This window comes from Rhizobium sp. RU36D, assembly GCF_900176345.1.
Lineage (GTDB): Bacteria > Pseudomonadota > Alphaproteobacteria > Rhizobiales > Rhizobiaceae > Allorhizobium.
In genome coordinates, this window is the sequence record NZ_FWXU01000019.1 from 55,603 (window position 1) to 110,121 (window position 54,519).

Annotated in this window: 61 protein-coding genes and 1 pseudogene (2 of these 62 cut by a window edge); 42 read left to right on the forward strand and 20 right to left on the reverse strand. The window is 62.0% G+C overall.

Features of this window, described 5'->3' with window-relative positions; genetic code table 11:
• Together B9A97_RS20405 and B9A97_RS20410 are read right to left on the reverse strand one after the other, a co-directional pair.
• Positions 1-195: the 5' portion of an AzlC family ABC transporter permease gene (locus tag B9A97_RS20405; protein ID WP_084367661.1), read on the reverse strand. The gene continues 507 nt to the left of window position 1, outside the view; 195 of the gene's 702 nt are visible here — the first part of the coding sequence; the start codon lies at positions 193-195; its stop codon lies beyond the left edge, outside the window.
• A 64-nt stretch (positions 196-259) separates the two neighbouring features.
• Positions 260-1,123: an AraC family transcriptional regulator gene (locus B9A97_RS20410; RefSeq protein WP_084367662.1), complete on the reverse strand. Its 864-nt coding sequence runs from the start codon at positions 1,121-1,123 to the stop codon at positions 260-262.
• A gap of 87 nt (positions 1,124-1,210) precedes the next feature.
• Here B9A97_RS20410 and alr point away from each other — a divergent pair, with 87 nt between their 5' ends.
• From alr to cimA, 18 genes and pseudogenes are all read left to right on the forward strand, one after another.
• Complete coding sequence (gene alr, locus B9A97_RS20415; RefSeq protein ID WP_084367663.1) at positions 1,211-2,377, forward strand: alanine racemase; 1,167 nt, start codon at positions 1,211-1,213, stop codon at positions 2,375-2,377.
• 66 nt (positions 2,378-2,443) lie between these two features.
• Entirely contained in the window at positions 2,444-2,755 is a 312-nt protein-coding gene (locus B9A97_RS20420) for a type II toxin-antitoxin system ParD family antitoxin (RefSeq protein WP_084367664.1), read from the forward strand.
• Entirely contained in the window at positions 2,694-3,002 is a 309-nt protein-coding gene (locus tag B9A97_RS20425; protein ID WP_244564297.1) for a type II toxin-antitoxin system RelE/ParE family toxin, read from the forward strand. The genes B9A97_RS20420 and B9A97_RS20425 overlap by 62 nt, the downstream gene beginning before the upstream one ends.
• Positions 3,003-4,403 carry a DNA repair protein RadA gene (radA, locus tag B9A97_RS20430; RefSeq protein ID WP_084367665.1) on the forward strand — a complete coding sequence of 467 codons (1,401 nt, stop codon included), beginning with the start codon at positions 3,003-3,005 and terminating at the stop codon, positions 4,401-4,403.
• A 96-nt stretch (positions 4,404-4,499) separates the two neighbouring features.
• Positions 4,500-5,087 carry a CvpA family protein gene (locus B9A97_RS20435; protein ID WP_084367666.1) on the forward strand — a complete coding sequence of 196 codons (588 nt, stop codon included), beginning with the start codon at positions 4,500-4,502 and terminating at the stop codon, positions 5,085-5,087.
• A gap of 127 nt (positions 5,088-5,214) precedes the next feature.
• Positions 5,215-6,705: an amidophosphoribosyltransferase gene (gene purF, locus B9A97_RS20440; RefSeq protein ID WP_084367667.1), complete on the forward strand. Its 1,491-nt coding sequence runs from the start codon at positions 5,215-5,217 to the stop codon at positions 6,703-6,705.
• A 27-nt stretch (positions 6,706-6,732) separates the two neighbouring features.
• Positions 6,733-7,389 (forward strand): DsbA family protein, encoded by a 657-nt coding sequence (locus tag B9A97_RS20445; protein ID WP_084367668.1) that lies wholly within the window; start codon positions 6,733-6,735, stop codon positions 7,387-7,389.
• 18 nt (positions 7,390-7,407) lie between these two features.
• Positions 7,408-8,160 (forward strand): SDR family NAD(P)-dependent oxidoreductase, encoded by a 753-nt coding sequence (locus B9A97_RS20450; protein ID WP_084367669.1) that lies wholly within the window; start codon positions 7,408-7,410, stop codon positions 8,158-8,160.
• A 41-nt stretch (positions 8,161-8,201) separates the two neighbouring features.
• A complete protein-coding gene (locus B9A97_RS20455; RefSeq protein ID WP_084367670.1) occupies positions 8,202-8,411 on the forward strand; it encodes a hypothetical protein in 210 nt (69 codons plus the stop codon).
• A gap of 62 nt (positions 8,412-8,473) precedes the next feature.
• Positions 8,474-9,358: a DMT family transporter gene (locus tag B9A97_RS20460; RefSeq protein ID WP_084367671.1), complete on the forward strand. Its 885-nt coding sequence runs from the start codon at positions 8,474-8,476 to the stop codon at positions 9,356-9,358.
• 192 nt (positions 9,359-9,550) lie between these two features.
• Complete coding sequence (gene cysS, locus B9A97_RS20465) at positions 9,551-11,218, forward strand: cysteine--tRNA ligase (RefSeq protein WP_084367672.1); 1,668 nt, start codon at positions 9,551-9,553, stop codon at positions 11,216-11,218.
• Between the two features lie 14 nt (positions 11,219-11,232).
• A pseudogene (locus tag B9A97_RS20470) lies at positions 11,233-11,400 on the forward strand (cysteine--tRNA ligase); the annotation flags it as partial.
• Positions 11,382-11,570 carry a hypothetical protein gene (locus tag B9A97_RS20475; RefSeq protein ID WP_084367674.1) on the forward strand — a complete coding sequence of 63 codons (189 nt, stop codon included), beginning with the start codon at positions 11,382-11,384 and terminating at the stop codon, positions 11,568-11,570. The pseudogene B9A97_RS20470 and the gene B9A97_RS20475, both read left to right, overlap by 19 nt.
• On the forward strand, positions 11,563-12,042 hold the full coding sequence (locus tag B9A97_RS20480; RefSeq protein WP_084367675.1) for a GFA family protein: 480 nt from the start codon (positions 11,563-11,565) through the stop codon (positions 12,040-12,042). Before B9A97_RS20475 ends, B9A97_RS20480 begins: the two co-directional genes overlap by 8 nt.
• Positions 12,043-12,167: 125 nt before the next feature.
• Positions 12,168-12,626 carry a GFA family protein gene (locus tag B9A97_RS20485; RefSeq protein WP_084367676.1) on the forward strand — a complete coding sequence of 153 codons (459 nt, stop codon included), beginning with the start codon at positions 12,168-12,170 and terminating at the stop codon, positions 12,624-12,626.
• The gene (locus tag B9A97_RS20490; protein WP_084367677.1) at positions 12,623-13,117 is read left to right on the forward strand and encodes a GFA family protein; all 495 of its coding nucleotides are present in this window, start codon (positions 12,623-12,625) and stop codon (positions 13,115-13,117) included. Before B9A97_RS20485 ends, B9A97_RS20490 begins: the two co-directional genes overlap by 4 nt.
• Positions 13,114-14,073 carry a prolyl aminopeptidase gene (gene pip, locus B9A97_RS20495; RefSeq protein WP_084367678.1) on the forward strand — a complete coding sequence of 320 codons (960 nt, stop codon included), beginning with the start codon at positions 13,114-13,116 and terminating at the stop codon, positions 14,071-14,073. Before B9A97_RS20490 ends, pip begins: the two co-directional genes overlap by 4 nt.
• 229 nt (positions 14,074-14,302) lie before the next feature.
• A complete protein-coding gene (gene cimA, locus B9A97_RS20505) occupies positions 14,303-15,919 on the forward strand; it encodes a citramalate synthase (RefSeq protein ID WP_084367680.1) in 1,617 nt (538 codons plus the stop codon).
• A gap of 109 nt (positions 15,920-16,028) precedes the next feature.
• On the opposite strand, the gene B9A97_RS20510 is transcribed toward cimA, so the two are convergent.
• A complete protein-coding gene (locus B9A97_RS20510) occupies positions 16,029-16,370 on the reverse strand; it encodes a hypothetical protein (RefSeq protein WP_084367681.1) in 342 nt (113 codons plus the stop codon).
• Positions 16,371-16,420: 50 nt separating this feature from the next.
• Positions 16,421-16,753: an NHLP leader peptide family RiPP precursor gene (locus B9A97_RS29835; RefSeq protein ID WP_179145350.1), complete on the reverse strand. Its 333-nt coding sequence runs from the start codon at positions 16,751-16,753 to the stop codon at positions 16,421-16,423.
• A 411-nt stretch (positions 16,754-17,164) separates the two neighbouring features.
• Here B9A97_RS29835 and rarD point away from each other — a divergent pair, with 411 nt between their 5' ends.
• Together rarD and B9A97_RS20525 are read left to right on the forward strand one after the other, a co-directional pair.
• Positions 17,165-18,085 carry an EamA family transporter RarD gene (gene rarD / locus B9A97_RS20520; RefSeq protein ID WP_084367683.1) on the forward strand — a complete coding sequence of 307 codons (921 nt, stop codon included), beginning with the start codon at positions 17,165-17,167 and terminating at the stop codon, positions 18,083-18,085.
• Positions 18,082-18,411 carry a DHCW motif cupin fold protein gene (locus B9A97_RS20525; RefSeq protein WP_084367684.1) on the forward strand — a complete coding sequence of 110 codons (330 nt, stop codon included), beginning with the start codon at positions 18,082-18,084 and terminating at the stop codon, positions 18,409-18,411. The genes rarD and B9A97_RS20525 overlap by 4 nt, the downstream gene beginning before the upstream one ends.
• Before the next feature lie 9 nt (positions 18,412-18,420).
• Here B9A97_RS20525 and B9A97_RS20530 read toward each other — a convergent pair whose 3' ends face one another.
• Positions 18,421-19,041: an LOG family protein gene (locus tag B9A97_RS20530; protein WP_084367685.1), complete on the reverse strand. Its 621-nt coding sequence runs from the start codon at positions 19,039-19,041 to the stop codon at positions 18,421-18,423.
• 152 nt (positions 19,042-19,193) lie between these two features.
• Here B9A97_RS20530 and B9A97_RS20535 point away from each other — a divergent pair, with 152 nt between their 5' ends.
• Together B9A97_RS20535 and B9A97_RS20540 are read left to right on the forward strand one after the other, a co-directional pair.
• On the forward strand, positions 19,194-21,365 hold the full coding sequence (locus B9A97_RS20535) for an Ig-like domain-containing protein (RefSeq protein WP_348532413.1): 2,172 nt from the start codon (positions 19,194-19,196) through the stop codon (positions 21,363-21,365).
• A 179-nt stretch (positions 21,366-21,544) separates the two neighbouring features.
• A complete protein-coding gene (locus tag B9A97_RS20540) occupies positions 21,545-23,431 on the forward strand; it encodes an ABCB family ABC transporter ATP-binding protein/permease (RefSeq protein WP_084367727.1) in 1,887 nt (628 codons plus the stop codon).
• 24 nt (positions 23,432-23,455) lie between these two features.
• Here the strand turns inward: B9A97_RS20540 and B9A97_RS20545 are convergent, their stop codons facing one another.
• Positions 23,456-24,742, reverse strand: coding sequence for a sensor domain-containing diguanylate cyclase (locus B9A97_RS20545; RefSeq protein ID WP_143530613.1), 1,287 nt, complete (start codon positions 24,740-24,742; stop codon positions 23,456-23,458).
• A gap of 219 nt (positions 24,743-24,961) precedes the next feature.
• Here B9A97_RS20545 and B9A97_RS20550 point away from each other — a divergent pair, with 219 nt between their 5' ends.
• The 3 genes from B9A97_RS20550 (at position 24,962) to B9A97_RS29840 (ending at position 26,865) form a co-directional block, all read left to right on the forward strand.
• Complete coding sequence (locus B9A97_RS20550; RefSeq protein WP_084367688.1) at positions 24,962-25,660, forward strand: phosphatidylserine decarboxylase; 699 nt, start codon at positions 24,962-24,964, stop codon at positions 25,658-25,660.
• 29 nt (positions 25,661-25,689) lie between these two features.
• Positions 25,690-26,547, forward strand: a complete 858-nt coding sequence (locus B9A97_RS20555; RefSeq protein WP_084367689.1) for a CDP-alcohol phosphatidyltransferase family protein — start codon at positions 25,690-25,692, stop codon at positions 26,545-26,547.
• Positions 26,548-26,715: 168 nt separating this feature from the next.
• On the forward strand, positions 26,716-26,865 hold the full coding sequence (locus B9A97_RS29840; RefSeq protein ID WP_179145351.1) for a hypothetical protein: 150 nt from the start codon (positions 26,716-26,718) through the stop codon (positions 26,863-26,865).
• A 7-nt stretch (positions 26,866-26,872) separates the two neighbouring features.
• Here B9A97_RS29840 and B9A97_RS20560 read toward each other — a convergent pair whose 3' ends face one another.
• Positions 26,873-27,637: an SOS response-associated peptidase gene (locus B9A97_RS20560; RefSeq protein ID WP_084367690.1), complete on the reverse strand. Its 765-nt coding sequence runs from the start codon at positions 27,635-27,637 to the stop codon at positions 26,873-26,875.
• 105 nt (positions 27,638-27,742) lie between these two features.
• Between B9A97_RS20560 and B9A97_RS20565 the strand changes: the two genes are divergently transcribed.
• From B9A97_RS20565 to B9A97_RS20605, 9 genes are all read left to right on the forward strand, one after another.
• Positions 27,743-28,192: an NUDIX hydrolase gene (locus B9A97_RS20565; protein ID WP_084367728.1), complete on the forward strand. Its 450-nt coding sequence runs from the start codon at positions 27,743-27,745 to the stop codon at positions 28,190-28,192.
• 66 nt (positions 28,193-28,258) lie between these two features.
• Positions 28,259-28,687 (forward strand): TIGR02301 family protein, encoded by a 429-nt coding sequence (locus B9A97_RS20570; protein WP_084367691.1) that lies wholly within the window; start codon positions 28,259-28,261, stop codon positions 28,685-28,687.
• Positions 28,688-28,790: 103 nt separating this feature from the next.
• Positions 28,791-29,048 (forward strand): hypothetical protein, encoded by a 258-nt coding sequence (locus B9A97_RS20575; protein ID WP_084367692.1) that lies wholly within the window; start codon positions 28,791-28,793, stop codon positions 29,046-29,048.
• 45 nt (positions 29,049-29,093) lie between these two features.
• Complete coding sequence (locus B9A97_RS20580) at positions 29,094-29,837, forward strand: hypothetical protein (RefSeq protein WP_143530615.1); 744 nt, start codon at positions 29,094-29,096, stop codon at positions 29,835-29,837.
• A gap of 260 nt (positions 29,838-30,097) precedes the next feature.
• The gene (locus B9A97_RS20585; RefSeq protein ID WP_084367694.1) at positions 30,098-30,934 is read left to right on the forward strand and encodes a CAF17-like 4Fe-4S cluster assembly/insertion protein YgfZ; all 837 of its coding nucleotides are present in this window, start codon (positions 30,098-30,100) and stop codon (positions 30,932-30,934) included.
• A gap of 46 nt (positions 30,935-30,980) precedes the next feature.
• Positions 30,981-31,565 (forward strand): HD domain-containing protein, encoded by a 585-nt coding sequence (locus tag B9A97_RS20590; protein ID WP_084367729.1) that lies wholly within the window; start codon positions 30,981-30,983, stop codon positions 31,563-31,565.
• Complete coding sequence (locus B9A97_RS20595) at positions 31,562-32,086, forward strand: tyrosine phosphatase family protein (RefSeq protein WP_084367695.1); 525 nt, start codon at positions 31,562-31,564, stop codon at positions 32,084-32,086. The genes B9A97_RS20590 and B9A97_RS20595 overlap by 4 nt, the downstream gene beginning before the upstream one ends.
• 1 nt (position 32,087) lies before the next feature.
• Positions 32,088-33,053 (forward strand): NUDIX hydrolase, encoded by a 966-nt coding sequence (locus tag B9A97_RS20600; RefSeq protein WP_143530617.1) that lies wholly within the window; start codon positions 32,088-32,090, stop codon positions 33,051-33,053.
• 43 nt (positions 33,054-33,096) lie between these two features.
• Complete coding sequence (locus B9A97_RS20605; RefSeq protein WP_084367697.1) at positions 33,097-33,981, forward strand: mechanosensitive ion channel family protein; 885 nt, start codon at positions 33,097-33,099, stop codon at positions 33,979-33,981.
• A 9-nt stretch (positions 33,982-33,990) separates the two neighbouring features.
• On the opposite strand, the gene nadC is transcribed toward B9A97_RS20605, so the two are convergent.
• Genes nadC through nadA form a run of 4 tightly spaced genes read right to left on the reverse strand, consistent with a single transcriptional unit; the run spans position 33,991 to position 38,274 of the window.
• Complete coding sequence (nadC, locus tag B9A97_RS20610) at positions 33,991-34,899, reverse strand: carboxylating nicotinate-nucleotide diphosphorylase (protein WP_084367698.1); 909 nt, start codon at positions 34,897-34,899, stop codon at positions 33,991-33,993.
• Between the two features lie 20 nt (positions 34,900-34,919).
• Entirely contained in the window at positions 34,920-36,512 is a 1,593-nt protein-coding gene (locus B9A97_RS20615) for an L-aspartate oxidase (protein WP_084367699.1), read from the reverse strand.
• 13 nt (positions 36,513-36,525) lie between these two features.
• Complete coding sequence (locus B9A97_RS20620; RefSeq protein ID WP_143530619.1) at positions 36,526-37,188, reverse strand: hypothetical protein; 663 nt, start codon at positions 37,186-37,188, stop codon at positions 36,526-36,528.
• Between the two features lie 9 nt (positions 37,189-37,197).
• Positions 37,198-38,274: a quinolinate synthase NadA gene (gene nadA / locus B9A97_RS20625; RefSeq protein ID WP_084367701.1), complete on the reverse strand. Its 1,077-nt coding sequence runs from the start codon at positions 38,272-38,274 to the stop codon at positions 37,198-37,200.
• Positions 38,275-38,496: 222 nt separating this feature from the next.
• Here nadA and B9A97_RS20630 point away from each other — a divergent pair, with 222 nt between their 5' ends.
• The 7 genes from B9A97_RS20630 to B9A97_RS20660 all read left to right on the forward strand — a co-directional run bounded on the left by B9A97_RS20630 (position 38,497) and on the right by B9A97_RS20660 (position 47,211).
• Complete coding sequence (locus B9A97_RS20630; protein WP_084367702.1) at positions 38,497-41,295, forward strand: DUF2339 domain-containing protein; 2,799 nt, start codon at positions 38,497-38,499, stop codon at positions 41,293-41,295.
• Between the two features lie 147 nt (positions 41,296-41,442).
• A complete protein-coding gene (locus B9A97_RS20635; protein WP_084367703.1) occupies positions 41,443-42,465 on the forward strand; it encodes an acyltransferase family protein in 1,023 nt (340 codons plus the stop codon).
• A 65-nt stretch (positions 42,466-42,530) separates the two neighbouring features.
• Positions 42,531-43,190, forward strand: coding sequence for an HD domain-containing protein (locus tag B9A97_RS20640; RefSeq protein ID WP_084367704.1), 660 nt, complete (start codon positions 42,531-42,533; stop codon positions 43,188-43,190).
• Between the two features lie 8 nt (positions 43,191-43,198).
• Positions 43,199-44,047, forward strand: a complete 849-nt coding sequence (locus B9A97_RS20645) for an MOSC domain-containing protein (protein WP_084367705.1) — start codon at positions 43,199-43,201, stop codon at positions 44,045-44,047.
• Between the two features lie 187 nt (positions 44,048-44,234).
• Positions 44,235-45,200, forward strand: coding sequence for a flagellin N-terminal helical domain-containing protein (locus B9A97_RS20650; RefSeq protein WP_084367730.1), 966 nt, complete (start codon positions 44,235-44,237; stop codon positions 45,198-45,200).
• Between the two features lie 144 nt (positions 45,201-45,344).
• Positions 45,345-46,562, forward strand: coding sequence for an MFS transporter (locus B9A97_RS20655; RefSeq protein WP_084367706.1), 1,218 nt, complete (start codon positions 45,345-45,347; stop codon positions 46,560-46,562).
• A 394-nt stretch (positions 46,563-46,956) separates the two neighbouring features.
• Positions 46,957-47,211 carry a hypothetical protein gene (locus B9A97_RS20660; protein ID WP_084367707.1) on the forward strand — a complete coding sequence of 85 codons (255 nt, stop codon included), beginning with the start codon at positions 46,957-46,959 and terminating at the stop codon, positions 47,209-47,211.
• Here B9A97_RS20660 and recO read toward each other — a convergent pair.
• On the reverse strand, positions 47,112-47,912 hold the full coding sequence (gene recO, locus B9A97_RS20665) for a DNA repair protein RecO (RefSeq protein WP_084367708.1): 801 nt from the start codon (positions 47,910-47,912) through the stop codon (positions 47,112-47,114). The genes B9A97_RS20660 and recO overlap by 100 nt on opposite strands.
• 268 nt (positions 47,913-48,180) lie before the next feature.
• On the opposite strand from recO, the gene B9A97_RS20670 reads away from it, so the two are divergent.
• On the forward strand, positions 48,181-49,281 hold the full coding sequence (locus tag B9A97_RS20670) for an AbrB family transcriptional regulator (RefSeq protein ID WP_084367709.1): 1,101 nt from the start codon (positions 48,181-48,183) through the stop codon (positions 49,279-49,281).
• Between the two features lie 28 nt (positions 49,282-49,309).
• On the opposite strand, the gene era is transcribed toward B9A97_RS20670, so the two are convergent.
• The 8 genes from era to B9A97_RS20710 all read right to left on the reverse strand — a co-directional run.
• The gene (gene era / locus B9A97_RS20675) at positions 49,310-50,257 is read right to left on the reverse strand and encodes a GTPase Era (protein WP_143530620.1); all 948 of its coding nucleotides are present in this window, start codon (positions 50,255-50,257) and stop codon (positions 49,310-49,312) included.
• A 9-nt stretch (positions 50,258-50,266) separates the two neighbouring features.
• Complete coding sequence (rnc, locus tag B9A97_RS20680; RefSeq protein WP_084367711.1) at positions 50,267-50,986, reverse strand: ribonuclease III; 720 nt, start codon at positions 50,984-50,986, stop codon at positions 50,267-50,269.
• Positions 50,983-51,726 carry a signal peptidase I gene (lepB, locus tag B9A97_RS20685; RefSeq protein ID WP_084367712.1) on the reverse strand — a complete coding sequence of 248 codons (744 nt, stop codon included), beginning with the start codon at positions 51,724-51,726 and terminating at the stop codon, positions 50,983-50,985. The genes rnc and lepB overlap by 4 nt, the downstream gene beginning before the upstream one ends.
• A gap of 95 nt (positions 51,727-51,821) precedes the next feature.
• Positions 51,822-52,226, reverse strand: a complete 405-nt coding sequence (acpS, locus tag B9A97_RS20690; RefSeq protein ID WP_084367713.1) for a holo-ACP synthase — start codon at positions 52,224-52,226, stop codon at positions 51,822-51,824.
• Positions 52,223-52,837 carry a DUF2062 domain-containing protein gene (locus tag B9A97_RS20695; protein ID WP_084367714.1) on the reverse strand — a complete coding sequence of 205 codons (615 nt, stop codon included), beginning with the start codon at positions 52,835-52,837 and terminating at the stop codon, positions 52,223-52,225. The genes acpS and B9A97_RS20695 overlap by 4 nt, the downstream gene beginning before the upstream one ends.
• A 140-nt stretch (positions 52,838-52,977) precedes the next feature.
• Positions 52,978-53,130, reverse strand: coding sequence for a DUF3563 domain-containing protein (locus B9A97_RS20700; RefSeq protein ID WP_084367715.1), 153 nt, complete (start codon positions 53,128-53,130; stop codon positions 52,978-52,980).
• A gap of 174 nt (positions 53,131-53,304) precedes the next feature.
• Positions 53,305-53,853, reverse strand: a complete 549-nt coding sequence (locus B9A97_RS20705) for a hypothetical protein (RefSeq protein WP_084367716.1) — start codon at positions 53,851-53,853, stop codon at positions 53,305-53,307.
• Positions 53,854-53,924: 71 nt separating this feature from the next.
• On the reverse strand, positions 53,925-54,519 hold the 3' end of the coding sequence (locus B9A97_RS20710) for a RelA/SpoT family protein (protein WP_084367717.1). Its footprint extends 1,634 nt past the window's final position; the window shows 595 of its 2,229 coding nt (coding positions 1,635-2,229); its start codon lies beyond the right edge, outside the window — the gene reads right to left on this strand; the stop codon is at positions 53,925-53,927.

Here is a 54,519-nt window from a genome sequence, read left to right on the forward strand (position 1 = left end):
CCATAGGTCCATGGCCACGAATTGCGAGCCGCCGGCAAATACGAGCGCGCTCATCAGCACCGTTTCCAGAGGTGAGAGCCCGTTGCCGGTCGCGACCGTGCCGAAGACGAAACCGATCGGCAGGACAGCGAGCACCAGCGGTAGAATGGCGCGAATGCCGTCCTGAAATTCGCGCAGATCATTATATGATGTCATGAATGCCTCCTTGATGTCGGAGGCATTAGCCTTGCCTAAGCGCTTCGGTCTTGAAGGAAAGTGATCAGGCGGCGCGGAACACGGCGGGCGTCAGGCCGGTGCGGGCCTTGAACTGGCGCGTCATATGCGCCTGGTCGGCAAACCCGCAGGCCGCCGCCGTATCGGAGGGCGTTGCGCCCAGGCGCAGCAGATGCCGGGCGTGGCGGATGCGCATATCCGTCTGGAAGGCGTGGGGCGTGATGAAATATTCCCGGCGGAAGGCGCGGATCATATGGGCGCGGCTGAGGCCTGCAACCCTCGCCAGCGCCTCAAGTCCAATGTCTTCATCGAAATGCGCGCAGATATAGTCGCGCACTCGTCGCATCGCGAGCGGCTCCCGATGGTCGGGTGCGCGGATGATCTCGCTGCCATGGCGCGCAAACATGGTGGCGAGCACGCAATACATGCTCTCCTCGCCAGCTAGATCAGCGGGTTCACCGCTTTCGATGCGATCATGGGCGCGAATGAAGGCGCTTGCCAGGTCAGGATCGGTCAGCAACTGCCGGCCGAAATGCGGCGTTCCGTTGAAGGACCGGCCGGTGACATCCTCGATGATATCGGTCAGCACCTGCGTCTCGGGATAGATCATCCGGTAGCGATAGCCATCGGGTGCACCGGGCTGGCCGTCATGCACCTCGCCCGGATTGATGAGGTAGAGCGCGCCGGGGCCGGTATGTTCGCGCGTGCCGCGGATACTGGCCAGCTGGCACCCCGTTTCGATCGCGCCGATGGAAAAGGTATCGTGTGAATGCGGCGCGAATTCATGGGTGATGAAGGACGCCGTCAGACATTCCATCTGGCGGAAGCGCGCATCCCGCCAGAAGCGGGTGCGCTCCTTGCGCGATACCGGATTGGCCTCAGCCGCCTGTTGCTGCGAAACACTGTGCATAGCAGCATATTATCGAGCCGCCGCATTTTCGTCTTGAAGAAAAGTGCTAGGGTCCTGGCAATATCGATCAACCAAGCGCCCTAGTACATGACAGACCGTTTTACCATCCTCGACGCGCCGGACGAGTTCTTGTCCGCCCCGCTTCGCCTCACCATCGACCTTGGCGCCATCGCCGACAACTGGCGCGACATGGCCCGCCGGTCGGGACGCGCGCGGGCATCCGCCGTGCTCAAGGCTGACGCCTATGGATTGGGCATCGAGGATGTCGGGCAAACGCTCTATCGCGCCGGTGCCCGCGACTTCTTCGTCGCCGTGCCTGCCGAAGGCGCGACGCTGAGGCCCTATGCGCCGGAAGCCCGCATTTTCGTGCTCTCGGGCATCTGGCCGGGACAGGAAGAGACCTTCTTCAACAACGACCTGGTGCCGGTGATCGCCTCGGAGGAGCAGCTTGCCTTCTGGATGGCGGTATTGACCGAACGCGGCCCCTACCCTTGCGCTGTGCATGTCGATACCGGCTTCAACCGCCTCGGTCTGCCGCTCGCCGCCGCGCTGGAACTGACCGACGATGTGTCGCAGCCGACGAGTTTCGATCCGGTGCTGGTCATGAGCCATCTTGCCTGTGGCGACACCCCGACCTCTCCGATGAACAAGGCGCAGCTTGAGAAATTCCTGATGGTCAGCGCCGCCTTCGAGGGTGTTGAGGCGAGCCTATCGGCCTCCGCCGGTATCTTTCTCGGATCCGACTACCACTTCGACCTCACGCGCCCTGGTATCGCGCTCTATGGCGGCGAGGCGGTGAACGGCGCCAAGAACCCGATGCGTGAGGTGGTTAAGGCCGAAGCGCGAATCCTGCAGATCCGCGATGCCAAGGCCGGCGAAAGCGTCAGCTACGGCGCCGCCCATGTGTTTTCCCGCGACAGCCGCCTCGCGGTGGCAAGCGTCGGTTATGCCGACGGCTATCTGCGCAATCTCTCCGGCGCGGGCATCCCGCTGCGGCAGACCGGGATATTAGGCGCGAGCGGCGTGATCGCAGGCCGGCCTGTTCCGGTGCTTGGCCGGGTCACTATGGACCTCACCATCTTCGACGTGACAGACTTGCCCGACCATGCCGTTCGCGCCGGTGACTATGTCGAGCTGTTCGGTCCGGCGATGCAGGTGGACGATGTGGCGCGGGCTGCCGGCACGATTGGCTACGAGATGCTGACCGGACTGGGGTTGCGGTATGAGCGGCTGTATCTTTCTTCTGTCGATTAGCACGGTGGATGGACTTGGAAAGCCGCCGTAACCTGTGCTAAAGAAGAACAAAAGGAGATCGCCGCCATGAACATCCAACTGAGTTCTGAGGATATGACCTTCGTTGAGAATTTGGTTGAAGCGGGTGTCTACAAAAATGTGGATGAAGTGGTGGCAACGGCTCTGCGCCTTCTCGGCAGCAATGAAGGCAAGTTTGTCGAGCTTCAGCGTCTCATTCAGGAGGGAGTGGACGACATTGAGGCCGGACGCGTCCTGGAATTTGATAGCGCAGACCAGTTGACTGCGCATATCCTTGAGATGGCCGAGGAGCAGAAGAATGCGAAAGCGCCGGTTGGTGATCTCGCTAAAGGCACTAAACGATCTGCTCGCAATTCATAATTATATCTCCGATTTCAATCCAGCCGCTGCCAAAAAAATGCTGCGCAGCATCAATGAGAAGTTGGACTGGATGGCTAAATCCGGCGCTATCGGCGCGCCAAGGCCGTTTGCTCCAGGCCTAAAGGCCGTGCCCTTCCGCAACTACTGCATTTATTTCGTGGTTAGCGAAACGACGATGACAGTTTTGCGCATTCGTCATGGCCGGCAAAATGTGACTCCTGACGACTTCACCGAAAGCGAAGACTGAATGGCCAAGGCCAAGACGCAATTCATCTGCCAGAACTGTGGCACCGTCCACAGCCGCTGGGCCGGCAAATGTGACGGCTGCGGCGAATGGAACACCATCGTCGAGGAAGACCCGATGGGCGGGATCGGGTCGGGTCCCGGCAAGGTGCCGAAAAAGGGGCGGCCCGTCACGCTGACATCGCTTTCCGGAGAGATCGAGGAAGCCCCGCGCATCCCCACCGGCATGAGCGAACTGGACCGGGCGACCGGCGGCGGGTTCGTGCGCGGCTCGGCCGTGCTGATCGGCGGCGACCCAGGCATCGGCAAATCGACGCTGCTGATGCAGGCGGCGGCTGCCCTGTCGCGCAAGGGCAATCGCGTCATCTACGTGTCAGGCGAAGAGGCGGTCGCCCAGGTGCGGCTGCGCGCCCAGCGGCTGGATGCGGCTCAGACCGACGTGTTGCTGGCGGCCGAAACCAATGTCGAGGACATCCTTGCGACCATCTCGGAAGGCAAGCGGCCCGACCTCGTGATCATCGATTCCATCCAGACCCTGTGGAGCGATACGGCCGATTCGGCGCCCGGCACGGTCACGCAGGTGCGGACCGGCGTGCAGGCCATGATCCGCTTTGCAAAGCAGACCGGTGCCACCATGGTGCTGGTCGGCCATGTGACCAAGGACGGCCAGATCGCCGGCCCGCGCGTGGTGGAGCATATGGTGGATGCCGTGCTCTATTTTGAAGGTGATCGCGGCCACCATTACCGTATCCTGCGCACCGTGAAGAACCGCTTCGGGCCGACCGATGAAATAGGCGTGTTCGAAATGTCGGACAAAGGGCTGCGGGAGGTCGCCAACCCCTCCGAACTCTTTCTTGGGGAGCGCAACGAAAAGGCGCCGGGCGCTGCCGTCTTTGCCGGCATGGAGGGCACGCGACCCGTCCTGGTCGAGGTGCAGGCGCTGGTTGCGCCAACCTCGCTCGGCACGCCGCGCCGGGCCGTAGTCGGCTGGGACTCCGCACGGCTTTCGATGATCCTCGCTGTGCTGGAGGCCCATTGCGGCGTCAGGCTCGGCAGCCATGACGTCTATCTCAACATCGCCGGCGGCTATCGCATCTCCGAGCCGGCCGCCGATATGGCTGTTGCATCGGCCCTTGTTTCATCCCTGGCCGGGCTTGCCCTGCCGGCCGATTGCGTCTATTTCGGCGAAGTCAGCCTGTCGGGTGCCGTCCGGCCGGTTGCGCACACGGCCCAGCGTCTCAAGGAAGCCGAGAAACTGGGGTTTTCAGCAGCGGTCCTGCCCGCGGCCTCGCCCGATCTGCCGAAAAGCGCGGGGCGGCTCAGCGAGATCGACAGCCTGCCTGATCTCGTGGCGCGCATCGCCGGTTCGAAGTTGCGCAACACCCGTGGGGAGGACGAGGGTTGACGCTTTCACAGCGTCTCACTGTCGTGTAAGAGGATGACGCCCCGGCCGGGTGGTGCAAATGCGGCCGATGACGGCCTAGTCTTGGAGTTGCAATTTATGCCCATTACGATTTTCGACGGTATCGTCATCGGCGTCGTGCTTTTTTCGGCGGTGCTGGCGATGGTGCGCGGCTTTTCGAGAGAGGTTCTTTCGATCGCGAGCTGGGCAGGTGCCGTTGCGGCAGCATATTATCTTCATCCCTTTCTCGTTCCCTATATCAAGACCTACACGACAGATGACCGCATCGCGATGGCTGGTGCCGCCGGCATCATCTTCATCATCGCGCTGATTGTGATTTCCTTTATCACCACGCGTATTGCAGACTTCATCATCGACAGCCGCATCGGCGCGCTGGACCGCACGCTCGGCTTTCTGTTCGGAGCCGCGCGCGGCCTGCTGCTGCTGGTGGTGGCGGTCGCCTTCTGGAACTGGCTGATCGATGCCAAGCATCGTCCCGACTGGGTGAACGAGGCAAAGTCGAAGCCGTTCCTGGACGCGATGGTACTTAAGCTGGAAGCCGTGCTGCCCACTGATATCGAGCCGCAGATCCGGGCTCGCATCCTGGGCGCCGACAAGCAGGACACGCCGGCGGAGCAGGCACCGGCCGAAGACGCACCGGCGGCACCTCCTGCGGCTAACAATTGACGCAATGCGGCATTAGCCGCACGGCAGAGATTCATGAACATGCAGGCATGCCTTGGCGGAGCGCCCGCCAAGTCCCCGCAAGGGGCCTTTATCCCGTTCATTCGGTAGCGACCAAGGGTTTGAAGCCATGATCCAGAGCCATTCCATCCGCATCTCGGACGAGATCGACGGCGACACCCTGCATGAGGAATGCGGGGTGTTCGGCATTTTGGGGCACCCCGATGCCGCGACATTGACGGCGCTCGGGCTGCACGCGCTGCAACACCGCGGCCAGGAAGCCGCCGGCATCGTCTCCTTCGACGGCAAGCAGTTCCACACGGAAAAGCACATGGGCCTGGTTGGCGATCACTACACCAACCCCGCGACGCTCGCGAAACTGCCGGGTCATATCGGCATCGGCCACACCCGCTATTCCACGACCGGCGAAGTGGCGCTGCGCAACGTGCAGCCGCTGTTTGCCGAGCTGGAGGAAGGCGGCATCGCCATTGCCCATAACGGCAACTTCACCAATGGTCTGACCCTGCGGCGCCAGATAATCGCCACCGGCGCGATCTGTCAGTCGACGTCCGATACCGAAGTCGTGCTGCACCTCATCGCCCGCTCCCGCCATGCCTCCACGTCCGACCGCTTCATCGACGCGATCCGCCAGATGGAAGGCGGTTATTCGATGCTGGCGATGACGCGCACGAAGCTGATTGCCGCGCGCGACCCGATCGGCATCCGTCCGCTGGTCATGGGCGAGTTGGATGGCAAGCCGATCTTCTGTTCGGAGACCTGTGCGCTGGATATCATCGGCGCCAAGTTCGTGCGCGATGTGGAAAACGGCGAAGTGATCATCTGCGAGATCCAGCCCGATGGATCGATTTCGATCGATGCCCGCAAGCCGGCCAAGCGCCAGCCGGAACGGCTCTGCCTGTTCGAATATGTCTATTTTGCCCGTCCGGACTCGGTCGTCGGAGGTCGCAATGTCTACCAGACCCGCAAGGCCATGGGCATGAACCTGGCAAACGAAGCGCCGTGTGACGGCGATGTCGTCGTGCCGGTGCCGGATGGCGGCACGCCTGCGGCGCTGGGTTATGCCCAGGCCAGCGGCATTCCCTTCGAATACGGCATCATCCGCAACCATTATGTCGGCCGCACCTTTATCGAGCCGACGCAGCAAATCCGGGCTTTCGGCGTCAAGCTCAAGCATTCGGCCAATCGCGCGATGATCGAGGGCAAGCGCGTGATCCTCGTCGACGATTCCATCGTGCGCGGCACCACCTCGGTCAAGATCATCCAGATGATCCGCGATGCCGGCGCCAAGGAAGTGCATATCCGGGTGGCGAGCCCGATGATCTTCCATCCCGACTTCTACGGCATCGATACGCCTGACGCCGACAAGCTGCTGGCCAATCAATATGCCGATGAAAAGGCGATGGCCAAGTATATTGGCGCCGATTCGCTCGCCTTCCTGTCGATCGACGGGCTCTATCGCGCCGTGGGTGGCAGCCCGCGCAACAACGACAGTCCGCAGTTCACCGACCACTACTTCACCGGCGACTATCCGACCCGCCTCCTCGACAAGGAGGGCGAGAAGATGGGCCGAAAGGTGTCGATGCTGGCGTCGAACGGCTGACCATAGGGTGGACCGGCCAGGGAAAGCATGATGTTTCTGCCGGTTATCAGCTACACGCTCTACCATTCCTCGAATTCCTATATCGGCACCGCATTGCTGCGCCGGGCGCTGAGGCGTTTCGACAGCGTTGAACTGGTGCGCCGCCCCATCCTGGTGCCGCGCTCAATGGGCGTGAGGGTCATCGACATGCTCGATGGCAAGGACAACCGCAACGCGGCATCCTATGGGCTGGAAGACGACCGGCGGTGGTCGGAGCGCTATCGCATTCCCTTCAAGCCACTGGATGCGGGGACCTTCAACGAGTGGGCGCGGCGCTGGGCGACCGCCAAGTTCGAGCGGGAGGAGCTTGCCGCCCGCGCCTTCTATGCCGCCGAGCCTGCCGGGCGCGATGCGCTTGATGACGCGCTGTTCGAGGCCGTTTGGGTGGAGGGTCTCGATGTCAATGAGGAAAGCACGATCCGCTGGGCCGCCACCCGCGCCGAACTCGATCCGGACCGGCTGTGGATCAGCATCAATGATGGAGCCGGCGCCGTGGAAGCCTGGGCGGCCGTTGAGGATTTTCTGGCCGCCGAATGCCCTGGCGTGCCGACCGTGATGATCCGCGGCGAACGCTTTTTCGGCAAGGACCGGGTTGATTGGATTTTCAACCGATGTAAGGAACTCACGGCGGACGGCAAGGAATAGCCGCCGAAGGAGACTTGAATGACATCAGACGCCACCCCAGACCTCAAGGGCCGGATCGCGCTCGTCACCGGTGCCTCGCGCGGCATCGGCTATTTCACGGCGCTGGAACTGGCCAAGGCTGGCGCGCATGTTATCGCCTGCGCCCGCAGCGTCGGCGGTCTCGAGGAACTGGACGACGCGATCAAGGCGGCCGGCGGATCGGCCACGCTCGTGCCTTTCGATCTTGCCGACATGGGCGCCATCGACAAGCTGGGCGGCTCCATTCACGAACGCTGGGGCAAGCTCGACATCCTCGTGGCCAATGCCGGGGTGCTTGGCGTGATCTCTCCCGTCGGCCATATCGAGGCGAAGGTCTTCGAAAAGGTCATGACGATCAACGTCACCGCCACTTGGCGCCTGATCCGTTCGGTGGAGCCGCTGCTCACCAAGTCCGACCAGGGCCGCGCGCTCATTCTCTCCTCGGGTGCGGCGCATAAGTGCCGGCCCTTCTGGGGCGCCTACTCCGCCTCCAAGGCCGCCGTCGAAGCGCTGGCCCGCACCTGGGCAGCGGAAACTCAGCGCCTGCCCCTGCGGGTCGTCTCCATCGATCCCGGCGCCACCCGCACCGCCATGCGGGCGCAGGCCATGCCGGGCGAGGATCCGGAGACCCTGCCCCATCCGTCCGAAGTCGCCAGGACGTTGTTGCCGCTTTGCGGGCCTGACCTCACCGAGACGGGCAAGCTGTTCATCGTCCGCGAAAACCGTCTTCTGGACTACCGGCTGCCGGAGTGAGACCATGACGAGGCGTGACCGCGTCATGGGCGGATATCTCCATGGCCACTAACCTCTCCGAAGAACAGCAGGAGCAGGCCGAAGCCACAGCAAATCTTGTTGCCTCAGCGATGGTCCGTCTGCGGCGGGAGCATGGCGAGGCAGCCGTGATGGAGGCAATGCGGCTGATCAGCACCGCCTTCGCCACCGATGAACGCCGCCAGGCCATCGCCAAGGCGCTCGGCACCAGGCCAGATAGCGCTTCGGAATAGAATTGACGCTTGCCGAGGCGAGGATTAGGCAGGCGCATTCCTTTCCTTGATCTGGTTTCTCCATGCATCCCCGTGACATCATCGGCTATCTGTTCCTGGCACTGGCATGGGGGCTTTCCTTCCTGTTGCTCTTGAAGGTCGTCCATGCCTTCGGCTGGATGGGTGCCGTCACCTTCCGCTGCTTCATCGCAGGGCTGTTGCTGTTGATCGCGGCCAAGCTCACCCGCCGCCGGCTGGATTTTTCCGCAGGGCTCTGGCCGTTCGTCGTGGTCGGCGCCACAACGGTTGCCGGGCAATTGATCGGGCTCTCCTATTCCACGCCGCTGATCGGAACCGCCATGGCGGCGATCTTCGTTGCGACCATCCCGCTGTTTTCGATGATCATCGGCCAGGTCTGGGGTATCGAGCGGATCACGCCGATCCGGGTTGCGGGATTGCTGATCGGCACGCTGGGTATCGTGATGCTGGTCGGATTTCCCGCCGTGCCCATCGACCGCAGCTTCGTTTTGGGCTGTGCCGGCATGCTGTTTTCGACCTTTTCCGCAGCCTTCGGCAGCAATTATGCCAGCCGGCATTTGCGCAGCTCAGGCGCCTGGGAGCAGACGATCGGCGCCTTTCTCTCCGGCGGGCTGATGACCCTGCCTTTGGTGCTTCTCGTGCCGGTGCCTGGCGCGCCGCAGCCGATCGATTATGTTTATCTCGTCGCACTGGCGGGCCTTATGAGTTCGCTCACCTATGTGGTCTATTTCGGCCTTGTTGCCCGCATAGGCCCGACGCGCGCCATCAGCGTGGAATTTGCGGTGACGATCGTGGCGGTGCTGGTGGGGGGACTGGTGCTCGACGAACCGCTGACGGCGATGCAGCTTGCCGGTGCCGTCGTCATCATGGCCGGTTGCGCGCTGGTCCTCGGCTTGGTGCCGGGCGCACGGCGGCGTGCAACAAGCTGATGGCCGGAGGCCACAGCCCCTTGACCAAATCAGCACCCCGCGCCATAAAGCGCGTCATGAAAACGACGATCTGCATCTGCGGGATTATTATTCGCTAGCGTCAGCGCTGGCCCGGCCGTTTTCGTCTCCTGAACAGTCCAAGATGACAAACGCCCCGGTCCAGCCGGGCAATTCTGTTTCTGGGAGACTTTCATGGCCGGCGGCCTCAAGCTTTACAATACATTGACGCGCGAGAAGGTGGATTTCGAGCCGATCGACGCCACGAATGTGCGCCTGTATGTCTGCGGTCCCACCGTCTATGACTTCGCCCATATCGGCAATGCCCGGCCGGTCATCGTGTTCGACGTGCTCTATCGGCTGCTGCGGCATGTCTATGGCGAGGCGCATGTGACCTATGTCCGCAACATCACCGACGTGGACGACAAGATCAATGCCCGGGCGCTCCGCGACTTTCCCGATCTGCCGCTGAATGAGGCGATCCGCGCCGTCACGGAGAAGACCGAGAGCCAGTTTCATTCCGATGTCGCCCGCCTCGGCTGCCTGAAGCCCAACGTCGAGCCCCGCGCCACCGACAACATCGAGCAGATGAAAGAGATCATCATCAGGCTGATCGACAAGGGCCATGCCTATGTCGCGGCGGGCGAAGTGCTGTTCGATACCAGGTCGATGCCGGACTATGGCCAGTTGTCCAAGCGCAATCTCGACGAACAGCAGGCGGGCGCCCGCGTCGCCGTCGATGCGCACAAGAAGAACCCTGGCGACTTCGTGCTGTGGAAGCTCTCCTCGGATAACGAACCGGGCTGGGAGAGCCCCTGGGGCCGCGGGCGTCCGGGCTGGCATATAGAATGCTCGGCTATGGCCGACCGCTATCTCTGGGAAGAGATCAAGGACAGTCTCACACCGCGCGGCAAGACCCGTCCGCACCAGTTCGACATCCATGGCGGCGGTCTCGACCTGATCTTCCCGCACCACGAAAACGAGATCGCGCAATCCTGCTGCGCCAACGGCACCAACGTGATGGCCAATGTGTGGATGCACAATGGCTTCGTTCAGGTCGAGGGCCGCAAGATGTCGAAGTCTGACGGCAATTTCGTCACCATCAACGAGTTGCTTGCGACAGAGAAATTCGGCGGGCCGTGGCACGGGGCCGTGCTCAGATTGGCCATGTTGAGTTCTCACTACAGAGAACCAATAGATTTTACTTTATCAGGGCTTGAATTGGCTTTGAAGACCCTCCGCCGCTGGCTGGATGCTGCCCGTTCTCTGGGGGGCTACAGCATGAGTACGAATGGTCACTATCTTTATGAAATAAGAGAACATTTTTCGATTGGTGACAAGGTTGTTGAAGCCCTTCTAGATGACCTAAACACACCCGCAGCGATCGCAGCAATTGAGGATTGTTACAAGCAGGCAAAGGCTGGGTCTAAAAACGCGGCTATAGAACTTCTTACGACCTTAGACACTCTTGGGTTCGTAACCCCAGATAACATCGATGCGATCAGCGGACTATTGTCGGGAGATCGCATTGCTGAACTGGGATCGAAAGGAATCGCTAAGCTAAGGACGCTGCAAACGCTCCAGGCCAACAAGGCCATGGTGGCTGCTTCGTCAATAATGTCTGAATTTGAGGATCAGGGAATTTATGTTCGGTTTGAGAAGGGCGGCGTAGTTTCAATCGACGGGGACGGTAGTGACTGGCTTACCAGCCAGATTGAAGCCCGCCTTACTATGATTAAGAACAAGAACTGGACTGAGGCGGATCGTATCCGCGACCAATTACTTAGCAAGGGCATCCAACTCAAAGACGGCAAAGACCCCATAACTGGTGAGCGCACCACAACTTGGGAGCTCAAGCGGTGACAGACGACCTCTCCGCGGCCGTTCAGGCCTTGGTCGATATGCGGCTCGAGATGCTGAAGGCGAAGAATTTTGCCGAGGCCGACAAGATCCGCGACGACCTTGCGGCCAAGGGCATCCAGCTGAAGGACGGCAAGGACAAGGAAACCGGCGAACGGGTGACGACATGGGACGTGAAGCGGTAAGCGCGGAGATCATCGTCAAGATCGAGAATATCGACGGGGAGAGAGTGGTCAACATTCCCGAGCAGTTCGGGTTTGATTGCGATCAAGCTATTCTGCGTTACGACGGGCGCAAAATGGTCCTTGAACCGTTGCCGAACCGAGACGATGCAAAGGACGCGCCCAATGACTAACCCCATCCACACCGGTGGCTGCCAGTGCGGTGCCGTGCGTTATCGCGTCACCGGGGCACTCACCGACAGTTCCATCTGTCATTGCCGGATGTGCCAGAAGGCGTTTGGCGCTTATTATGCGCCGTTGGTCTCAACCCGCGGGGCGGAACTGGTGTGGACGCGCGGCGCGCCTAAGACATTCAGGTCGTCCAACTTCGTCTTGCGCGGGTTCTGCGGGGAGTGCGGCACGCCGCTGACCTATGAGGCGCCTGACGGCATTGCCATTTCCGCTGGCAGTTTCGATGATCCCGCTGCCCTGCCGCCGGTCGTGCAGTTTGGCGTCGAGGGCAAAATCGGCTTTGTCGACCACCTGCATGTATTGCCGGAGCGGCGGACGGAGGAGGATGCGGAGTCTGCGCCTTTCGTGCTGGAGATCACCTCTTACCAGCATCCGGACCACGATACGGACCGTTGGCCGGAGGCTAAGCCATGACCGACAGGAAGCCCCAAGTACAGATGCCGAAATGGCTGCTCTATGGCCTGATTGCCAAGGGTGTTGTCGTGGCTCTGGTGATTGCCGGCGTCGTCCTTTACGTGTCGTTGAAATAGGAGAGTGGGATGGAAGGCATATTTACCGGCGGATGCCAATGCGGCGCGGTGCGGTTCCGGGCCGAAAAGCTCGGCCGCCCGTCGATCTGCCATTGCCGCATGTGCCAGAAGGCGTTTGGCGGCTTCTTCGGCGCGCTGGTGACCGCCGACCAGGCGCATCTGCAATGGACGCGCAGCCAGCCAACGTTGTTTCGCTCCTCCAAGAAGGTGCATCGCGGCTTCTGCCCGAGATGCGGCACGCCGCTGACCTATCATCATCCGGGTGGGGTGGAGATTGCCATCGGCGCCTTCGACCAGGCCTATCTGATCGAGCCCGAGGTTCAGGTGAACCATCACCTGCGCCTGCCGTGGATCGATCACCTGTTCGAAAAGCCAGCCGTCGCGCAAAGCCTTGACGAGGCCGAGATGATTTCCTTCCAGCATCCCGACCACGATACGGCGCAGTGGCCGCCGGAGGACGAGCAATGAGCCGCGAAGTTCATTCCGGCGGCTGCCAGTGCGGTGCGATCCGCTACAAGATCTCAGGCGAGCTGGGCTATCCGCATATCTGCCACTGCCGTATGTGCCAGAAGGCCTCCGGCAACTTTTTCATGGCGCTGGCCGGTTCGCGGCAAGAGGATTTTCTGTTGATGCGGGGCGAGCCGAGCTGGTTCCAGTCCTCCGATCCGTGCGGGCGCGGCTTCTGCAAGGACTGCGGCACGCCGCTGTTCTTCCGCACCAAGGGCTCGCCCTATATCAGCGTCACCATCGGCAGTCTCGACAAGCCCGAGGCGGCCATGCCGGTTTCGCAGGATGGCGTGGAGTCGCGCCTGTCCTATTTCGACAAGCTGTTCGGTCTTCCGGAAAACACCACGGACCGTTCTGACATCGACGGCGGCGTGGCGACCATCCAATCGACGAACCACCAGCATCCCGATCATGACACGGCGGTCTGGCCGCCGAAGAAGGACCTGCAATGACAGCCGAGTTGCGCAGCTATTATCCGGAAATCGAGCCTTACGAGACCGGCATGCTCGATGTCGGCGATGGGCATACGATCTATTGGGAGCGCGTCGGCACCAAGGGTGCCAAGCCGGTGGTGTTCCTGCATGGCGGGCCCGGCGGCGGCACCAATCCAAACCAGCGCCGGGTATTCGATCCCGCGCTCTATGACGTGCTTCTATTTGACCAGCGTGGCTGCGGCAAATCCGTGCCCCATGCCCATCTGGAGGCCAACACGACCTGGCATCTCGTCGCCGATATCGAGCGGCTGCGCGAGATGGTGGGCGTGGAAAAATGGATGGTGTTCGGCGGCTCCTGGGGGTCGACGCTGGCGCTCGCCTATTCGCAGACCCATCCGACCCGCATCAGCGAACTGATCGTGCGCGGCATCTACACCCTGACGAAGGGCGAGCTCGACTGGTACTACCAGTTTGGTGTCTCGCAGATGTATCCGGACCGCTGGGAAAAGTTCATCGCCCCCATCCCGCCGGAAGAGCGCCACGAAATGATATGGGCCTATCATCGCCGCCTCACCGGCAGCGACCCGGCCGAGCAACTGGCCTGCGCCCGCGCCTGGAGCCAGTGGGAGGGAGCGACGATCTCGCTCATTCCTAATCTCCAGCAGATCGAGGACTTCGGCGAGGACCGCTACGCCATCGCCTTCGCCCGGATCGAGAACCATTTCTTCGTCAACGGCGGCTGGCTTGAGGAAGGCCAGTTGCTGCGCGACGCCCACAAGCTCAAGGGCATTCCCGGCGTGATCGTGCATGGCCGCTACGACATGCCCTGCCCGCTGCATTATGCCTGGCAGCTTTCCAAGGGCTGGCCGGACGGCGAGCTGAAGATCGTCGAGGCCGCCGGGCACGCGCTGTCCGAACCCGGCATCCTCGATCAGCTGGTGCGGGCGACGGATCGGTTTGCGGGGAAGGCATGAGTTTTTCGGTACTCGGCGTCCTCTGTACCCCCCTCTGCCCTGCCGGGCATCTCCCCCTCAAGGGGGGAGATCGATCCGGTGGCCGCCGTTCACGACCAACCGACAGCCTGTCATTGGATTGGCGGTGGTGCGGCAATTCGATCTCCCCCCTTGAGGGGGAGATGCCCGGCAGGGCAGAGGGGGGTACCCTTCTCGACACAATAACAAAATCGCCTCGGGAGGCATATCAATGACACGCGAAAAGATCACCCTCTTCGACACGACGCTCAGGGACGGCCAGCAGACGCCGGGGATTGATTTTTCGGTCGAGGACAAGATCGCGATCGCGGCCATGCTGGACGAGTTCGGGCTTGATTATGTCGAGGGCGGGTATCCCGGCGCCAACCCGACCGACACTGCCTTCTTCTCGAAGAAGCGCACGGGGCGTGCCTCCTTCGTCGCCTTCGGCATGACCAAGCGTCCCGGTGTGTCGGCCTCCAACGATCCGGGACTTGCGCAATTGCTGCAGGCGAAAAGCGATGCCATCTGTTTCGTGGCCAAGAGCTGGGATTACCATGTGAAGGTCGCGCTCGGCTGTTCAAACGAGGAAAATCTCGAGGCGATCCGCGATAGCGTCGAAGCCGCCATTGCCGCCGGCAAGGAGGCGATGGTCGATTGCGAGCATTTCTTCGACGGCTACAAGGCCAATACGGGCTATGCGCTGGCCTGCGCCAAGGCGGCCTATGATGCCGGCGCCCGCTGGGTGGTGCTGTGCGACACCAATGGCGGCACGCAGCCGCCGGAAATCCGCGAGATCGTCACCGCCGTGATCGCCGCGGGCGTGCCGGGTGCGTCGCTGGGCATCCATGCGCATAACGACACCGGCCAGGCCGTGGCCAACTCGTTGGCAGCCGTCGAGGCCGGCGTGCGCCAGATCCAGGGCACGCTGAACGGCATCGGCGAGCGCTGCGGCAATGCCGACCTCGTGACCATCATCCCGACGCTGGCGCTAAAGGAAACCTATTCGAGCCGCTTCGAGACCTCGATCGACCGGGAAAAGCTGGAGGGCCTGACGCGGCTCTCCCATGCCTTTGACGAGTTGCTGAACCGCTCCCCCGATCACCAGAGCCCCTATGTCGGTGCCTCTGCCTTCGCCACCAAGGCCGGCATCCATGCCTCGGCCTTGCTGAAGGATCCCCGGACCTATGAGCATGTCGTGCCGGAAAGTGTGGGCAATTTCCGCAAGGTCATGGTGTCCGACCAGGGCGGCAAGGCAAACTTCATCAACGAGTTGAAGCGACGCGGCATCACTGTCGACAAGAACGACCCGAAGCTCGATGCGCTGATCTCCGTGGTCAAGGAGCGGGAAGCCTCCGGCTATGCCTATGAGGGCGCCGATGCCAGCTTCGAACTGCTGGCGCGGCGGATGCTGGGGGCCGTGCCGGAATTCTTCACGGTGGACGGATTCCGCGTGATGGTCGAGCGCCGCTTCGATGCCAATGGCAACCTGAAAACCGTGTCGGAAGCCGTGGTCAAGCTCGTCGTGGACGGCAAGCCGGTCATGTCGGTGGCGGAAGGCGACGGCCCCGTCAATGCTCTCGACATTGCCTTGCGCAAGGATATCGGCAAGTACCAGAACGAGATCGACGACCTGGAACTGGTCGATTTCAAGGTCCGCATCCTCAATGGCGGCACCGAGGCGATTACCCGCGTGCTGATCGAATCCGCCGACGGCACCGGCCAGCGCTGGTGGACGGTGGGCGTTTCGGAAAACATCATCGACGCCTCGTTCCAAGCGCTGATGGATTCGATCGTCTACAAGCTGATGAAAAACCGGGCTATGGCCGGCAAGATCGCTGCGGAATGACGGCGGCCTTCAAGGGGACATCTGCCTCCGTTGGAACGGAGGCAGGGTCTATCTCGTTGTCAAACATCCGAAGGGTGTAAACCGAGGATGCCTAGATTCACCCGAACATTCAACCGATCCCGGGTCGCCCAATCGGCAACTGACCAATGCGCGATCCAATTGGCGGCCTGAATCGGTCGAGGAGTTCATCGAACATCCCTGCCCCTGGAACGGCGTCGAGTTCGTCATCATTCAATTCGCCGCGGGGGCTGGGAAGTGCCAGCACCATTTCGCCAGCCGCTTCGGTCACGACGCGGATGGTGAAGCCGGCAGGAACGTCCAGATCAAAGGCCGCTTTCAGCGCCTTTGCCGGATCTTCCGTGAGTTGCGCACGGAAAGCAGGCTCGGCCGAAGCCTTTGTCCTGATCGCCTGTTCCAGGGTCGCGCGCAGATGTAGCGTGTTATTTTCCATGTCTTACTCTCTCTAGAAACAATTGCCTTCGTTAAAAATCACGTGTCTTTTCACAATAATTTGCCGGCAATTATCCCCGCGATCGGGCTACCGGTGACTGGACGAAGTCTGTCCAGCAGATCAAAGAAGCCGCCTCCCGAAACAGAGTCCAACTCGTCATCATTCAGCTCGCGGGTCGGGCTCGGCAGCACCAGCACAAGTTCTCCGGGCTGCTCGTTGACGACCCGCAGGGTGAAACTGGCTGGAATGTCCAGGCCGAAAGCGGACTTCAGGGCTTCCGCGGGATTGTCGCTGAGCTCAGCGCGGAAAGCGGGATCGGTCGCTGCCTTCTGGCGGATCGCGCCTTCAAACGCTGCGCGCTGGTCTATGGCCTGTTCTGTCATCGTGATCTCCTTCAAACAACCAGTCCTGGCGGTCTTCAGGTCGCGGTGGAAACAGATGTGTCTCAACCACCCGACATGGCCGTCATGGGAGTCACGTAAGCACAGCCATGAGGCGCTGCAAGATCGCGGCGGAGGCGCAGATCGGCGAAATCTGGTGCAAATCCTCTGAGGACTCAGTCGCATAGCATCGTGCTGGAAAGGCCCCAATCGCCGGCCGAATACCACTTCTCGCCCCAGGTCGGCGTTTTCCAGCGCCGGCGGCGGATGCACCTTGCGCCGCCTTCGTCAAATGCCGTTCGCCGGCCGCTCCGTCGTGACAATGATCGACTGTTCACCGGAATGAATTTGCCCATTCGTTGAGCAAGGAGTATGCCCGCGGTTTAAAAATGCGACAGCGGTTCAGGAAACACCATGGCGACAGATCGAGAGCCACTCGTGAAGAACGAGGATAGCCCGCGTGGCTTTGCCTTTGCGCTCACCGCCTATCTGCTTTGGGGGTTCCTGCCCTTCTACATGAAGGGGGTGGCGCATATTCCAGCGCTTGAGGTCATCGCCCATCGGATCGTCTGGTCGGTTCCGATTGCCGGTGTCGTTCTTCTGGCTCTTGGCCGCACCGCCGATGTGAAGCGGGCGCTCAGAACGCCATCGGTATTGGCGATGGCTTGTGTGACGGCGGCACTCATTACCTTCAACTGGGGTATCTATGTCTGGGCGATCGCCAATGACCGGGCTTTGGACACCGCACTGGGCTATTTCATCAACCCGCTGTTTTCCATTTTCATGGGCGCGGTCCTCCTGAAGGAAAAGCTCAGCAAGGCGCAGATTGCCGCCATCATGCTGGCGGCGCTGGCTGTGGCCGTGCTGACCTATGAAGCAGGGTCGCTGCCCTGGGCTTCGCTCGGGCTGACCTTCACCTGGGGCTTCTATGCCTATTTCCGCAAGACCTTGCCGGTCGGGCCGAACCAGGGTTTCTTCCTAGAAGTGCTGTTGCTCACGCCGGCGGCAATCGCCTACATCATCTACATCGAAGCCACCGGCCAGGGCCATTTCCTCCTCGGGAATACCTATGACACCGTGATGCTCGCATGCGCCGGCTTTGCAACCGCGGTGCCGTTGATGATCTATGCCAATGGCGCCAAGCTCCTGCGGCTCTCGACCATCGGCATCATGCAATATATTGCGCCGACCATGATCTTCCTGATCGCGGTCTTCATCTTCAAGGAGCCGTTCGGCACCGCGCGCATGATTGCCTTCCCGATGATCTGGCTGGCGCTGGTGCTCTATTCCATCTCCATGATCCGGCAATATCGCCAGCAGGAGCAGACTCGATGAAGATGGCGGATATCGCCTTTGGCATTACCGACTGGAGCGGTGTCGAGGCCACGCGCCATGAGGGAGAAACCGGATATGCCTTGTGGCGGACACGGACCTTCGGCGATATCCGGGTGCGCATGGTCGAGTATTCGCCGGGATATATGGCAGACCACTGGTGCGTGAAGGGCCATATCCTGCTGTGCCTCGAGGGCGAGATGACGACCGAGCTAGAAGACGGCCGCCGCTTTCTTATGACGCCGGGCGTCAGCTACCAGGTGGCCGACAATGCCGAGCCCCACCGGTCGTTTACCGCCACCGGCGCCAAGCTGTTTATCGTCGACTGATTGGAAAAATCAGAGCTTGGCGAGGATCGAGGCGTCGCCGGCAGGCTCCGCCAATGCATCGAGCTTGTCGATGATCGCCGGCACGATGTCCTCGACATTGGCAATAACCATCGGCTGCACCCGGTGCGCCGTATGGATGAAGCCCTGGTCGCGCATGTGACGGATCAGTTCGAGCATCGGATCCCAGAAGCCATTGATGTTGGCGAAGACCATCGGCTTGGCATGGCGGCCGAGTTGCGCCCAGGTCATGATCTCGACGATCTCTTCCAGGGTGCCGATGCCGCCGGGAAGCGTCACGAAGGCATCGGCGCGCTCGAACATCTTGTGCTTGCGCTCATGCATGTCAGCGGTCACGATCAATTCATCGAGCTGGCCGAGGGAGTGGCGAGTCGCCTCCATATCGACAAGAAACTCGGGTATGATCCCCGTCACGCTGCCACCATTGGACAGGACGCCCGAGGCCACCGCTCCCATGATGCCCTTGGTGCCGCCACCATAGACGAGGCGCGCGCCGTGAGCGGCGATCGACCGCCCCAAGGCGCGACCGCTCTCGATATAGGCTTTGTCCCGTCCTGGCTGGGAACCGCAATAGACACAGATGGATCGAATCGGCACAGTTTTTTCCGTCATGGTGCCAAAAGATCAAGCCGGCCCGAATGCGTCAATAAAATTGACCAAAAAGCACTGGGAATAGCCGTGGAATCGATGACAATGCTTGTGAAAAACGCCGGATAACGCTAGCAATTCCGAGGGATACCAGGGGGTAGCCCGTTCGGGGAGACATGACGATGAAGATGCGTGGCGGCCTGCTGGCCCTGCTGGTTCTCGCAATAGCGACGGTTCTGATGGTTTTCTTTGTGTTGCCGCGCCTGGGCAACGATACGGAAACCAAGACGGAAGTCGCCGTGCCCGCGAAGGCGCCGGCCACCACGCCTGAAGCGAAACCGGCGGAACCTGCGGCTCCTGCCGTCGACCCGGCCGCTGCCACCGCTGCCGCCAGTTCCAAGATGGGCCGCCTGATGCGCGAGGCCGATGGCGCGCTGAAGAACCTCGAAGGTCTGTTTGCCAGCGGTAAGGTTCCCGGCGCCGATGCTTTTGCTGCCGCCAAGACCTCGGCTGAATCAGCGCTTTCTGCGCTTGCGGCAACCGACCTGCCCGACGGCATTGACCAGGGTGCTGCCGACGCCATCACCAAGGCCCGCGCCAGTGCCGCCAAGGCACTCGATCTCTTGAAGGCACTGCCGACGGATCCGCAGGCTGCCGGCTCTGCCATCGCGGCCCTGACGAAGGCGCTTCTGGGCGAAGAGGCCGCACCGAGCGCTGCCGCAGCCACCACGCCGCCGGCCGCACCCAGCCAAAACAATACCGAGACGGCCGCCCCCGCCGCGCCGGCTGCCCCATCCACCGAGACCGCCGCCGCGGATAAGCCGGTGCCGAAGTTCGACGTCTTGCGTGTCGAGCCTGATGGTTCGACCGTGATTGCCGGCAGTGCGGCACCCGGCACCAAGGTCGAGATCATCGATGGCAGCGACAAGGTGCTGTCATCCGCCGAGGCCGGCCCGACAGGCGATTTTGCCGCGGTGCTCGACAATCCGCTGCCGCCGGGCGACCACGCGCTGGCCCTGCGCTCCGTCGACAAGAGCGGCGCAGCCGTGCGCTCAGACGAGGTCGCGACGATCTCCGTGCCCGACAAGGCCCAGGGGCAATTGCTGGCGATGATCAGCAAGCCCGGCGAGGCAAGCCGCGTGATCACGATGCCGGAAAGCGTCAACACCGGCGACAAGCAGCAGCGCGTAGCCGAACAGCAGACAGCGGCGGCACCGGTTGCGACGCCGGACCTGCCCCAGGCATCGGCCGTATTGTCGACATCAGCTCCGTCCATTCCGACCGACGCAACAGCAGCCCCGGCGAGCCCCGCGACCGCAGCCGCCCCTGCGGCAGCGTCGACCGCTCCGGCAGAGGTTCAGGTGACCGCCGTCGAGATCGAGGGCGGACGCATCTTCATCGCCGGAACCGCCCCACCTTCGGCTAAGATTCGCGGCTATGCGGATGACGCGCTTGTTGGCGAAGCCACCGCCGATGCCAGCCGCCACTTCGTAATTGAAGGCACGGCAGACCTCGCTGTTGGCGGCCATACGATCCGCGTGGATCTTCTCGACGCCACGGGCCAGGTGGCGGTGCGCGCATCTGTGCCGTTTGATCGCCCCGCTGGCGAGCAGGTCGCCGTCGTGGCTCCTGCCGATGGTGCAGGCGCGAAATCCGCTCTGGTGCCGCAGGACCTTTCAGCCTTCAACGCACAGCGTAACGGCCTGTCCCAGGCTGTCGGCATTCTCTCGAACCTCTATGCTGATGGCAAGAAGCCGACCCTCGACGCCCTGGCGGCTGCCCGCTCTGCGACGGAACTGGCGCTGAAGTCGCTCATCGAGTTCCGTCCGGTGGCCGAGTTCGCGCCGACTGTCGCCCGCCAGGTGACCGCAACGGCCGAAGGCGCCGGCAAGGCGCTTGCCGCGCTGCAGGCCGTTCCCCAGGATGTCGATGCCATGGGCAAGGCGCTGCCGCAGATCCGGGCGCTGATCGACGAGGTGCTGCAGATGGCACCGGCCGCGGGATCTTCGGATGCGACGGCCCAGGCTGCAACGGCGCCTGCAGCGTCGGCGCAGACGGCTGCCGCCGGTGGAAATGCCGAGACGGCCGCGCCCAAGACCATCGAGCAGGCACCGCTGACGGCAAGCCGCGACAGCGTCATCATCCGCCAGGGCGATACATTGTGGCAGATCTCGCGCCGGGTCTATGGCCAGGGCGTGCGCTACACCACGATCTATCTCGCCAACGAGGGCCAGATCACCAACCCGGACAAGATTGCGCCGGGCCAGATCTTCAGTGTGCCGAGCGAAGCCTTGCCGAATGCAGAAGAGTTGCATCGCCGCCGCCTGCGGGGCGAAAAGATCGACTGATCTTTACGATTGTCAGGTCGTTCGCAGGGAAACATGCGGACAAAGATTGCAATCCCGATGCCCGGACCTTATTTGCCTTGAAACGGCGGCCCTCACTCGGCCGCCGTTTCCTTCTGATATCCAGCGCCATTGCGGCGGCTATCGCCGCATTGACCATCGCATCGCTTCCGGGGACGGACATGGCCGACAAGAACAAAACCGTATCCGCCGATGACAGCAACCCGCTTGGGACGCTGGTCAATCTCTGGCCCTATATGTGGCCGTCTGATCGTCCCGATCTGAAGATGCGCGTCGTCTGGGCGACGGTGTTCCTGGTCATCGCCAAGCTGATCCTAATCCTCGTCCCTTATTTCTTCAAATGGGCCACCGACGCGCTGAACGGCCGTCTCGACATGGCGGGCATCCTGCCGGCGCTTCTGCTGGGCGCCGTTGCGCTGGTAATCGTCTATAACCTCACGCGCATTGCGCAGGTCGGCCTCAACCAGCTTCGCGACGCGCTTTTTGCCAGCGTCGGCCAATATGCGGTGCGCCAGCTTGCCTACCGCACCTTTGTGCACATGCATCAGCTTTCGCTGCGTTTCCACTTGGAGCGCAAGACCGGCGGCCTGTCGCGCATCATCGAGCGCGGCACCAAGGGCATCGAAACGATTGTCCGCTTCACCATCCTGAATTCCGTGCCGACGCTGCTGGAATTCCTGCTGACGGCCGTGATCTTCTGGTGGGGCTATGGCTTCTCCTACCTGCTCGTGACTGCTGTCACCGTCTGGGCCTATATCTGGTTCACGATCAAGGCCTCGGACTGGCGCATCGCGATCCGCCGCTCGATGAACGACAGCGACACGGACGCCAATACCAAGGCGATCGATTCGCTGCTGAACTTTGAAACCGTTAAATATTTCGGCAATGAGGACATGGAAGCCCGCCGCTTCGATGCCTCCATGGCGCGGTATGAAAAATCCGCGACCGATGTCTGGACGTCGCTCGGCTGGCTCAACTTCGGCCAGGGCGTGATCTTCGGCCTTGGCACAACCGTTATGATGGTGATGTCGGCGCTTGCCGTGCAGCGCGGCGAACAGACGATCGGCGACTTCGTCTTCATCAACGCCATGCTGCTGCAGCTCTCCGTGCCGCTCAACTTCATCGGCTTCGTCTATCGCGAAATCCGCCAGGGTCTTACCGATATCGAGCAGATGTTCGATCTGTTGGAGGTCAAGGCGGAGGTGGTCGACAAGCCCGGCGCGCCAGACCTCAAGATCGGCCAGGGCGCCATCGTGTTCAAGGATGTGCATTTCGCCTATGACCCGGAGCGTCCGATCCTGAAGGGCGTGTCCTTCGAGGTGCCCGCCGGCAAGACGGTCGCCGTGGTTGGCCCATCGGGTGCCGGCAAGTCCACCATGTCCCGCCTGCTCTACCGCTTCTACGACATCCAGCAGGGCTCCATCACCATCGACGGCCAGGATGTTCGCGACGTCTCGCAGAAAAGCCTTCGTGCCGTGATCGGCATGGTGCCGCAGGACACCGTGCTGTTCAACGACACCATTGCCTACAACATCCGCTACGGCCGTCTCGATGCCACGGATGCCGAAGTCGAGGCGGCAACAGAAGTGGCGCAGATCGCCCATTTCATCAAAGACCTGCCGGACGGCTACAAGACCAAGGTCGGCGAGAGGGGCCTCAAACTCTCCGGCGGTGAAAAGCAGCGCGTGGCGATTGCCCGCACGGTGCTGAAGGCGCCGCCGATCCTGATCCTGGACGAGGCGACCTCGGCGCTGGACACGACCACCGAACAGGAAATCCAGTCCGCGCTGGACGTGGTATCGAAGAACCGCACGACGCTGGTCATCGCCCACAGGCTGTCCACGGTCGTCGGCGCCGACGAAATCATTGTATTGAAGGGCGGCGAGATTGCCGAGCGCGGCACACACGCCCAGCTGCTTGAGGAAAACGGCCTCTATGCCTCGATGTGGAACCGCCAGCGCGAGGCCACCCAGGCGGAAGAAATGCTACGCCATGTGCGCGAAAGCGACGAACTGGGCGTGGTGGTGCGCAAGCCGCCGGCCATCTGACGAAATCTGCCGGTCGGACGCCGGTCAGGCCGCAAGCGAAAGCCGATTGCGGCCACCATGCTTGGCATCGTAGAGGGCGTGATCGGCCCGGCGCAGGCAGGCCCAGAGATCCTCTTCGCCGGCGGACAATTGCGCAAGGCCGATGCTGATGGTGACCGTCAGTTCAAGCCCCCGATCCTCGACACGCATCGCGGCCACGTCATTGCGCAGGCGTTCCATCACATCGGACGCGGCACTCTGATCATGTCCAGGCAAGAGCGCGAAGAATTCCTCGCCACCGGCGCGCGCCACGAGGTTGCCCTCGCCGATCCCGTGGTCCAGCAGGTCAGCCACGTCGCACAACACCCGGTCACCCATGGCATGACCATAGCGGTCGTTGACCGACTTGAAATGATCGATATCGAGAACGGCGAGCGTCACGGGGCGGCCCTGGACGAGGCTTTCGGCGACCCGCTCGCTCGCCAGTTGGAAGAACCGGCGGCGATTAAAGATATTGGTCAGCGGGTCGCGTGCGGCAGCATCAGTGAGCTTGGCCTCGAGCCGCTTGCGCTCGGTGATGTCGAGCATCGCGCCTGCGATGCCGCGCGCGGCCCCGGACCTGTCGGTGATAACAGCCTTTTGGAACAGGATATCCCGCGGCAGACCATCAGCATGATGCACCATGGCCTCATAGACCTGGGTGCCGCCCTTCTTCATCAGCGCCAGATCGGCATCGTGATAGACGCTGGCATAGGGTCCGCAGGCGACATCATGAACCGTGTGCCCGATGATCGAAGAGGCCGGCAGCCCCATGTAGTCCTGGAAGGCCTTGTTGCAGCCGACATAGATGCCGCGCTCGTTCTTGAAGAAGATCGGTGTGGGAAGATTGTCGATGCAGGCCTGCATATGGTCCCGCTCGAGGTCGAGCGCGCGGTGGATGGCGGCGGTTTGCCGGCGCTCCAGGTTGACCCGGTTGGCCCGGGCAAGCGCCAGCGTCAATCCGTCGCGGTCATCTGCCGCACACACGTCATCGGCACCGAACTCGATGGCGCGTGTCGCCTTCGGCGGCAAGACAGACCCATTGAACACCAGCACGAGATAGGCCGCGTCGCCAAGGCTGCTGCGATGGCGGCGCACGCAGGCGGAAAGGCTTTCCCCGTCAACCCCAGCGAAACAGGCAAATGGATGGGCCGGCACCTCTTGAATACCAATTCCAAGATCACAGATATCGACAAGCGCAGCCGGTGGCGCTGTGCCCGCTGACGACAACCACCAGGCGTCATATCCCGCCATCTGCTGGCCCACGGGCAGACTGGACTTGGCTGGCAACATTTTCGGAGAAACCTCGTTGGCATATTCCTGCCGCAGAATTGCCCGGAAAATCCTTACCAATCATCTAAGTTTTCCGGTGTCCCGCTATGGTCGCGACGAACGCGCGGCAGATGGTATAGAAATGCTGAAGGGGGCCCGCACTTTGGCGCCCGGCATTGCCCCAAAACCGGTTTCGCTGTAACCAGCAACGGACTGATATCCTGAAGGAGACGTAAGTTCATGAGCTTGTTCGACACGCTGCGCAACACCATCGTGCCGGTACACAAGGAAGGCTATCCTTTCGTGGCCGCCTTCTTTGCCGGTTCGCTGGTGCTGGGATGGGTGTTCGAACCCCTGTTCTGGGTTGGCCTGGTGCTGACGCTGTGGTGCGCCTATTTCTTCCGCGACCCGGAGCGCGTGACGCCGCAGGACGACGACCTGGTGATTAGCCCCGCCGATGGCCGCGTGTCGTCGATCCGCATGGAGGTGCCGCCGGAGGAACTTTACCTCAGCACGGAACCAATGCTGCGCATTTCCATTTTCATGAACGTGTTTGATTGCCATGTGAACCGCTCGCCGATGCGCGGCAGCGTGGTCAACATCGCCTATCGTGAGGGCAGCTACCTGAACGCGGAACTCGACAAGGCGAGCAAGGAAAACGAACGCAACGGCCTCGTTGTGGAAACCCGCCATGGCCAGATCGGAGTCGTGCAGATTGCCGGTCTCGTGGCGCGACGCATCGTCTGCTGGGCAAACCCGGCGCAGCCGCTCGATGCCGGCGAGCGCTTCGGCCTGATCCGCTTCGGCTCGCGTCTGGACGTCTATCTCCCGGCCGGTGCCGAACCGCGCGTCTCATTGGGCCAGAGGGCCATTGCCGGCGAAACCGTGATTGCGGAATTCAACTCGCCGAAGGGACCGGTCATCAGCCGGCGAAGCTGATCTGTAGAGCGTCTAGCAAGGAATTGCCGATGGAAGCGCCAAAGTCGACGGAAGCCCTGGAACACAAGGCCCAGAATGACGCCGCACGCGGGCCGAAGCTTAGGCAAATTCCCTTGCGGCTCGTTGTCCCCAACCTCATCACCATCCTGGCGATCTGCGCCGGGCTGACCGGAATAAGGCTCGCCTTCGAAAACCGATACGAGCTTGCGGTTGGGATGGTGCTGTTCGCGGCCTTCCTGGATGGCATCGACGGTCGCGTCGCGCGCATGATGAAGGCAACCTCGAAGTTCGGCGCCCAGATGGATTCGCTCGCAGACATCGTCAATTTCGGTGTGGCGCCGGCGCTCGTTCTCTACGTCTTCCTCCTCGACCAGGCGCGCTCCGTGGGCTGGATCGCGGCGCTGGTCTATGCCATCGCTGCTGGGCTCAGGCTTGCCCGGTTCAACGTCATGGATGAACGAGAGACGAAGGCCGCCTGGCAATCGGAATATTTCGTCGGCGTGCCGGCGCCCGCGGGCGCGCTCTTGGTGTTGCTTCCTGTCTACATGGGTTTCCTCGGCCTTCCGCCGACGGCCTATTTCGCCTATTTCGGCTCGGCCTATACCGGCCTTATTGCGTTCCTGCTGATCAGCCGGCTGCCGGTCTGGTCCGGAAAATCAGGTTTTGGGCGGATCCGGCGTGATCTCGTCCTGCCGCTGATGCTCGGCGTCGTGCTTTATGTGGCGCTGCTGATGAGCTTCACCTGGGAAGTGCTGTCGGTGACGGTGGTCCTTTATCTCGCCACCCTGCCCTTTGGCGCTCGGGCCTGGCACCGCCGCTATGGCACCTTGACGGTAGAGTTCGAGCAGACTGGCGCGGGTGTGGCGGACATGGATCGCGGTCTTTAGAACCCGGTCAAGACAGGCATTCCCAGCCTCCTCACGAAACCTATCAGATTGTGGTCACTATTGATCAAATTTGATTTGCCTTGGTCATGTTTTTGTCATGTTCTCCACCGAGACAGCGCGCGGACAAGCGAACAAGACGCTGCAGGAAACATCCACAGGAGACGGGGAATGACCACGAAGACAGCCGCGAACGCGACGCAGCCCAAGGCGCCGGCGGCAAAGAGCGATTTGGACAAGCATTACAGGCCCTTGGGCCTCAAAGCGGTCATTGCTGCCGCGCTGATGCTGCAGCGTAAGCCCAAGAAGCAGGTCGCCTGATCCAGGGCTAAAACAACGACAGTTGGCTCGAATCGGGGGCATCCTTGCGTGGTGCCACCGCGGCTAAGGCCGCAGCTACAGGGTTCTGAAGGTCTGGGCCGGTATTGGCGACCTTGTTGACCCTATCCGACACCGGTATGGCCTCGAAAAAATCCTCGCTCGCCGGCACCATGAGGTCGGCGACCTGGCGCGGCTCCTGCGTTGTGCAGTCGAGCCAGCGGGTGAAATCATCCTGGTGAATGACAACCGGCATGCGGTCATGGATGCGGCCGATGGCGGCATTTGCACCAACCGTCAGAATACAGCCTGTATCGATTTCCGATCCATCCGCCGAGGCATAGGTCTCCATCAGCCCAGCAAAGGCAATGACGCCGCCCTTCTTCGGCCGGATCCAGTAGGCCTGGCTGGGCTCACCGCTCTCTTTCGGCGGGCGGTGCCATTCGTAAAAGCCCGATGCCGGAACCAGAATGCGGCGATGGCGCATGGCAGCACGAAACGACGCCTTGCCGATGGCGGTTTCAGCCCGTGCATTGATCAGCAGCGGGAATGCCTTGACGTCCTTGACCCATCCGGGAATGAGCCCCCAGCGCACCAGCAGAGCGCGGCGCTCCGGCAGGTTGCTGCCGGGCTCGTGTCGATCCGATGCCACGACAACCAGAATGGGCTGGGTCGGCGCGATATTGTAGCGGGCCGGAAAATCCTCAATGTCGGCTAGGTTGAACACCTCCGCGACATCTCTCGGGCCAGCTGAGACGGCAAATCTTCCACACATGGACAAGAGATGGCATCGCGCCGCCGGAGGGTCAAGGCGTTGCGGGGTTGCACGCCGGCGATGTTTGCTAGACCCTCTATGTATGATTCAAGGATCACGCTGCCCATGACGCAAACTTCCTCCGTCGCCGCGCTTTCGATCAGCCCGCGGCCGGCCTCATCGGCCATCGTCGAGCGTAACGGCCGATACCTGCTGATCCGGCGTCGCAATCCGCCGGCGGCCGATCTCTATGCCTTTCCGGGCGGCAGGGCCGAACCGGGCGAGACGCCTGCACAGACGGCAATCCGCGAACTACTGGAGGAAACGGGCTTGGTGGGTACGAACCCCCGGCTGTTCGCCACCTACGATCTCAAGCCGGAGACCGAGGGTCGTGCCGACATGCACTTCTTTCTTTCGGTATTCCTCGTCGATGTCGTGGGTCGCGACGAGGCAATTGCCGACAGCGACGCTGCGGATGCCGGCTGGTACAGCCTGGATGAAATCTGCACCTTGCCGGTCCCTCCCAGCGTGCGCGAATGCGCGGAGAGGCTGGCGTCGGCCCGCAAATCCGGCTAGATCAGGGCCTGATCAGATCGGCGGGCAGGCCCGTACCGAGATGCCGCGTCACTGGACTGAGCCGACATGACGAGACTTCGCCTTATCCTATCTGTAGCCGTCTTGTTGTTTGCGGGCCTCAGCGGAACATCGATCGCGTCTGCGCAGAACAAGCCTGCGCCGCCCCCGCCGCCACCGGCCGTGGAAAAGCCGACGCCTTACGATCCGCGTTTGGCGAGGCTATCGGAACTGCTCGGCGCCATCCACTATCTGCGCAATCTCTGCGCCGCCGATCCCGAACCGGAATGGCGCGTCGCCATGGAAAAGCTGCTAGCAACGGAGACCGGACAGGAAGCGAGCCGGCGTGAGCGCATGACCGCCGCCTTCAATCGCGGCTATCGTTCTTTCGCCTCGGTCTATACGACATGCACCCCGTCAGCCGTGGCTGCGGAAGAGAAATACCGTAACGAAGGCGCAACACTGGTCGGAGAAATTACCGCGCGGTTTGGAAATTAACGCTAAATTAACCTGATTTGACTGTGCCCGGTGTCGTTTTGGGAAAAGGCTGTTAAAGTTCTTAACGGGTGAGTAAGCTCTGTATGCCTTTGAGGAATGAACCATGGAACCACGGCGCAACGACATCGACGACATGATCGTCCACGAGAAGATGCAGGCGGCCCTGGAGTACCAGAACGAGGCCTGGGCCGACGGCATGGCCGACGGTATCGAGCCCGAAATCATCGCCGATGCGGCCATCGCTCTTGCCATGCGCGAGACGATTCGCATTCACGGCGAGGATGGCGCCGAAGCCATGCTCGCTTCCCTTCGCGAGCGCATGCTTGCTGGTGAGTTTTCTCCGCAGCGCCGCGTCCAGTGACCATCCGGGAGCGATCCTTTGCGCTCGAACACTGAAAATAATGCAATGACCATATCCATTCGCCGATACGCGATCGGGACCCTTCTGTCGGCTGCGGCCTTTGCGCTGCCGTTGCAGGCCTTGGCGCTTTCGGAGCTCAAGCCCGGCCCGGGCCAGCCGCCGGTTGCCAGCGACACCGTCGATCCCAATGCCCCTGCCACGATGCCTCTTCCAGGGGACGGCACGTTGCCGAGCCCGGATCCGCTGATCAACAATCCCGACGCCGAGGATGAGCAGGCTGCACCTCCGAGCCTTGAGACGCCCCAGGACAATGCCGATCGACCGGTCGAGATCTTCCAGGACATCGCGTCCGCACCTGAACCGGTGCGCCGCATGCGCCAGATGATCGTTGAGGCCGCCGCCTCGGGTGACTTTGCCCGGTTGAAGCCGCTCCTCAATCCCGGCCCGAATCAGACGCAGGTGACGGCAGCCGACACCGGCAGCGATCCGCTCGAGGCGGTCCGCGCGCTGTCGGGTGATACCGAAGGCATGGAAATCCTGGCGATCATGCTGGATGTCCTGCAGTCAGGTTTTGTGCGGGTGGATGCCGGCACGCCCGACGAAGCCTATGTGTGGCCGTATTTCGCCGAAAAATCGATCACAACGCTGACGCCGCCGGAAAAGGTGGAACTGCTGCGGATCGTCACCGCCGGCGATTTTGCCGACATGCAGGAATACGGCAATTACAACTTTTTCCGGCTGGGCATTACGCCAGACGGACAGTGGAAGTTCTTGACGGCGGGTGACTAGGGTCGCCTGCCGGAAAGTCTTGCCCGATTTCGGGCAAAGACATGCGCCGATAGAAACCGCTAAAAGACGAGACGCTAATCTGATAGATTGCTGCTGGGTTTGGGCGTTGCTCGCCGCAGCATGTGCGAATTGAGTCGCGTTGTTTGCGGACCGTGTCAACAAAGCTCAAGACCAATCATTAAACGGTCAATTCTGGCGCTTGCCCATTTTGCCGCGACGCACTACCTCTCTCGCATCAGCCAATCTGGATTGGAACCACGATGCCAGCAGCATTCCTTTCCGACCGCAGCCTGGTCCGGGTTGCCGGGCCGGATGCAGAGCACTTCCTGCAGAATTTGATCACCACCGATGTCACCGCTAACATGGATGGCAAGGCCTATCCCGGCGCATTGCTGACACCGCAGGGCAAGATCCTGTTCGACTTCATGATCTGGCGTGATGCCGACGGTTTTGTGCTCGACACGCCCACGTCCCAGGCAGAGGGACTGATTAAGCGCCTCACGCTCTACAAGCTCAGGGCAAAGGTGGAGATAACAGGTCCCGATACCCAGGGCGTTACGGTGCGGTGGGGTGAAGAGCCTGTTGAGGGCGCCTTCGAGGACATGCGGTTCGAGCCTGCTGATGTCTATGTCTCGCGCCAGCCCGGCCGGCATGGTGATGCGCCGGAAGCCGCCTATCATGCACTGCGCATCTTCACGGGCATTGCGGAATCCGGCGATGATTTTGCCCTGCAGGACGCATTCCCCCATGACGTGATGCTGGACCTGACCCACGGGCTGTCCTTCAAGAAGGGCTGTTATGTCGGTCAGGAAGTGGTGTCGCGCATGCAACATCGCGGCACCGCGCGCCGCCGGGTGGTGAGCATCCTGGCAGATGCCGCCCTGCCGGCTCCCGGCACCGAGATCACCGCGGGCGGAAAGCCGGCGGGTACGCTCGGAACCGTGGCCGGCAAGCGCGCCCTTGCGATCGTCCGCACGGATCGCATCGCCTCGGCCCATGCGGCAGGCGGCGAAATCCTGGCCGGAGACGTGCCGATCGCGCTGTCGCTCGCTCCGTGGACCGGTCTTGCCTTCGTCGCCGCGGCCGAGGAGGCTTGACGGGGTGAACGAGGCGGGGGCAATCACGGCACGCGCCTGGCAGCGCATGCTATCAGGACGACGGCTCGACCTGCTCGACCCCTCCCCGCTCGATGTGGAGCTTTCCGATATCGCCCACGGACTGGCGCGCGTTGCCCGCTGGAATGGGCAAACCCATGGCGACCACGCATTTTCCGTCGCGCAGCACAGCCTCGTCGTCGAGGATATCTTTGGCCGGATGTACCCCAAGGCGGCGCCGGAGGAGATGCAGATGTGTCTCCTGCATGATGCCCCGGAATATGTGATCGGCGATATGATCTCTCCGTTCAAGGCCGTGGTCGGTGGCGGCTACAAGACGGTGGAGCGGCGGCTGGAGGCGGCCATCCATCTGCGGTTCGGCCTGCCCGCCCATCCCAATCGTGAACTCAAGGCGCGGATCAAGAAGGCGGATTGCATCTGTGCCTTCTTCGAAGCAGTGGTGCTGGCGGGCTTCGCCGAAACCGAAGCGCGCAAGTTCTTCGGCCTGCCGCGCGGTATCACCAGGGACATGCTGATGATCGACCCCGTGCCGGCGCGGGAGGCCCAGCGCTTGTTCATCGCGCGCTTCGAAGCCATCGAATCGCTGCGCATGTCTGTGGGAGCGCCCGCATGACCGCCATCGTGGTGTCACCCCTCGCGCGGATCGCCGAAATGGCTGTGCGGCACAAGGCGCGGGAGATGATCAGCCTGCTGGCCGAGAAACAGGATTTCCACCGGCCTGCGGTGATCGAAGCGCAGCGTCACCTCATACTCGGCGTCAACGATATTGCCTTTGCCGGAACCGGGAATCTGATCGCGCCGCAAGAGGTGCATGTCGCCGCCATCATCGATTTCGCCTGTGCCTGGGATCGCTCGGCCCCTCTGCTCATCCATTGCTGGATGGGCGTGTCGCGCTCTCCGGCAGCGGCGCTGATCGCGAGCCTTGCCATTCATCCAGACGACGACGATTTTGCGCTGGCGGCCCGTCTTCGCCAGGCCTCGCCCTTTGCCACCCCCAATACGCGCCTTGTCGAAATTGGCGACAGCCTGCTCAGCCGCAACGGACGCCTGATTGCCGCCGTCAAAGGCATCGGCCGCGGGGCGGATGCGGATGGCAATGCGCCCTTCGTGCTGCCGCTCGCCGGCGCGGCGTAACATGGGAAGCGCGATCGAAATCGGGCTCAATGCCGCCATCGTCGCCGTCGAGGGCAAGAGCCCGCGGTTGCTCGTCGTCTCCGACGACAGCGGCGCGCCGGATGCCCTGCCCTTCGGTCCGTTCGACCCACTGCATCACCGCACGCTCGACATGTCGCTACGCGCCACCGTGGTGGCGCAGACAGCCTTGCGTATGGGCTATATCGAACAGCTCTATACGTTCGGCGATCGTGGCCGGTCGAAGATGCCTGGTGACGAAGGCCCGCATATCGTTTCGGTCGGCTATCTCGCCCTGACGCGCATGGAAGACCGTCGCCGGCCGCCCTTGTCCTCCGAGAGCGTGCACTGGCGTGACTGGTACGGGTTTCTCCCCTGGGAGGACTGGCGCGGCGGACGCCCGCCGCAGATCGACGAGGTGATCCTGCCGGCGCTGGCGCGCTGGGCCGAGGAGGCCTCGCCGCCTTCCGAGACCGATTTGACCCGCCCATCCCGCCGGGCCCGCATCAAGCTCGCCTTCGGCCTTGACGACTTTCCGTTCGATGAGGAACGCGTGCTGGAGCGCTATGAGCTGCTTTACGAGGCGGGTCTGGTACGCGAGAGTTTCACCGACGCCGGCACAACGCCGCCGTCGCTTCCGGGCCTTGGCATCGCCATGCGCTACGACCACCGGCGCATCGCCGCGACGGCGCTGGCGCGGCTGCGCGGCAAGATCAAATACCGCCCCGTCGTCTTCGAACTCATGGCCGAGGAATTCACGCTGACGGAACTTCAGGTGACCGTGGAGGCCATATCCGGCCGGCATGTCCACAAGCAAAACTTCCGGCGTCTGGTTGAAGGTGCGGAACTGGTGGAGCCCACAGGCGTTACCAAATCAGCGACCGGAGGGCGACCGGCCGCCCTTTTCCGTTTTCGTCGTCAGATCGTCGAGGAAAGGCCTGCCCCGGGACTGAAGGTCGGCGGCCGCTGAAAGCCCTCCAGCTTTGTATCGACGACACCAAGCGGAGAACAGCATGGAAGATCAGGCAACCGAGATTATCGTGGCGACACGCGCTGCGCTGGCACAGGGCAGCGCGATGGCGGTGCAATATTCGGTCTCCATTGTCGGCGCATTACTGCTGCTGTTCATCGGCTGGTTCCTGGCGACGCTATTAAGGCGATGGTCCTACGAGGGCATGTTGCGCATCCGCGGCTTCGATGAAACGCTTGCCCGCTTCATGTCCAATGTCCTGCGCTACGGGCTGCTGATCCTGGTCTTCGTCACGGTTCTGGCGCAGTTCGGCGTGCAGACCGCGTCCATCATCGCCGCTCTAGGCGCTGCAGGTCTTGCCATTGGCCTTGCGCTTCAAGGCACACTGCAGAACATCGCGGCGGGAATCATGCTGTTGGTGCTCCGACCGTTCCGGGTAGGCGAATACATTGATACGGGGGGAATATCCGGCACCATCGTGGAAATCGGACTGTTTGCGACCGAACTGAAGACGCCCGACGGGCTTTATCGCCTGGCACCGAACTCCATTCTATGGAATGTCCCGATTACCAATTTCAGCCGGGAAAAGACACGCCGGTTCGATCTTGTCGTCGGCATCGGCTACGAAGACGACATCGACAAGGCTGAGCGCCTGATGATGGACATTGTCCATGGCGACGAACGCGTCCTGCCTGATCCGCCGCCAGAGACCTTTGTCGATGCGCTGGGCGACAGTGCCGTCAACGTGACCTTGCGCTATTGGACAGCGTCCGCCGACTTCTGGCCAATGTCTAGGCATACGATCAAGGCCGTCAAGCGGGCCTTCGATGAGAACGGCATATCCATTCCCTACCCGCAAATTACCTATAGCGGCACTTTTGACGCCCGGCTTGAGCCGATTGAGCCGGCCGAACGCAGACGCGCCTGAGAACAGGAACTACCGGATCTCTATGTCGAGGCCGATATCGAGGGTCGGTGCCGCCATGGTGATCTTGGAGGTGGAGATATAGTCCACGCCCGCTTCGGCAATCGCCTTGATCGTCTTGAGATTGACGTTGCCTGAGGCTTCCAACTGGATACGGCCCTGGGCGAAGGCGTAGTCGGCAGGCGTCAATCCAGCATGGGTCCGGTTGATCTCGACCGCCTCGGCCAGCAAATCAGGCCCCATATTGTCGAGCAGGATGACGTCGGGCCGGGCCGGCAGCGCCTCGCGCATCTGGTCGAGACTGTCGACCTCCACCTCGATCTTGACGAGATGGCCGGCATAGGCACGCGCCGCCTCAATGGCGGCCGTCACCCCGCCTGCGACGGCGATGTGATTGTCCTTGATCAGGATCGCATCATCCAAGCCGTAGCGATGGTTGGAGCCACCGCCGAGCCGCACCGCATATTTTTCCAGCGCTCTCAAGCCGGGCAGCGTCTTTCGGGTGCAGGTGACGCGCGCATGGGTATGGGCGATCTCCGCCGCAAACTGCCCCGTGTAGGTCGCCACCCCGCAAAGATGCATGAGGAAATTCAGCGCAACGCGCTCGCCCGACAGCACCGAGCGCGCCGCACCAGACACGCGGGCGATCGGTTGGCCGGGCACCACCGTATCACCGTCCGCGACCAGAGCCTCGAACCTCACGGTGGGATCGAGCAGGCGGAACGCAGCCCGCGCAAGTTCAAGCCCGGCGACCACGCCATTTTCCCGGCTGTTCATGGCAGCGATGGCCGTCTTGTCAGGCGCGATCGTCGCATAGGTGGTGATGTCGCCGGCGCGGCCGAGATCCTCCGCGAGCGCAGCGCGAACATGGTCTTCGATCATCAGCGGCGAAAGAACGGGGCGGAACGGTTTCGTTGGCATGGGCAAATCCTGTTTTCGCGTCAGCCGGCGATTTCCTGGGCCGCCGCTTCGGCCTCTTTCAAGGTTATGAAGGTGCGGTGATGCCAGGGTTCGGCGCTCTCGGTGAAGTCAGCGCGGTAATGGCCGCCGCGGCTTTCCTCTCGCTTCAGCGCCGCAACCGCGATCAGCTTGGCCGCGGCCGCGATGTTGGAGAAGCGCAGGCGGGTATTGTCCCGCTCCAGCTGCTGGATCGCCCTGATCAGGCCGACCAGTCCCTCCCGCTCCCGGATCACGCCGGCATGGGCCGACATCAGCCCGCGCAGCGTCTTCAACTGCGGACTGTCCTCGACCGTAACCAGCTCGTCGTTTTCGCCCGCTTCCTTCGGCCATTCGTATAGCCGCGATTCCGGCAGCATGCCCTTGATGCTGTCGGCAATGCGGGCGGCAAAGACCACTGCTTCCAGCAGGGAATTGGAGGCCAACCGATTGGCGCCGTGAACGCCTGTGGAGGTCACCTCGCCCGCGGCATAAAGACCGTCCAGCGTGGTGCGGCCGTCGGCATCCACCAGCACGCCGCCCATATGGTAGTGAACGGCCGGCACGACGGGGATGAGTTGCGTCACCGGATCGATGCCCGCCTGCAGGCAGGAGCGATAGACGGTCGGGAACATCTCGGGAAAATGCTTGCCGATCGCCTTGGTGCAATCGAGATAGGCGCCGCGGCCGGCGGCAACCTCGGCAAATACGCCGCGGGCGACGATATCGCGCGGTGCCAGTTCCGCATCCGCATGCAGATCGGCCATGAAGCGGTGACCCGATTTGTTGACGAGCCAGGCGCCATCGCCGCGCAGGGCCTCCGTTGCCAGCGGCGCCGGATCGTGTCCGATATCGATGGCTGTGGGGTGGAACTGCACGAATTCAGGGTCGGCGATCATGGCGCCAGCCTTGGCCGCCATGCCGAGCCCCTGCCCGCGCGCTTCAGCCGGATTGGTCGTGATCTCGTAGAGATGCCCGACACCGCCGGAGCAAAGCACCACGGCGCGCGCCGGAAACGAGACGCGCGTCGTCGACTGGCCGGCATCGGGACGGGCGATGACGCCGGAGACGAACTTCCCTTCCGTCACCAGTTCCTCCACCACATATCCTTCCATGATGCGGATCGACGGCGTCTTGCGAACGGTGGCGATCAAGGCCTCCATGATGGCCTTCCCGGCCATGTCGCCCTTGACCCGGACGATGCGTCGCTCCGAATGGGCAGCCTCCCGCGACAGCAGAAGATGTCCTTCAAGGTCCCTGTCGAAGGGCACGCCATAGGCCAGCAGGTCCCGGATGCGGTCAGGCCCTTCCGAGATCATCAGACGCGCCATTTTGTCGTCAACGATGCCCGCCCCCGCCGCGAGCGTATCCGCCAGATGCTTGTCGAAGGTGTCACCGGCGCTCATGGCAGCGGCGATACCGCCTTGGGCCCAGGCGGACGAGGCGCCATGGCCGATGGGTGCGGCGGCCAGGATGGTGACCGGACGCGGGCTGAGCTTCAGGGCGCAGAACAGCCCGGCGAGGCCGCCGCCGACGATGACGATGTCGTCGATCCCCTGCCAGGAGCTCGGACGCATGGATTGGGTATTGGTAGCCATTCTGTTATGCTTCTTATTGCTGGAGGTAGTCGTGCAAAAGCCAGGCATCCTGCGTCAGGTAATAAGACTCTTCGGTCTTGCCTGTTTCGGAACCACCGTCTGGATATAGAAAGCCTCTGGAACTTAGTATTGCTAAGCTGCTGCGAATTTTTGGGCCGTCCGCCTCAGAGAAAAACTCCGGGAAATGATACAAAATTCCTCCGCCGGAAACGAATGGCTCATTTGGATTTACTTCCAACGGTATTTTGGTGCGGAGCTTTAGTGACGCAGACAACACATTAAGCGTTTGGATATCCAAGTACTCAAGCTGCCTTGCAAACCGTCCAACTTCACCAGCCTCCGCTGGACAAGATCTTTGCACGACGCAACCGGCAATGAAAGCAGCAAGAATTTTAAGATTGTGGCTGAACTCTCCTAGCCGTACCTGCTCGAAGAAACGGTAAGCAGCAGGCAGTAAGAATTCCGCTTGTTCGTCCGAAAGCTCAGACAGCGCCGATATACCCTTGGCCTCGATCGCCTTTACCAATTCCTCGCGATGATGCTCAATCTTTCGATCCAGATAAATTCCATACAACTCCTTCAAAACCGAGAAGCCTGGCAACAACTCGGAACAAACCGCTCCTGTTAGAGTAACTACATTTCGCGCGGAACGCGTTGGCTCTGGAAGTTGCTCCATGATCCCCACTCAATGCTTGAGGTTCACCATGCGCTCCACCGCCAGCCGGGCCCGGTCGGCGATCGCAGGATCGACGGTCACTTCTTCGGTCATGTAAAGCAGGCTGTCGAGGATCTTCGGCAGGGTGATCCGCTTCATATGCGGACAGAGATTGCACGGCTTGACGAAATCGACCTCCGGCACCTCAGCCTGGATGTTCGATGCCATGGAGCATTCGGTGACGAGCAGCACGCGGCCCGGGCGCTTCGTCTTGACATAATCGATCATGCCGGAGGTCGAACCGGCATAATCCGATACCTCAAGGACGCTCGGATGGCATTCCGGATGGGCGACGATTTCGATCCGCGGATCGGCTTCCTTGTAAGCCAGCAGTTCTGCGGCGGTGAACCGCTCATGGACTTCGCAATGGCCCTTCCAGGTCAGGATTTTCTTTTTCGTCTGGTTGGCGACGTTCATCGCCAGATATTCGTCGGGGATGCAAAGCACCGTGTCGGAGGCGAGGCTTTCGACGACGGCGACCGCATTGGACGAGGTGCAGCAGATATCGGTCTCGGCCTTCACGTCAGCCGAGGTGTTGACATAGGTGACAACGGGCACGCCCGGATAACGCGCCTTCAGCGCCCGGACATCGGCGCCGGTGATGGATTCCGACAGGGAGCAGCCGGCGCGACCGTCGGGGATCAGCACCGTCTTGTCCGGATTGAGCAGCTTCGAGGTCTCGGCCATGAAATGCACGCCACACTGGATGATGATCTCGGCATCCACGCGCGTGGCGTCACGGGCCAGTTGCAGCGAATCGCCCTTGATGTCGGCGACGCAGTGGAAGATCTCCGGCGTCTGGTAGTTGTGGGCCAGGATGACCGCACCGCGCTCCTTCTTGATGCGGTTGATCGCATGCACATAGGGCGCAAAAACCGGCCATTCGATCGCCGGAATGAAATCCTTGACGCGCTCGTAGAGATGGGCGGTTTCCCTGGCGATCTCCGGGGTGAAGGTGAGATCGGGCCGCTCGATGATGCCGAATCGGGCCGCTGCCGATGCCGGGTTCAGAGGCGCGGTGCCCCCCGTCAAAACGCGATCTTGCATGTGGCCCTCCAGCCCAAAGGGGATATATACTCAAATTGAGCATATTACCCACCAAAGAAAACCGGCTGATGCCGGTGACCTCGATTTAGAAAGTTTTGTGACAGATTGCAAGGGATGGGCGAGAATTCCTCCGGCACCCCGCCATCCGCGAATTCACCGCGAAAGACTTCCGGCGCGCGCCAAATGCGTTAAGGTCGGGGCAAAGTGGCTGCGAGGATTGTCATGTACGAATTGATTCTGCTGGTTCTCGGCATTGCCTTTGTGGCCAGCCATCGCGGAACCCGCGCGCGGATCATGGCTCTGGAAGCGGATATCCGCAAACTGAGCGACCAGGTGGCTGCCCTGCAGCAACCCTCGGCGCCCGCGCCCGTGCAAACCACCGAGGCTGCCGCGCAGGTGCTCGACACCCCGCCATCCGCCGAGGCGGAAACGGCAGCCCTCCAGCCTAGCGAGGTCACAGGCGAAGCACTTGGTGAGACCGAGAGCCCAATTGCAGCCCCTGTTGCGGCCATGGCCGAGAGCGCCGAGACGGAGAAGGTTCAAGAGCCCGCACCGCTTACCACTTCGCCAACAGCGGCGCCTGCCGAAAGTCTGGAAAGCTATCTCGGCGCCCGCTGGGCCGTCTGGGCGGGCGGACTGGCGCTGGCGCTGGGCGGCCTGTTCCTGGTGCGCTATTCGATCGAAAGCGGGTTGCTGGGTCCGGGCGTGCGGCTGACGCTTGCCGCGCTGTTCGGCCTGGCTCTGACCGCCGTCGGCGAGGCTTTGCGCCGGCGCGTTGTGCCGGGCATCAGCGGCATCTATGCCAATGCGATGATTCCCGGCGTGCTGACGTCTGCCGGCGTCATATCGGTGTTTGGCGCGGTTTACGCGGCCCATGGCATCTATGGTTTCATCGGCTCGACACCCGCCTTTCTGATGCTGGCGTTGACGGCCTTTGCCACGCTGGGCCTGTCGCTGCTGCATGGACAGGGGCTGGCGGGCGTCGGGCTGCTGGGCTCGATGGTGACACCGCTTCTGGTGTCCTCGAATGCGCCGAGCCCCTGGACACTGTTCGGCTTCCTGACGATTTCCCATCTCGCCACGATCGCGGCCTCGCGCCGGCAGCGCTGGCTTGTGGTGCCGGCCTTCGCCAATCTGGGCATGGGAGGCTGGGCGACGGTCTATCTGCTGAGCAGCTTCCAGCCGGAACTGACGCCTGCCGTCCTGGCGCTTCTCGCCATGCTCGCCAGCGCAACTTTCCTGTGGCCTGCCCGCGCGTTCGAAGCCGAGGAGCGTACGAGCGATCTGTCGGAGGTCGGGTTTGCGCTGGTGCTCGGACGTGCGCCGGCCCTGGTCAGCGTCACACTGGCGCTCGCCACGGTCATTCCGGCACTTGGCCTGCTCGCCCAGGGCTTTGGCCTTGATGTCAATCCAGCCTATGCGATGGCGGCGCTGCTCGCAGCACTCGGTGCCATCGGGGCAAGCCGCCATGCCATGGTCTGGCCGGCAATCCTGTCGGCGCTGGCGGCGGTCGTCGGTATCGCCTTGCAGGTCAGCGTCGTCGGCACCGTGCTGTCGCTTCTCGACAATTCCTTCGATGCTGCGGTCCTCGTCTCGGCCGTGGACAGCCATATCCTGACGATCGCGCTCGGGCTCGGCGTCTTTTTCGTGGCGGCCGGTTTCGCCTTCATTTTGCGCAAGGGCGGCCAGGATCCGGTTTTCGCCACGCTCTGGGCCGCCATCGTGGCCACGGCGCCGCTGGCGCTCGGTTGCCTCACCTATGTCGGCTATGGGGATTTCACGCAGGACTGGACCCATGGGCTCTATGGCCTGCTTCTCGCGGTGGCTCTGCTTGCCGGTGCCGAGGGCATGGCACGCGCCGGCCTGCGCACACGGCTGCCGCTTGCGCTCGACATGCTGGTGGCTGGCTCGTTCCTGTCGCTGATGCTGGCGCTCGAAGCCCTGGCAACAGGACTGACGCAGACGCTGCTGATTGCCTTTGCCGGTTTTGCCTATGTCATGGCGACGCGGCTTCGCGACTGGCGGGCGCTGCCCTGGATGATGGTGGTCGCCTGCATCAGCGTGCTTGCCCGCATCGCCTGGGAGCCGACCATCGTCGGACCTCTGGCGCTCGGCAAGACGCCGGTCTTCAACGCCCTGCTGCCGGGCTATGGTCTGCCCGCGCTGCTGGCGATCCTGTCCGTCTACGTATTGCGACCCTGGCCGAGCACACGCGTGCGCAGCATGCTGGAGGCTCTGGCCATCCTCATGGGCCTGCTGGCCGTCGCCATTCTCGTGCGCCATGCCATGAATGGCGGAGTGCTAACCGACAGCATACCGACGCTTGGCGAGCAATCGATCTACACGCTGCTGATCATCGGCCTGCCCGGCGTGTTGATGACGCTCGACGTGCGGGAGCCACGGCCCGTCTTCCGCTATGGGTCGATGCTGCTTGGCGCGATCTCCATGTTCAACGTGCTGACCCTGCATCTGGGCGAGCTCAATCCGTTCGTGAGCGGAGAAAACACGGGACCGTGGCCGTTCTTCAACCTGCTGCTGATCGGCTATCTGTTGCCGGGCATCGCCTATGCGATCCTCGCCTGGTACGCGCGGGACAAGCGGCCCCGGCTCTATGTGACGCTTCTGGCGCTGACGGGGGCCGTGCTCGGCTTTGCCTGGGCAACCCTTTCGGTGCGGCGCTTCTGGCAGGGCGAGAACATCGTCTATTGGAAGGGTTTCCTGCAGGGGGAGACCTACAGCTATTCCGTGGCCTGGCTCATCATCGGCGTCGGACTGCTGGCGCTCGGCTCCCGCTTCGATGCCAAGAGCATCCGGCTCGCCTCCGCGGTCGTGGTGCTGATCGCCGTTGCCAAGGCCTTCCTGATCGACATGAGCAATCTGGAAGGCGTATTGCGGGCTCTGTCCTTCATCGGGCTCGGCGTGGTGCTGATCGGCATCGGCCTGTTCTACCAGAAGATCCTGACACGCGGCAGCGGCAAGGAGACATCGCGCGCCGCCGATCCGGTCGCCGAAAACTCCTGATTTTTGGCACAGCAAGTCATCGCAAGCTTAACCATGACTGCGGGTTTTCCCGTGTTTCGGGGTGATTTCGTTGACAGCACAACCCTGGCGAGGGCCTAATCGGCATCAATAAGCCTGAGACCTTCGAGCCCTGTGAGTTGGATCGCGATGCAAAGACCCCAACATATCGGAAGCCTCGATGGCCTGAGGGGCATTGCCTCACTTGCCGTCGTCTTGTCGCATATCATCCTGCTGTTCCCCAACGAAAGCTGGGCCGGGGCGCTGGTGTTCGGCAACGAGGCCGTTGCCTTGTTCTTCTGCCTCTCCGGCTTCCTGATGGCCTATCTCTACGGCAGCAAGGCCTTCACGCGCGAAACGGCGACCGATTATCTGTTCAGCCGGGTCGTCAGGATCTATCCGGTCTACCTGGTCGCGGTGCTCGCGGTTGCCGGCCTCTCGCTCCTCGCCCCTCTCGACTATCCCCAGCCGCTGCTTGGCAGCGTGCAGATCATGCGCCATGTTCTGCTGCTCGGCTCCACCGGCGTTTTCTGGTCTATCCCGCCGGAGATACAGTTCTACGTCTTCTTCCTGCTCCTGTGGTTCTGGATGGCGGCACCCAGGCGGCGGCTCGTGGTCGGCGTTGCAATCGGCATCCTCTTCATGCTGCTCGCCATCACCGGTTTTCCCGGCCCCGGCATCCTGCTGCCGTCGAAACTGCCCTATTTCCTGTTCGGTGCGCTGGCCGGATGGCTCTTTTCGCTTATGGGCACCGGGCAGAACGGACCGGTCGTCGGCATTATCACACTGGGCGCACTGGGCTTCTTCTTCGCCAGCCGCGCACTGTTCAACACCGAGAATGATTTCTGGGGGCTTTCCAGTGCGATCGCCGCTGCGGGTATCGTCTTCATGGCGGCCTCGGGCTCGGCCCTTTCCAACAGGGTGCTGACCGCCTCGCCGCTGCGGTTCCTCGGAAAGATCAGCTTCTCGCTCTATCTGTTTCACATGCCGGTAATGTTCCTCACATCGCGCGCGCTGCCAACCGACCTACCGGCTCCGATCGCGATTTCGGTCTGCGTCCTCGCCGCCATCGGCTTTTCCACCCTCAGCTACCGCCTGATCGAGGCACCGTCGCGCCGGATGCTGATGAACACCTGGAGGCGCCGACGGGAACTGCGCGGCGTGCCCGCCTGATAGCCTCGCCTTGCAATCGCGGCGGGATCGGCTAGTAACGGCGGCGTGTCAGCGAGAGCATCCCCATGAGCAGGCCTGAAATCGCCGCAGCCTTCAAGCCCTTCGAACCGCTGGCGAAGCAATTGCTGCCGCATGCAGCTTCGGGCGACGATGGCGCCCATGACGTCGCCCATATCCTGCGGGTGTTTCGCAACGCGATGAAGATCGCATCCGCGGAAGGCGGTGATCCACGCTTGTTGGCAGCCGCGGTGCTGCTGCATGATTGCGTGTCGGTGGAGAAGAACTCGCCGCTCAGGACCCAGGCCTCGCGGCTGGCCGCGGAAAAGGCTGCAACCATCCTGTCCGATCTGGGCTGGAATGCCGCCGATATCGATGCGGTTGCCCATGCCATTACCACCCACAGTTTTTCCGCCAATCTGGCACCGCAGACGCTGGAAGCCCGGATCCTGCAGGATGCCGACCGTCTCGACGCCATCGGCATGGTCGGAGCCGCCCGCTGTTTCTATATCGCCGGTCGGATGGGCTCAGCACTCTACGATCCCGCCGATCCGTTGGCCGAAAACCGTGCGCTCGATGACAAGGCCTTTGCGATCGATCATTTCGAGGTCAAGCTGTTCAAGCTCACGGACGGTTTCCAGACCGCCACTGGCCGGCAGATGGCGCTCGAACGCCAGGAGCGGCTGAAGACCGTGCTCGACATGTTCATCGACGAAGTTAGGGAATGAGGTCCACCATGAAGGTCGCAGAACTCCACATCTATCCGATGAAGAGCGCCCGGGGCATCGCCATTCCCCAGGCCGCCATCAATCACAGGGGACTGCTGGGTGACCGACGCGTGATGCTGGTCGAACCCAACGGCATGTTTGTGACTCAGCGTGAGCTGCCGGACCTTGCGCGCGTCACCGCCCTGCCCTCGGCTGCCTATCTCACGCTTCGGATGGATGACGGCCGGGAACTGATGGTCGCCCCACCCCATCCGGACCGCCGCCTTGAGGTGGAGATCTGGAAAACCCCGGTCAGCGCCGCAGTCGCGGATGACCGCGTCAATTCGAGGCTGTCGGACTGGTTTGGGCGGGATGTGAAGCTGGTCTTCTTCGACGGCGGGGCTGAGCGCAATGCCAATCCCGAATGGGCAGGCGCCGACACGCCGATGAGTTTTGCCGATGGCTACCAGATCCTGGTGACGACGACAGGGTCTCTTGAGGCCCTCAATGCCGACATGGAAAGCCATGGCGAAGGTCGCGTCGGCATGGAACGCTTCCGACCGAACATCGTGATCGAACACGACGAGCCCTGGGCGGAGGACCGCTGGGCGGCCATCGAGATCAATGGCCTCCGGCTCGACCTGGTCAAGCCATGCCCTCGCTGCATCATGACGACCCAGGATCAGGCCACCGGCTCGCGCGAGGGCGCAAACCCCATGCCGGCCATGGGCCGCATTCGCATGTCGGCGGATCGGCGCGTGCCCGGGCCGCTGTTCGGCTGGAACGCCGTGCCGCGCGGCGAAGGCAGCGTGTCTCTCGGCGATCAGGTGCAGGTGATCATGGACCGGCCGGAAGGCTTTGCGATCAAGAAACGCTGATCCGCCGCCGCCGAAGGTCCGCCAACATTTGACGGGCAGCGACCCGCCTAACACAACCTGAGATAAATTTCACAACCTGTGATTAACGCACCGTTAATCATCGGGGCGCAATCCTTACGTGCATTACATCATCAGATTTGCAAGACGTCTTTCCCTTTGATGTCTCCCTGTTTTGATCGGCACGGCCATGACCAGCATCCATACCAACGCCTCGGCGATCGCCGCCCTTGCGACGTTGCGGTCGATCAACAAGCAACTGGATGAGACGCAAGAGCGCCTGGCAACTGGTCTGCGGATCAACGAGGCAGCTGACAATCCCGCCTATTGGTCGATCGCGACCACCATGCGCGGCGACATCAAAATGCTCAGCGCGGTGCAGGACAGCCTCGAAATGGGTGCCGCCATCGTCGACACGGCCTATCTGGGCATGGATGCAGCAATTTCCGTGATGGACGAGTTCAAGGCCAAGCTGGTGATGGCATCGGAGCCGGGCGTCGACAAGACAAAGATCGACAAGGAACTGACCGAACTCAAGGAGCAGTTGCGCTCGATCGTGTCTGCGTCCAGTTTCAACGGCCAGAACTGGCTGGTCAGCGGAACCGCGGCCGGCGCTGACAAAACCGTCGTGGCGGGCTTCACGCGTGCAGCGAACGGAGCTGTGTATGTCCAGAAGATTACTTACGGGGCAGACAGCGTTCCAGGCCCCACGAACCTCGCAAGCCTGATCGATTATGGCTCCGGCGGCGCCAATGGCATTCTGACGAGCAGCGCCTATGCGACGGCAGTCGGAGCCAGCACGTCCTATGCCGTGTTGAAACAGGATCCGAGCGCCACGACAACGGAGATCTCGCTCACCAGCACCACGACCGCAGCGCAACTCGACGAGATGATCTCGACGGTGGATGCGATGATGAAGCAGATGACCGATGTCGGAGCATCGCTCGGCGCCACGAAAAGCCGTATCGAGAACCAGCTCGAATTCCAGAAGAAGCTGCAGGCAACGCTCGAGAAGGGCGTGGGCCGGCTCGTCGATGCGGACATGGAGGAGGAGTCCACCCGGCTCAAGGCGCTTCAGGCACAGCAGCAACTGGCGATCCAGGCCCTGCAGATCGCCAACAACGAGCCGAATCTGATCCTGGAGCTTTTCCGCTGATCGAACCTCTGCTTCAGTTGACCTAAGGACATCTGAACGACGGCGCCTAATCCATCAATTCCGCTTATTTACGCTTCACGAAAAGGCGTTTGGCGAAGGCCATCCCCGACGCTATCGTTTCCTTTACGATAGGAGAGGATTGCCATGCCCACCACACGCGCTGCCATGCCCTGGCTGATCATTGTCGCCGGTTCGCTGATTGCCATGATGACCTTCGGGCCGCGCTCCGCCATGGGCTTCTTCCAGCTGCCGATGCTGGCGGATACGGGATGGGACCGCTCCACCTTCGGCCTCGCCATGGCCATCCAGAATCTCTGCTGGGGCGTGAGCCAGCCTTTCTTCGGCGCGCTGGCGGACAAATACGGTACGGGCCGGGTTCTGGCGGCCTCCGGTGTGCTCTATGCCGCGGGTCTGATCCTCATGGCCAATGCGTCGGCGCCGATCTGGCTGCATATCGGCGGTGGCGTTCTGATCGGCATGGCCATCGGCGCGGGCTCGTTCAGCGTGATTCTCTCGGCCTTTGCCCGCAATGTCTCGCCAGAGCAGCGCTCCATGGCCTTCGGCATCGGCACCGCCGCCGGTTCTGCCGGCATGTTCCTGTTTGCCCCGCTGTCCCAGGGGCTGATCAGCACCTTCGGCTGGTCGGACAGCCTTGTCTATATGTCGATCATGATGCTGATCGTTCCGCTGCTGGCCCTGCCCTTGCGTGGCAATGCCAATTCCGGCACGCAGTCGCAGAACCAGTTTAAACAGTCTGTCGGCGACGCCTTGAAGGAAGCGCTGGGCCACAAGAGCTATCTTCTGCTCACCACCGGCTTCTTCGTCTGCGGCTTCCAGGTGGCGTTCATCACGGCGCATTTTCCGGCCTATCTCGGCGATATCGGTATTGAAGCCCGCTATGCGGTGATCGCCATGGCGCTGATCGGCTTCTTCAATATCATCGGCTCGCTGGCCGCCGGAGCGATCGGGCAGCGCTATTCGAAACCGTATTTCCTGGCGCTGATCTATATCGGCCGTTCGATCACGGTGACAGCATTCCTGCTCCTGCCGCAAACGCCGGCGTCGGTGATCATCTTCTCCGCGGTCATGGGGCTTTTGTGGCTGTCGACCGTTCCGCCGACCAATGCGCTTGTCGCCATCATGTTCGGCACCAGGCATCTGGGCCTGCTGGGCGGCATCGTCTTCCTGTCGCACCAGGTCGGTTCTTTCCTGGGCGTCTGGATGGGCGGCTATCTCTATGACCGCCTCGGCTCCTATGACAGCGTCTGGTGGCTCGGCGTGCTTCTCGGCCTGTTTGCCGCCGTGGTGCATTGGCCCATCCGCGAGCGGGCGGTGGATCGCGGCGTTCCGGCCGCGGCATGATTCACTTTTGTGAACGTTTTTTTTAAGGATTGAGGCAGACGAGATTCATTTTGCCTCAAAGCATCCACATTTTGTGCGTCGCAAAATTCTATTTTATTTTTTAGCTTGGGGAGGTTGACGGCGGACAGCGTCGCACCTACCTTGTTGTCACCGATCGAGGATCGGGTTTAAACCGCTCCGGACGATGAATATGTCCGGACCAGCCGCAAAGGAGGTTAGCGACATGCGAGTTATTTCCCATAATGCCAACCGGTCCTGGCAGCTTCCCCAGCGCAGCGTGGCGTCCCGCGTCAGCCTTCGACTTAAATGTCGAATGTGATCTGTTTGAACTTCTGAACGCGTCCTATCCAATTTTTTAGCTGAGCCCTGCGCATGAGCGCGGGCGGGGATCATTATGAGCAAGCAAGTTGTCGAATATGACGGCATACCCGTCGGCATCACCGTTCCCGAGGGGGACAGGCTGAAGTTCATCGCTGTCAAGTATCCGGTCATCGAACTGGACGGTGGATTTTACCACGATATCGCTGAGCTGCGCTCGGCGATCAGCAATCACCTGGAGAGATCGGACAGCGATGACGGCGTGTCCGTATCAGCCAGTGCTGCGGCTGAGCGCGCGGGCAATGCACGCAACGACTTCAAGGCCGCCTGAAGAAATCCGTCTCGAGCCGCGCCGGGATCTATCCCGCGCGGCTCATAGACATGCCGCTGGAGAAAGAAGCCTGTCAGACGAAAGGCGGATGACAGGGTCTCGACATCAGCGGCCTTGTTCCCTTCCGTTGACAGGAAACCCGGCAGAAGCAACAGCTTGTCGGCATAGGGCAGGCCTACATCTCGGCACACGGCGCGCCCTGTCTTCGGCGAGACATAGGTGAGGTCCGAGGACACGCCGGTCACCGCGCAGCGCCCCAGATCCAGTCCAAATCCCAGGTCGTTCAGGACTGCGAGTTCGAAGCGCACAAACAGTTCTCCGGCCGCAGCGGGCTCCCCCAGATGTTCCAGAACGACATCCAGCGCCTCGTAGAGATGGGGATGCGGCTCGCGCTCGGGCAGCAGGCGCAACAGCGACCCAAGGGCCAAAACCCCATAGACGGCTGTCGCGCTTTCCATCAGTTGCGCTGCTCGCAGCCGCAAGGGCTCGATCTTGAACTCGCCGAGATGTTCGTCAAGCCGCGCGCGCCAGTTGATCTCAAGGCGATTGCCGGGCTGCAGCACGGGCTGGAGGGTGCGGGAGCGTCCACCGCGCACCATGCCCATATGCCGGCCGCGCTCACGGGTCATCACCTCGGCGATGACACTTGTCTCGCCGTGGCGCCGCACGCCCAGAAGGATCGCCTCGTCAGTCCATTGCATGGACCTGACCTAACCGATTTCCGCAGTCACGCCCAGCCTCGATCTCCTGCGTGGTCACCCACCCAACCGGATTTCTGTAAAAAACACTTGCATCATGAGCCATTTGGGCGAAAACCGGCAGGGCCTGACGACCTGGCTCCTGAAGCGCAAACGGCCATCAGCATGAATTATCGGCGGCCTGTCACACTCCCGTTGCGGCAGAGGCGTCAAAGGCTGCGAGATCGCTGCTGAAACGCAGGCCGAATACGAGAAAGTCCTGAACCAGACCATGCCCTCCCCGCCCCCAGGCTCGACAGACAGACCGCCCGATCCGGGGCTTTTCACGCCCTTTCCGGCGCCTGTGCGCTGGCTGATGCTTTTCGGCTTCTCCCTGGTGATATCAGCGGTGTTGGTCGTGGCCCATATCCCGGCGGCGCTGCTGCTGGGTCCGATGCTTGCCGCCATCCTGATGGCCACCAACGGCGCCCGGCTGTCGGTGCCCAAACTGCCGTTTCTGGCCGCCCATGCGCTGATCGGCTGCATCGTCGCACGGTCACTGGATGTCGGCATCATCTCGACCTTCGCTGCGGACTGGCCTATCTTCCTTGCCATAGTACTCGCCGTCATGGCCGCGACGACGCTACTCGGCTACCTGATGGCACGAAACGGAACCCTGCCCGGCACCACGGCTGTCTGGGGCACATCGGCCGGTGCTGCGTCTGCCATGCTGCTGATGGCAGAGGCCTATGGTGCAGATGCGCGCCTGGTCGCCTTCATGCAATATCTCAGGGTGGTCTGCGTGGCTTCCGCGGCCTCCATGGTGGCCGCTCTGGTGTTTCATGCCAGTGGCGGCCATGCGCAGCCGATCGTCTGGTTTCCAGCCGTGGATTGGATCGAACTGGCCAAGACGCTAACAATTGCCTTTGCCGCAAGCGCGCTCGGCTACTTCCTGCGGATACCGGCCGGCACCATGCTCCTGCCGATGATCGCGACAGCCGTGCTTCACGGCTTCGGCTATCTGACCATCGAATTGCCGACCTGCCTGCTGGCGATCGCCTATGCCCTGCTCGGCTGGAAGATCGGATTGGGCTTCACCCGCCGCATCCTGCGCCATGCGGCGCATGCCTTTCCGCAGATTGCGGCCTCGATCATCGTGCTGATCATCTTTTGCGGCGGGCTGGCGGTCCTGCTGTGGCAGGTCATGGGGATCGATCCGTTGACGGCCTATCTGGCGACCAGCCCCGGCGGGCTCGATTCGATCGCCATCATTGCGGCCTCCACGCCGGTGGACCTGTCCTTCGTCATGGCGCTGCAGACCGTGCGTTTCCTGCTGGTGCTGCTGCTTGGCGGGCCAATCTCGACCTTCATAGCCCGCCGGCTCGACCGCTGACGACGGGGCACCGGTCTTCTGTCTCGGCTCAGTCGCGCGGGAACTCGAGGCCCATTTCGCGGAAGCGCTCGGGGTCGTTGCCCCAGTTTTCACGGACCTTCACGAACAGGAAGAGATGTACGGGCTGTTCCAGGATTTCCGACAGCTCCTTGCGGGATGCCGTTGAGATTGCCTTGATGGCGTCGCCGCCCTTGCCGAGCACGATCTTCTTCTGGCTGTCGCGCTCGACATAGATCACTTGCTCGATGCGGACTGAACCATCCTTGCGCTCCTCCCACTTTTCCGTCTCCACATGGGACGAATAGGGAAGCTCCTGATGCAGGCGCAGGAACAGCTTTTCGCGCGTGATCTCGGCTGCCAGCTGGCGCATCGGCAGGTCGGAGATCTGATCCTCCGGATAGTACCAGGGACCTTCCGGCAGCGTCTCCGCCAGATAGTTCATCACGTCGTCGCAGCCCGATCCCGTCGTGGCAGAGATCATGAAGGTGCGCTCGAAGCGAACGGCTTCGTTGGCTGTCGAAGCGAGCTTCAACAGATCCTCGCGCTGCACCTGGTCGATCTTGTTGAGCGCCAGGATCTTTGGCTGCGGCACATCCTTCAGCCCTTCGAGAATGGCTTCGGCATCGCCGCGCAAGCCCCGCTCGCTGTCGATCAGCAACAGGATCACGTCGGCATCCTTGGCGCCACCCCAGGCCGATGTCACCATGGCGCGGTCGAGCTTGCGCCGTGGCTTGAAAATGCCTGGTGTGTCCATGAAGACGATCTGGGCGTTGTTGTGAATGGCAATGCCGCGCATCACCGCGCGCGTCGTCTGCACCTTGTGGCTGACGATCGATACCTTGGCACCGACGAAGCGGTTGACCAGCGTTGACTTGCCGGCATTGGTCGGCCCGATCAGGGCAACAAAGCCGGAATGGGTCGGGCCATTGGTTGCGGTTTCCGCGCCGTCGGCGGTGTTGTCTTCAATCTCGGTCATATCTTCCAATCAATCGGCGGGCGTGGACTTCTGCCAGACGCCTTCGCGTTCCAGAAGCCGTGTCGCGGCCACCTGTTCGGCGGCCCGTTTGGACCGCTCGGTTCCCGTCTCCGGCGCTATGCCGGGTATTTCCACCGTCACCGTGAAACGCGGATCATGATCCGGTCCGGAGCGTTCGGCAATCCTGTAGCTGGGCGTCGCGGCAAATTTCGCATGCGCCCATTCCTGCAATTCGGTCTTGGCGTCGCGGCGGGCGCCATCTTCGCGCACGGCGCGTTCCTGCCACCACCGGAGGATAAAGGCGCGTGCCGCCTCCAGCCCGCCATCGAGGTAGATGGCGGCAATCAGGCTTTCGACCACGTCGGCACGCACATTCAGCATGGCCTTGCCGGTGATCTTCTTCACGTCAGCACCGGTGCGGATGAAGCGGTGAAGGCCGATCTCGTCGGCCACCGCCGCACAGGTCTCGGCACTGACCAACTGGTTGAGGCGAACCGACAGCTCGCCCTCCGATGCCTTGCGATAGGTGGTGAACAACAGCTCGGCGATACAGAGGCCCAGCACCCGGTCTCCGAGAAATTCCAGCCGCTCATAGTCCGAGCCGCCTGCGGAGCGCGCGCTGGCATGGGTGAGCGCGCGGTCCAGCCTGTCCTTGTCGCGGAACTCGTGGCCGACAGCGGTCTCGATGACCGCCATTTCCTCAGCCTGGAGCCGCTTCGTCTTCTTCATTCCACACCCTTGAACAGGCGATCCCAGCGCATGTTGGCAGGCCATTTCCAGATCTCGCGGAACGACGTGTCGTTGCCCAGCGAGAAGAAGATCACGGAGGCGCGGCCGATCAGGTTCTCGGCAGGCACGAAGCCCACGTCAAAACGGCTGTCGAGCGAATTGTCGCGGTTGTCGCCCATCATGAAATAATGGCCCTCGGGGACGATGAATTCCTGGGTGTTGTCGCCACGCGAAATCGGCGACTGGTCCAGGGTGTCATAGGTCACGCCATTGTCGAGCGTTTCGCGGAACACCGGAACGTTCGAGCCGGGATCCTGGCGATAGTCCGAGGTAAACGTGCCATCCTGTACGCGCGGCACCGGCTTGCCGTTGACGTGCAACACGCCCTCGATCACCTGGATGCGGTCGCCGGGGAGGCCGACCAGACGCTTGATATAGTCAATGTCGGGGTTCGGCGGGAAGCGGAAGACGACGACATCGCCACGCTCCGGTTCGCTGGCGAGAATGCGGCCGGAAAACAGGTCCGGCGAGAACGGCAGCGAATATTTCGAATAGCCATAGGCGAACTTGTTGACGAAGATATAGTCGCCGACCAGCAGGGTCGGCATCATCGAGCCCGAGGGAATCGTGAACGGCTGGAACAGCACGGTCCTGATGATCGTGGCCAGCAACAGCGCCTGGATGATGACCTTGATGTTTTCCCAAAGGGCGCTCTGCTTGTGTTCAGCTCTGTCGGTCACGCCGGCTTCTTCCTTTTCGGTGTTTGACGCTTTCTAGTCGCTTCGGTGCGCCTCGGCAACGGCCATGCGAGGCAATTTCCCGTCAGCGGCCGGGCTTATCCCTTTGACGGCCTGGCTTCTATGATCACGAAGGCCTGGGCATAGGGGTGGTCGTCGGTGATGGTGAGGTGAATGAAGGGTTCGTGGCCCGCAGGCATCAAGGTGGCCAGGCGGGTGGCCGCGCCACCGGTCAGCACCATGGTCGGCTTGCCACCGGGCAGGTTGACGACACCCATGTCGCGCCAGAAAACGCCGTTGGCGATGCCGGAACCGAGCGCCTTGGAGCAGGCCTCCTTGGCCGCAAAGCGCTTGGCATAGGACGCCGCCCTGTTGGCGCGGTTGTCCGACTTCTGCCGTTCGATTTCGGTGAAGCAGCGATGGGTAAAGCGGTCGCCGAACCGCTCGATCGATTTCTCGACGCGGGTGATCTCGATGAGATCGCTGCCGATACCAATGATCATTGAGAACTTTCCGCAGTCATGGATCCGGAACGGCTGGTCACGCCTCGTGCATCATCCGTGACGACCCGCACACGCGCCCGCTCTGCCAGCCTCTCGCGACGGCCGGCCTGATAGCCGCGCACGGCATAAAAAATCACGACATAGAGAATGACACCGCTTGCGACCGCCAAAGGCACCGCGCCAACCAGCATCGGCTTCAGCACAGGATCCCAGAGTTGCGACAATTCGAGTTTCTCGAAGAGTGCCACCAGATCCACGGTGCCGTCCTGCACGCCATGGCCCAGCATGAAATGACCGAGTTTCCAGGTCACTGCCCAGATGAACGGGAATGTCAGGGGATTGCCGAATGCGGTCCCCAGGGCCGCCGCGATCATGTTGCCGGCAAGCAGATATGCAATCGCAAAGGCCAGCAGGAAATGGAATCCGATAAACGGTGTCCAGGATGCAGCCACGCCCGCCACCACGCCGGCGGCGATGGCATGCGGCGATGCGGTCAGCCTCATGATCCGCTTGCGTAAATACTGGAAAGATCGCGACAAGCCCATGCGCGGCCAAAACAGCGCGCGCAATCTTTCACTCTTGCCAACGGGTTCTCTGCGACGAAACACCATGCGTCACATGTAATGGTTCGCCCCCCTGCAACACAAGAGGTAAACCGGCTTACACTCATGAGACAACGGCGCCTTGGCCGCATCGCCCGATGGCATCATCTCCGTCGGTGCGTCTGCACCGGCGGACTTTTCTACCCGTATTACAGGCCGTTGCGGAACAGGCCGCGATCGATCTGGCGCTGGCGGTATTCGAGGTCGAAGCGGTCGCGCGAGGCGTTGAGGTAAGCGGCTTCGCGGTCAGCGACGGTGGGGGCGCGCAGGGCGCGGGCGATCTTGCGGATAGGCTCGAACATGACGTTCCTCGTTTCCTTCGTTGGTATGCACGAAAGATAATATTGCGCCGCAACATTGACCAGATGGGGAAACGGACCGCTGCCATGCGCTTGGTGCATGGCAAGTTCAAAAGCTCGTCACAATGCGCTCATGAAATGGGCATATTGCCGCACATCGGACTACACCAGACCATATTAGCGGTTGAGCCCGCCGGCCTTCAGCACGGCGTTTCGCCGTTCGTCATCCCAGATCAGGTCACTGCAGGCTGCCATATCGACCCGATCAAGGCGGAAGGTTTTGTCGTCAGCGCCGAATGACGGCTCGCCGGCATCGCATCCGCCGATCCCATTCCCAAGGTCAACCAGCACCGCGTTCCGATCCCGCGCAGTCACGCTGAAGGCGCCGCCGTCGCATTCGACATTGCAGGACAATCCGCCCGAGCCGGTACGGCAAACAATGGGGATCTGCTGATCCTCCTGCCCTTCCCGAAAGCGGACTGTCATATTGAGCACCGTCTCTGGCGTGCCCGGCAGCCGGTACACCAGCGCGGTCATGCGGACCACGTTCTGCTGGGGATGCGCCGACAGATGCGATTTGGTGTAGCGCCGCTCGAAACAGGCGACAGCGATATCGGTCGGTCCCACATCAGCGCCATAGATCACGTCCTGCGCCAGCGCGACGGCGGGCGCGGCAACAGAGGCCAAGCCCGCCAATGCCAACCGCGCGATAAGCCCTTGCGCCATGCTCCCGCCTCCCCCAAGTCAGATGACGACAGCAGGATGGCTGAAAACCTCAGGTCTTTCCAGAGGCGGGACTAGTCGTAGAGCCGCTTCACCGTGGAGATGCAGTCCAGGTCCTTCAACTGCGACAGGAGCTGGTTTAGCTGCCTGAGGTCCCAGACTTCGACATCGATGGCCATCTCGGTGAAATCCGTGGCGATGCGGACCATGGTCAGCATGCGGATATTGATGTCGAGACGGGCGATGGTCTGGGCGACTGTCGCCAGCGTGCCCGGTTCGTTGATGGCGTTGATCATCAGCCGGGCCATGAAGCGGGATTTGTTGGCTTCATCGAGATCCCAGCGGATATCGATCCAGCGGTCCGGCTCCTCATCGAAACGCTGAAGGCTGGAGGCCTGGATCGGATAGATGGTGATGCCCTTGCCGTCTTCCATGATGCCGACGATGCGATCGCCCGGAACGGCCCCCGACGGCGCGAAATGCACTTCGGCATTGCCGCTCAACCCGCGGATCGGCAATGGCTCCGGCCCGTCGCCCGCCGTTGGCGCATCGCCGATCGGCCTGTTCTTGCCGGGCAGCTTGAACACCATGCCATTGGCGCTGCTCATGGCGAACCAGCCTTCGTCAGCGGAAGGCTTCACCGTCACGCGCTCGTCCTGGTAATCCGGG

What these genes read in the sequence shown, in the direction of transcription:
- B9A97_RS20460 (WP_084367671.1), top strand. Translation starts at nt 8,474, where the DNA reads ATGCATCCCCGTGACATCATCGGCTATCTGTTCCTGGCACTGGCATGG.
- pip (WP_084367678.1), top strand. Translation starts at nt 13,114, where the DNA reads ATGACAGCCGAGTTGCGCAGCTATTATCCGGAAATCGAGCCTTACGAG.
- B9A97_RS20670 (WP_084367709.1), top strand. Translation starts at nt 48,181, where the DNA reads ATGCCCTCCCCGCCCCCAGGCTCGACAGACAGACCGCCCGATCCGGGG.
- B9A97_RS20525 (WP_084367684.1), top strand. Translation starts at nt 18,082, where the DNA reads ATGAAGATGGCGGATATCGCCTTTGGCATTACCGACTGGAGCGGTGTC.
- B9A97_RS29835 (WP_179145350.1), bottom strand. Translation starts at nt 16,753, where the DNA reads ATGACAGAACAGGCCATAGACCAGCGCGCAGCGTTTGAAGGCGCGATC.
- purF (WP_084367667.1), top strand. Translation starts at nt 5,215, where the DNA reads ATGATCCAGAGCCATTCCATCCGCATCTCGGACGAGATCGACGGCGAC.
- B9A97_RS20605 (WP_084367697.1), top strand. Translation starts at nt 33,097, where the DNA reads ATGGAAGATCAGGCAACCGAGATTATCGTGGCGACACGCGCTGCGCTG.
- B9A97_RS20595 (WP_084367695.1), top strand. Translation starts at nt 31,562, where the DNA reads ATGACCGCCATCGTGGTGTCACCCCTCGCGCGGATCGCCGAAATGGCT.
- B9A97_RS20540 (WP_084367727.1), top strand. Translation starts at nt 21,545, where the DNA reads ATGGCCGACAAGAACAAAACCGTATCCGCCGATGACAGCAACCCGCTT.
- rarD (WP_084367683.1), top strand. Translation starts at nt 17,165, where the DNA reads ATGGCGACAGATCGAGAGCCACTCGTGAAGAACGAGGATAGCCCGCGT.
- B9A97_RS20655 (WP_084367706.1), top strand. Translation starts at nt 45,345, where the DNA reads ATGCCCACCACACGCGCTGCCATGCCCTGGCTGATCATTGTCGCCGGT.
- B9A97_RS20425 (WP_244564297.1), top strand. Translation starts at nt 2,694, where the DNA reads ATGCGAAAGCGCCGGTTGGTGATCTCGCTAAAGGCACTAAACGATCTG.
- B9A97_RS20580 (WP_143530615.1), top strand. Translation starts at nt 29,094, where the DNA reads ATGACCATATCCATTCGCCGATACGCGATCGGGACCCTTCTGTCGGCT.
- B9A97_RS20475 (WP_084367674.1), top strand. Translation starts at nt 11,382, where the DNA reads ATGGGACGTGAAGCGGTAAGCGCGGAGATCATCGTCAAGATCGAGAAT.
- B9A97_RS20445 (WP_084367668.1), top strand. Translation starts at nt 6,733, where the DNA reads ATGATGTTTCTGCCGGTTATCAGCTACACGCTCTACCATTCCTCGAAT.
- B9A97_RS20590 (WP_084367729.1), top strand. Translation starts at nt 30,981, where the DNA reads ATGCTATCAGGACGACGGCTCGACCTGCTCGACCCCTCCCCGCTCGAT.
- B9A97_RS20630 (WP_084367702.1), top strand. Translation starts at nt 38,497, where the DNA reads ATGTACGAATTGATTCTGCTGGTTCTCGGCATTGCCTTTGTGGCCAGC.
- B9A97_RS20600 (WP_143530617.1), top strand. Translation starts at nt 32,088, where the DNA reads ATGGGAAGCGCGATCGAAATCGGGCTCAATGCCGCCATCGTCGCCGTC.
- nadA (WP_084367701.1), bottom strand. Translation starts at nt 38,274, where the DNA reads ATGCAAGATCGCGTTTTGACGGGGGGCACCGCGCCTCTGAACCCGGCA.
- B9A97_RS20650 (WP_084367730.1), top strand. Translation starts at nt 44,235, where the DNA reads ATGACCAGCATCCATACCAACGCCTCGGCGATCGCCGCCCTTGCGACG.
- nadC (WP_084367698.1), bottom strand. Translation starts at nt 34,899, where the DNA reads ATGCCAACGAAACCGTTCCGCCCCGTTCTTTCGCCGCTGATGATCGAA.
- B9A97_RS20700 (WP_084367715.1), bottom strand. Translation starts at nt 53,130, where the DNA reads ATGTTCGAGCCTATCCGCAAGATCGCCCGCGCCCTGCGCGCCCCCACC.
- B9A97_RS20435 (WP_084367666.1), top strand. Translation starts at nt 4,500, where the DNA reads ATGCCCATTACGATTTTCGACGGTATCGTCATCGGCGTCGTGCTTTTT.
- alr (WP_084367663.1), top strand. Translation starts at nt 1,211, where the DNA reads ATGACAGACCGTTTTACCATCCTCGACGCGCCGGACGAGTTCTTGTCC.
- B9A97_RS20535 (WP_348532413.1), top strand. Translation starts at nt 19,194, where the DNA reads ATGACGATGAAGATGCGTGGCGGCCTGCTGGCCCTGCTGGTTCTCGCA.
- B9A97_RS20645 (WP_084367705.1), top strand. Translation starts at nt 43,199, where the DNA reads ATGAAGGTCGCAGAACTCCACATCTATCCGATGAAGAGCGCCCGGGGC.
- B9A97_RS20555 (WP_084367689.1), top strand. Translation starts at nt 25,690, where the DNA reads ATGGAAGCGCCAAAGTCGACGGAAGCCCTGGAACACAAGGCCCAGAAT.
- B9A97_RS20490 (WP_084367677.1), top strand. Translation starts at nt 12,623, where the DNA reads ATGAGCCGCGAAGTTCATTCCGGCGGCTGCCAGTGCGGTGCGATCCGC.
- era (WP_143530620.1), bottom strand. Translation starts at nt 50,257, where the DNA reads ATGACCGAGATTGAAGACAACACCGCCGACGGCGCGGAAACCGCAACC.
- B9A97_RS29840 (WP_179145351.1), top strand. Translation starts at nt 26,716, where the DNA reads ATGACCACGAAGACAGCCGCGAACGCGACGCAGCCCAAGGCGCCGGCG.
- radA (WP_084367665.1), top strand. Translation starts at nt 3,003, where the DNA reads ATGGCCAAGGCCAAGACGCAATTCATCTGCCAGAACTGTGGCACCGTC.
- B9A97_RS20510 (WP_084367681.1), bottom strand. Translation starts at nt 16,370, where the DNA reads ATGGAAAATAACACGCTACATCTGCGCGCGACCCTGGAACAGGCGATC.
- B9A97_RS20485 (WP_084367676.1), top strand. Translation starts at nt 12,168, where the DNA reads ATGGAAGGCATATTTACCGGCGGATGCCAATGCGGCGCGGTGCGGTTC.
- B9A97_RS20410 (WP_084367662.1), bottom strand. Translation starts at nt 1,123, where the DNA reads ATGCACAGTGTTTCGCAGCAACAGGCGGCTGAGGCCAATCCGGTATCG.
- B9A97_RS20530 (WP_084367685.1), bottom strand. Translation starts at nt 19,041, where the DNA reads ATGACGGAAAAAACTGTGCCGATTCGATCCATCTGTGTCTATTGCGGT.
- B9A97_RS20615 (WP_084367699.1), bottom strand. Translation starts at nt 36,512, where the DNA reads ATGGCTACCAATACCCAATCCATGCGTCCGAGCTCCTGGCAGGGGATC.
- B9A97_RS20640 (WP_084367704.1), top strand. Translation starts at nt 42,531, where the DNA reads ATGAGCAGGCCTGAAATCGCCGCAGCCTTCAAGCCCTTCGAACCGCTG.
- B9A97_RS20575 (WP_084367692.1), top strand. Translation starts at nt 28,791, where the DNA reads ATGGAACCACGGCGCAACGACATCGACGACATGATCGTCCACGAGAAG.
- B9A97_RS20545 (WP_143530613.1), bottom strand. Translation starts at nt 24,742, where the DNA reads ATGTTGCCAGCCAAGTCCAGTCTGCCCGTGGGCCAGCAGATGGCGGGA.
- cimA (WP_084367680.1), top strand. Translation starts at nt 14,303, where the DNA reads ATGACACGCGAAAAGATCACCCTCTTCGACACGACGCTCAGGGACGGC.
- B9A97_RS20705 (WP_084367716.1), bottom strand. Translation starts at nt 53,853, where the DNA reads ATGGCGCAAGGGCTTATCGCGCGGTTGGCATTGGCGGGCTTGGCCTCT.
- cysS (WP_084367672.1), top strand. Translation starts at nt 9,551, where the DNA reads ATGGCCGGCGGCCTCAAGCTTTACAATACATTGACGCGCGAGAAGGTG.
- B9A97_RS20695 (WP_084367714.1), bottom strand. Translation starts at nt 52,837, where the DNA reads ATGGTGTTTCGTCGCAGAGAACCCGTTGGCAAGAGTGAAAGATTGCGC.
- acpS (WP_084367713.1), bottom strand. Translation starts at nt 52,226, where the DNA reads ATGATCATTGGTATCGGCAGCGATCTCATCGAGATCACCCGCGTCGAG.
- B9A97_RS20565 (WP_084367728.1), top strand. Translation starts at nt 27,743, where the DNA reads ATGACGCAAACTTCCTCCGTCGCCGCGCTTTCGATCAGCCCGCGGCCG.
- B9A97_RS20635 (WP_084367703.1), top strand. Translation starts at nt 41,443, where the DNA reads ATGCAAAGACCCCAACATATCGGAAGCCTCGATGGCCTGAGGGGCATT.
- rnc (WP_084367711.1), bottom strand. Translation starts at nt 50,986, where the DNA reads ATGAAGAAGACGAAGCGGCTCCAGGCTGAGGAAATGGCGGTCATCGAG.
- B9A97_RS20585 (WP_084367694.1), top strand. Translation starts at nt 30,098, where the DNA reads ATGCCAGCAGCATTCCTTTCCGACCGCAGCCTGGTCCGGGTTGCCGGG.
- B9A97_RS20660 (WP_084367707.1), top strand. Translation starts at nt 46,957, where the DNA reads ATGAGCAAGCAAGTTGTCGAATATGACGGCATACCCGTCGGCATCACC.
- B9A97_RS20620 (WP_143530619.1), bottom strand. Translation starts at nt 37,188, where the DNA reads ATGGAGCAACTTCCAGAGCCAACGCGTTCCGCGCGAAATGTAGTTACT.
- B9A97_RS20455 (WP_084367670.1), top strand. Translation starts at nt 8,202, where the DNA reads ATGGCCACTAACCTCTCCGAAGAACAGCAGGAGCAGGCCGAAGCCACA.
- B9A97_RS20420 (WP_084367664.1), top strand. Translation starts at nt 2,444, where the DNA reads ATGAACATCCAACTGAGTTCTGAGGATATGACCTTCGTTGAGAATTTG.
- B9A97_RS20450 (WP_084367669.1), top strand. Translation starts at nt 7,408, where the DNA reads ATGACATCAGACGCCACCCCAGACCTCAAGGGCCGGATCGCGCTCGTC.
- recO (WP_084367708.1), bottom strand. Translation starts at nt 47,912, where the DNA reads ATGCAATGGACTGACGAGGCGATCCTTCTGGGCGTGCGGCGCCACGGC.
- B9A97_RS20480 (WP_084367675.1), top strand. Translation starts at nt 11,563, where the DNA reads ATGACTAACCCCATCCACACCGGTGGCTGCCAGTGCGGTGCCGTGCGT.
- B9A97_RS20570 (WP_084367691.1), top strand. Translation starts at nt 28,259, where the DNA reads ATGACGAGACTTCGCCTTATCCTATCTGTAGCCGTCTTGTTGTTTGCG.
- B9A97_RS20550 (WP_084367688.1), top strand. Translation starts at nt 24,962, where the DNA reads ATGAGCTTGTTCGACACGCTGCGCAACACCATCGTGCCGGTACACAAG.
- B9A97_RS20560 (WP_084367690.1), bottom strand. Translation starts at nt 27,637, where the DNA reads ATGTGTGGAAGATTTGCCGTCTCAGCTGGCCCGAGAGATGTCGCGGAG.